Origin of the sequence: Pseudomonas sp. UBA7530 (genome assembly GCF_002479365.1) — a bacterium.
Taxonomy (GTDB): Bacteria; Pseudomonadota; Gammaproteobacteria; order Pseudomonadales; family Pseudomonadaceae; genus Aquipseudomonas.
Map to the genome: position 1 here is coordinate 567,134 of NZ_DLMS01000001.1, position 57,671 is coordinate 624,804.

Consider the following 57,671-nt stretch of genomic DNA (forward strand, 5'->3'; position numbering starts at 1 on the left):
AGGCCACTAGACGAAGGGGACGCAAAACCCCTGATCGCGAATCGGTCAAACCGATTCTGGCACTCCCGAAGGAGTCGAGATTGGTGGAGCTAAACGGGATCGAACCGTTGACCTCTTGCATGCCATGCAAGCGCTCTCCCAGCTGAGCTATAGCCCCATCTCGAGGACGGGGCGCATGTTAAGAGCGCCCCGATTGGCTGTCAACAACATTTTTCCTGTTAGCCAAAAGTTTTTGCCACTAGAACAATTACTTAGGCCTCTCCTCGCAAAGCATAAGCCCCGACCGTGGGAGTAATGCCGTTCACTTAAGGCTGCATGCGTTTGGCTCCCCTCTCCCATTTATGGGAGAGGGGCTGGGGAGAGGGCTGAAAACACAGCAAGCTGCTAGTTTTTCCCCTCTCCGAACGCGGCCCGCCCTAACCCTCTCCCCAGAGGGGCGAGGGGACTGATCGTATTTGACCGTTCTAAAGTGAACAGAATTCCGACCGTGGGAGGCGCTACAGCGGCGACAAAATCAAATCCTTGCGGCTAAAGCCCCTCCCACAACTGCCCGCCTCAACTTAGCCGATGGCCGCTAGCAGCTTCTCCCACTCCTTGGCTTCCTTCTTCGAGGTGCCGCCGAGCAGTTCAAGCGCCTGACGCAGACGGAAGCGGGTCAGGTCCGGACCAAGGATTTCCATGGCATCGAGCACGGAAACCGAGCTGGCCTGCCCGGTGATGGCAGCGAACATCAGCGGCATGGCGTCACGCAGCTTCAGTTCCAGATGCTCGACCACGGCCTGGATGCAGCCGGTGATGCGCTCTTTTTCCCACTGACGCAGCGACTCGAGCTTCCACAGGATCAGTTGCATCAGCTGGCGCACCTGATCCGCCGAGAGTTTCTTGTGCTCGAACAGCTTGGCATCCAGGTTCAGCGCGCCGGAGAAGAAAAAGCCGGCCAGCGGTGCGATCTGGCTGAAGGTCTCCACCCTGCCCTGCACGTGCGGCGCGATTTTCATCAGGTACTCGGGGTTGAGCGCCCACTTCTGCACTTCGGCGGCAAAGGTCTCCACCGGCAGCTCGCGCAGCCACTGGCCGTTCAGCCAGGACAGTTTTTCCAGGTCGAAGATCGGCCCGCCCAGCGATACGCGGTTGATGTCGAAGTGTTCGATCATCTCGGCCAGCGAGAACTTCTCGCGCTCGTCCGGCATCGACCAACCCATGCGCCCCAGGTAGTTGAGCATGGCCTGCGGCAGGTAGCCCATGCGCTCGTAGAAGGTGATGCTGGTGGGGTTCTTGCGCTTGGACAGCTTGCTCTTGTCCGGATTGCGCAGCAGCGGCATGTAGCACAGCGCCGGCTGCTCCCAGCCGAAGTACTCGTAGAGCTTGATCAGCTTGGGCGCCGACGGCAGCCACTCTTCGCCACGCAGCACATGGGTGATGCCCATCAGGTGGTCGTCGACCACGTTGGCCAGGAAGTAGGTGGGCAGGCCATCGGCCTTCATCAGCACCTGCATGTCCATACGATCCCAGGGGATCTCGACGTCGCCACGGAGCATGTCCGGCACCACGCAGACGCCTTCGCTCGGCACCTTCATGCGCACCACGTGCGACTCACCCGCGTCGATGCGGCGCTGCGCCTCGGCTGGATCGAGGTGCATGCAATGGCCGTCGTAACGCGGGGTTTCCTTGTTGGCCATCTGCTGCGCGCGCACTTCATCGAGGCGCTCGGCGGAGCAGAAGCACGGGAAGGCGTGGCCTTTGGCGACCAGCTCGTCCGAATACTTCTTGTAGATTTCGCCACGCTCGCTCTGCCGATACGGGCCGTGCGGGCCGCCGACGTCCGGGCCTTCGTCCCATTCGATACCCAGCCAGCGCAATGCATCGAAAATCTGCTGCTCGGACTCGCGGGTCGAACGCAGCTGATCGGTGTCTTCGATGCGCAGGATGAACTGGCCACCGTGCTGGCGAGCGAAGCACAGGTTGAACAGTGCAATGTAGGCGGTGCCGACATGGGGGTCGCCGGTCGGCGATGGCGCGATACGGGTACGAACGGTGGTCATGAATGTTCTCGGAAGGAAGACACGAGGTTTGAATCAAGCGGGCGATGTTAGCAGGCCGACGGCCCCCGGCTCCAGCAGCCCGCCGCGGGTGATCGGCAGGCTGGCGATTAGAAAGTCGAGGAAGGTCTTGACCTTCATCGCCTGGAAACGCCGCGACGGATAGATGGCATAGACCTCGCCCACCGGCAAGCGCGCTTCGGGCAACAGCTCGATCAGGCGTCCGCTGCGCACCGCGTCCTCACTGATCATCACCGGCAGCCCGGAAATCCCGGCGCCCGCCAGGGTCGCCTCACGGGCGAAGGTGATGTTGTTGCAGGTCATCACCCGCTGACAGGGCAGGTTTTCACCCAGCAGCGGCCAATAGCGTGGCGCATCGTGCTGCAACAGAATTGCCCGGTGCCCTTCCAGCTCGGCGACGCCACGCGGCGTGCCATGCGCGGCCAGATAGGCCGGGCTCGCGCACAGGCGCCGGCCGCTTTCGAACAGCTTGCGCGCGATGAGGGTGGAATCCTGCGGCTGACCGACCTGGATGGCGATGTCCACGCCCTCCTCCAATGGATCCACCGAGCGCGAGGTCAGCTCCACCTCGGCGTCGATCTGCGGGTACTGACGCATGAACTCGCCCAGCACTCGCCCGAGAAAAAGCTGGCCGAATTCGATGGGTGAGGTGATGCGCAACAGCCCGGAGGGCTCGCGCTGCAGCTGCATCACCGCCTGCTCTGCCTCGGCGAAGTCGAGCATGATCTGCCGGCAACGCTCGTAATAGGCCTGCCCCACCTCGGTCAGACGCAACTTGCGCGTGGTGCGATTGAGCAGACGCACGCCGAGACGTTCCTCGAGCAAGGCGATGCGCCGACTCACCGTCGACTTCTGCATGCCCAGGCTGGTCGCAGCCTGGGTGAAGCTGTGGCATTCCACCACTCGGGTAAAGATCAGTGCGTCATCCAGCCCCATGATTGTTCCTCGTACGCAACAAAGCATGCCAAGCCTAGAGTCTACTAGCACAAAGGGAACACTGTTAAATTTACTTACATTTCTTTGTCGCATCCCGAGCCTCAAGCATGCCCGCAAAACTGCAACGCCGCCTTCTCGTCTTCGCAATCCTTCTCGCCCTTATCGTCGGTGCCCTGCTCGCTCAATGGCTGCTGGTCGGCCGCTATCACGAGAGCACTGACAACGCCTACGTACAGGGCGAGATAACCCGTGTCTCCAGCCAGTTGAATGCGCGCATCGAAAAGGTGCTGGTGCGCGACAACCAGCACGTGGAAGCCGGTGAGGTGCTGGCCGTGCTGGAAGACGCCGATTTCCGCCTGGCTCGCCAGCGCGCCCTCGCCGCTCTGGAAACCCATGAGGCCGAGCGCGCCCAGGCGCAGAGCAAGCTCGACCAGCAGGCCAGCCTGATTGCCGCCAGCCAGGCTGATGTTGCCGCCAGCCAGGCGACCCTCGATCGCTCCAAGCTCGATCTTGGCCGTGCCCAGACCCTGCGCAAGCCGGGTTATGTCTCCGAAGAACGCGTTACCACCCTGGCCGCCGACAATCGCGTGGCCCGCTCGCAAGTGGCCAAGGCCCAGGCCGACCTGCAGGCGCAGCGTCAACAGGTCGCCAGCCTGGAAGCCGAGCTCAAACGCCTGGACGCGCTCATTCTCTCCGCCCAAGCCGACCTGGAGCAGGCCGATCTCAACCTCTCGCGCACACAGATCCACGCACCGATCAGCGGCATGGTCGGGCAACGCTCGGCGCGTGAAGGCCAGGTGGTGCAGAGCGGCGCCTACCTGCTGTCGCTGGTGCCGGATCAGGACATCTGGATTCAGGCCAACTTCAAGGAAACCCAGATCGGCCGCATGCGCCCCGGGCAGAAAGCCGAGCTGCTGTTCGACAGCTATCCCGACACGCCCATCGAGGGCCGCATCGATAGCCTGTTCGCCGCTTCCGGCGCTCAGTTCAGCCTGCTGCCGCCGGACAACGCCACCGGCAACTTCACCAAGGTGGTGCAGCGCATCCCGGTCAAGCTGACCTTCGCCGCCGACAACCCGCTGCGCGGACTGATCCGCCCCGGCATGTCGGTGGAGGTCACCGTGGATCTGCGCAGCGAAGAACACCATGGCGGGTGATGCGCTGATCCGCGCGACGGCGGAGCCCAGTCGTCGCGACTGGATCGCGGTGATGAGCACCATGCTCGGCGCCTTCATGGCGGTACTGGACATCCAGATCACCAACTCCTCGCTCAAGGACATCCAGGGCGCACTGTCCGCCACGCTGGAGGAAGGTTCGTGGATTTCCACGTCCTATCTGGTGGCCGAGATCATCATGATCCCGTTGACCGCTTGGCTGGTGCAGTTGCTCTCGGCGCGACGCCTGGCGGTGTGGGTGTCGGTAGGCTTTCTGATTGCCTCGCTGCTGTGCTCCATGGCCTGGAGCCTGGAGAGCATGATCGTGTTCCGCGCCTTGCAGGGTTTTACCGGCGGCGCGCTGATTCCGCTGGCGTTCACCATGACGCTGATCAAGCTGCCCGAGCATCACCGCGCCAAGGGCATGGCCCTGTTCGCCATCACCGCTACCTTCGCCCCCTCCATCGGGCCGACGCTGGGTGGTTGGCTGACCGAGAACTGGGGTTGGGAATACATCTTCTACATCAATGTGCCGCCGGGCCTGATCATGATCGCCGGCCTGCTCTACGGCTTGGAGAAGAAGGCGCCGCACTGGGAGCTGCTGAAGACCACCGACTACGCTGGCATCGTCACCCTCGGCCTGGGCCTGGGCTGCCTGCAGGTGTTTCTCGAGGAAGGCCACCGCAAGGATTGGCTGGAGTCGCAGCTGATCGTCGGCCTCGGCAGCGTGGCACTGGTCAGCCTGATCCTGTTCGTCATCCTGCAGATATCCCGCCCCAACCCATTGATCAACCTGGGCGTGCTGCGCGAGCGCAACTTCGGCCTGGCCAGCATTTCCAGCCTGGGGCTCGGTGTCGGGCTGTATGGCTCGATCTATGTTCTGCCGCTGTACCTGGCGCAGATCCAGGGTTACAACGCCATGCAGATCGGCGAAGTGATCATGTGGATGGGCGTGCCGCAGCTGTTCCTGATCCCGCTGGTGCCCAAGCTGATGAAGGTCATCTCGCCGAAGTGGCTGTGCGCCCTGGGCTTTGCCCTGTTCGGTGCGGCAAGCTTCTACTCCGGCGTGCTCAATCCGGACTTCGCCGGCGAGCAGTTTCATCACATCCAGATTATCCGCGCGCTTGGCCAACCGCTGGTGATGGTCACCATCTCGCTGATCGCCACAGCCTACATCCTGCCGCAGGATGCCGGCTCCGCGTCCAGTCTGTTCAACATTTTGCGCAACCTGGGCGGCGCCATCGGCATCGCCCTGCTCGCCACCCTGCTCGATGCCCGCGCCAAGGTCTACTTCGACTACCTGCGCGAATCCATCGTGCCGACAAATCCACAGGTGGCAGAGCGCCTGCACCTGCTGACGCAAACCTTAGGCAGCGAGCAGGCGGCGCTGGCCAAGCTAAGCCAGATCGTCCATGAGCAAGCGATCATCATGGCCTACAACGACGCGTTCCATTTCATTGGCATCGCCCTGGGCGTAAGCATGCTGGCGATTCTTTTGACGCGAAAGCTGCCGCAGAACATGGCGGGTGGCGGCGCGGCGCATTGAGGCACGACCCGATCAATCGAACCCGAATGCACTCTTCGGCTGCGGCCCCTGTCTCCGTGGGAGCGGACTTGTCCGCGAATAGGTCCGGGAAAAGCTTCGCGGACAAGTCCGCTCCCGCAAATTAGCAACAACGCCGACCGCCATTCGCAGGAGCGAGCTTTGCTCGCGAATCCGGCTACCCGTACAGCGAACGCCCCCGTCGGCGGCCGCGCCTGCCCACTGTGGGAGCGGACTTGTCCGCGAATAGGCGCGGGAAAGCTTCGCGGACAAATCCGCTTCTACACTCGTAGCCCGGATGCAATCCGGGAATGGCGGCGTCAGACCTGCAACAACCGATCCCTGAGCTTCTGAATCTCGTCACGCATCTGCGCAGCAGCTTCGAACTCCAAGTCGCGCGCCAGGGCGTACATCTTCTCTTCCAGCTGGCGAATACGCTTGGTGATCTCGCTCGGCGAGCGCAGTTCGTTCTCGTAACGGGCGCTCTCCTCTGCCGCCTTGGCCATACCCTTGCGCTTGTTGCTGCGTGCGCCCGGCACCACGGCGCCTTCGAGGATGTCCTTGATATCCTTCTGCACGCCCTTGGGTACGATGCCGTTGGCCTCGTTGAAGGCGATCTGCTTCTCGCGACGTCGCTCGGTCTCGCCAATGGCGCGCTGCATCGAGCCGGTCATGTTGTCGGCGTATAGAATCGCCCGGCCGTTGAGGTTACGCGCCGCGCGGCCGATGGTCTGGATCAGCGAACGCTCGCTGCGCAGGAAGCCCTCCTTGTCCGCATCGAGAATCGCCACCAGGGCGACCTCGGGCATATCCAGACCCTCGCGCAGCAGGTTGATGCCCACCAACACATCGAAGGCGCCGAGGCGCAGATCGCGGATGATCTCCACCCGCTCCACGGTGTCGATATCCGAGTGCAGGTAGCGCACCTTGACGTCGTGATCGCCGAGATAGTCGGTCAGATCCTCGGCCATGCGCTTGGTCAGCGTGGTGACCAGCACGCGCTCGCCCGCTGCCACGCGCAGTCGAATTTCCGAGAGCAGGTCATCGACCTGGGTGCGCGCTGGGCGCACCTCCACTTCGGGGTCGACAAGTCCTGTGGGCCGCACTACCTGCTCGATCACCCGCCCGGCATGCTCGGCTTCGTAAGGTCCCGGCGTGGCGGAGACGAAGATGGTCTGCGGGCTGGCCGCTTCCCACTCCTCGAAACGCATCGGCCGGTTGTCCAGCGCCGACGGCAGGCGAAAGCCGTATTCCACCAGCGTTTCCTTGCGCGAGCGGTCGCCCTTGTACATGGCCCCGACCTGCGGCACCGAAACGTGAGACTCGTCGATCACCAGCAGCGCTTCGGCCGGCAGGTAGTCATACAGCGTGGGCGGTGGCGCGCCGGCTGGGCGTCCCGAGAGATAGCGCGAGTAGTTCTCGATGCCGTTGCAATAGCCCAGCTCGAGGATCATCTCCAGGTCGAAGCGCGTGCGCTGCTCCAGGCGCTGCGCCTCGACCAACTTGTTCGCCCCGCGCAGGTATTCCAGGCGCTGCTGCAACTCGACCTTGATATGCTCCACCGCCTCCAGCAGCGTATCGCGCGGGGTGACGTAGTGGCTCTTGGGGTAGAAGGTGAAGCGCGGCAGCTTCTGGATCACCTCACCGGTCAGCGGGTCGAAGGCGCTGATACTCTCCACTTCGTCATCGAACAGCTCGACGCGAATGGCTTCGAGATCCGATTCCGCCGGGAAGATATCGATCACATCGCCACGCACGCGAAAGGTGGCGCGTGCGAAATCCATGTCGTTGCGCGTGTATTGCAGCTCGGCCAGACGGCGCAGCAGCGCGCGCTGGTCCATCTTGTCGCCGCGGTCGAGGTGCAGCACCATTTTCAGGTACTCCTCGGGGCTACCCAAGCCGTAGATCGACGACACGGTGCACACCACGATGACGTCCTTGCGCTCGATCAGCGCCTTGGTCGCCGACAGGCGCATCTGCTCGATATGGTCATTGATCGAGGCGTCCTTCTCGATGAAGGTGTCCGACGACGGCACGTAGGCTTCCGGCTGGTAGTAGTCGTAGTAGGAAACGAAATACTCCACCGCGTTATTTGGGAAGAACGCCTTGAACTCGCCGTAGAGCTGCGCCGCCAGGGTCTTGTTCGGCGCCAGCACCAGCGTGGGCCGCTGCACCTTGGCGATCACATTGGCCACGGAAAAGGTCTTGCCCGAGCCGGTCACACCCAGCAGGGTCTGGTGCGAAAGCCCGGCCTCCAGCCCCTCGACCATCTGCCGGATCGCCTCGGGCTGATCGCCGGCAGGTTTGAAGCGGGTCACTAACTGAAACTCGGACATGCAGTACCTCGACAAATGGCTGTGACGCATTGATTCGGACTGCGTCAAAAGCCATGAATTGCGGGGCGATTCGGCGATAGGTCCAAGTAGAGTCGAATTACCTGGCAAAAGGCCTTAATTCAGGGCTTTGCGCTGTCGCCCCCTGGATTCAGGGTCGTTATACTAACGCCCCGTTTACGCGCCCCCTAGCGCTTTTGTCGGGGACGCCTGGCCTCCCACCCCTCACTCGAGTTGCCGCACCCATCATGAGTCTCTTCTCTGCCGTCGAAATGGCTCCGCGCGATCCCATCCTGGGCCTCAACGAAGCATTCAACGCCGACACCCGCAGCACCAAGGTCAACCTTGGCGTGGGCGTCTATTACAACGAGGAGGGGCGAATTCCGCTGCTGCGCGCCGTCGCAGAAGCCGAAAAGGCACGTATCGAGGCCCACGCACCGCGCGGCTACCTGCCGATCGAAGGCATCGCCGCCTACGACAAGGCCGTGCAGGAACTGCTGTTCGGCAAGGGCGCAGCCCTGATCGAAAGCGGCCGCGTGATCACCACCCAGGCCCTGGGCGGTACCGGCGCACTGAAGATCGGCGCCGACTTTCTTAAGCGCCTGCTGCCGGACGCCACCGTGGCCATCAGCGACCCGAGCTGGGAAAACCACCGCGCGCTGTTCGAGTCCGCCGGCTTCCCGGTGCACAACTACCGCTACTACGATCCGTTCAGCAACGGCGTAAACCGCGGCGGCATGCTCGAAGACCTGCGCAACCTGCCGGCCCGCTCCATCGTCGTGCTGCACGCCTGCTGCCACAACCCGACCGGCGTCGACCTGCAGCTGGAAGACTGGAAATCCGTGCTTGAAGTGCTGCGCGAGCGCGAGCACGTGCCATTCCTCGACATCGCCTACCAGGGCTTCGGTGACGGCATCGAGCAGGACGCCGAAGCCGTGCGCCTGTTCGCCGAATCGGGCCTGGAGTTCTTCGTCTCCAGCTCCTTCTCCAAGTCGTTCTCGCTGTACGGCGAGCGCGTCGGCGCCCTGTCGCTGGTCACCAGCAGCCGTGAAGAATCGACTCGCGTACTGTCGCAGCTCAAGCGCGTAATCCGCACCAACTATTCCAACCCACCGACCCACGGCGCCACCGTGGTCGCCAGCGTGCTCAACAGCCCTGAACTGCGCGCCATGTGGGAAGCCGAACTGGGCGAGATGCGCGACCGCATCCGCAGCATGCGCCTGGCCATGGTCGAGCAACTGGCCGCACTGGGCGCCAAGCGGGACTTCAGCTTCGTTGCCGAGCAACGCGGCATGTTCTCCTACTCCGGCCTCACCGTGGAGCAAGTGGAACGCCTGAAGGAAGAGTATGGCATCTACGCCGTCGGCACCGGCCGCATCTGCGTCGCCGCGCTGAACAAAGGCAACCTGGACAGCGTCACCCGCGCGATTCACGCGGTGCTGTAATCGCTGTAGGAGCGAATTTATTCGCGAATAAATTCGCTCCTACAGGTTTTGCGCTGCCAGGCGGCCATCAGGTTTTTTGCACTGCTGACTCAAAGGCCTCAGCCTGTAGCCAGCGTCTTTGCATGCTGCACCCTGTAGGAGCGGCTTCAGCCGCGATCCACCACAGCCGTCGCGGCTAAAGCCCCTCCCACGCACCAACCCGCCGAATTCTCCCATCCGAAGTCGCCACAAAGTGTTGACTTCCCCTTTTTAATCAGTAACATACGCACCGTTGTTCCGCGATAGCTCAGTCGGTAGAGCAAATGACTGTTAATCATTGGGTCCCTGGTTCGAGTCCAGGTCGCGGAGCCAAATTCAAGAACCCAGCCTAACCGCTGGGTTTTTTATTGCCTGCAGGACTCTCACCAGGGACTGCGTCCCAGGTTATTCGCTTCGCTCACCCCTCCGGGGCCGCGCTAAAGCGCGTTCAGCTACGCTGTCGAGTCCAAGTCGCGGAGCCAAACTCAAGAACCCAGCCTAACCGCTGGGTTTTTTATTGCCTGCGGACTCTCACCAGGGACTACGTCCCAGGTTATTCGCTTCGCTCACCCCTTCGGGGCCGCGCTAAAGCGCGTTCAGCTACGCTGTGGAGTCCAGGCCGCGGAGCCAAATTCAAGAACCCAGCCTAACCGCTGGGTTTTTATTGCCTGCGGACCCTCAGCAGGACCGACTAGGTCACTCACTGTACATCCAGGAGCCGCCAGGTCACGCTGGAGTATTGCAACACCAGAAGCATCCAGGCTGACCGTAGCCACCCGCGCATTGGCCGACCCGGCATTTTCAGTTTTGGGTTTCAGCCGCGGTTACAGCCAGAGAGAAGGAAGCAAGGACAGCAGACAGCAGACAGCAGACAGCAGAGTAAAAGACGTGCGCTCAACATAAGGCACACCCCTTGTTTATAAAAAAGCGAAAAAACATAGCCTCGCTCTTCAACTAGACGCTATATCCCAGCTGTCGGCCTCCAGCTCAATACTCACGATTTCTAAGATGAATCCAGTCCACGATCTCACCCTCAGGCACATAACCATGCACCGTTTCGCGCAACAGCACGCGCACACGCGTATAGTCATCCTCATCGACTGCTGCCAATAATTCCTGCAAACGTGCCTTGAGATCCTCCCAAGGCAACATATCCTCTTCCGCCCGCATGATCATCGGATGCTCGGTCGGTTTCACATCGTCGCCGATCAACAACTCCTCATAGAGTTTTTCACCCGGACGCAGTCCAGTAAAATCAATCGGAATATCGCCATGAGGATTCCGCTCATCTCGCACGCTCAGACCTGACAGGCGAATCATTTTTTCTGCCAAATCAGCAATCTTCACTGGCTCCCCCATATCCAGCACGAACACATCGCCGCCCTGCCCTAATGAACCCGCCTGAATGACGAGCTGCGCCGCTTCAGGAATGGTCATGAAGTAGCGGGTAATGTTCGGGTGCGTCACCGTGACCGGCCCACCCTGCTTGATCTGCTCTCTAAACAGCGGAATAACCGACCCGGAAGAACCCAGCACATTACCGAAACGCACCATGGTAAAACGCGTCTTGTTGACTTGGTGAACACCATGCTCCTGACCAAAGAGCAATGGTGCAGACTCACGGCTCAACGCCTGAAGCACCATTTCAGCCAACCGCTTTGTGCTACCCATGACATTTGTAGGCCGCACAGCCTTGTCGGTGGAGATAAGTACGAAGTTCGCTACGCCAGCTTTAATAGAAGCCTGCGCGGCATTGACGGTTCCCACCAGGTTATTCAGCACCCCTTCAGCTACGTTATGCTCGACCATGGGCACATGCTTGTAAGCCGCAGCGTGATACACAGTATTTACACGCCAGGTCTGCAGAATGTCGAACAGACGCTCGAAGTTCCGGATAGACCCAAGAATAGGCACCAGCCTGATAGGCAGCGACTCTCGCTCGATTCGCTGCTGCAATTCGCCATGAATACTGTAGAGATTGAACTCGCTGTGCTCGAAAAGCAGCAACGCATGAGCACCGCTCGCGAGAATCTGCCGACACAGTTCGGAACCGATGGAGCCGCCAGCTCCAGTCACCAAAACCACTTGGTTCTTGATGCAGCGCTGGAAGAGATCCTGGCGAGGCGGAACAGCATCACGACCTAGAAGATCAGCAATATCTACTTCTTGGATGTCCTCGACTTTTACCCGCCCACTTGCCAGATCGGTGAATCCCGGCACGCTTCGCACATGCAAAGCATAAGGCTCCAGCTTGTCGAGAATATCTCGCCTGCGCGCACGCGAGATAGAAGGCATAGCGAGCAAAATCTCATCAGCGCCCGTCTCGTCGATCATTTGTGGAATATGCTTTGGGGTATAAACGCGCAGTCCGGCGATCACACGATTGGCAACCCCGGCATCATCATCCACAAACGCCACGGGACGCATCGTGACACTCAAGCGCAAGGCGGCGAGCAGCTGATTACCCGCAGTACCGGCACCGTATATGGCTACTCGTGCTATTCCTTTACCAGAATCGACCTGCTGGCTCAGCGGATCCAGCCAATTGCCAATGAAGAACTGGCGCATCGCCAAACGCAAGCCGCCCAACAACAGAAGGCTAAGCCACCAATAATTGAAAACCATAGAGCGAGGCACTACCGCCGTCGGGCCGGTGTACCAGTAGACAGCAAGGGCCAATACCAGAGCCGATAAGGTAACCGCTTTGGCAATAGTCAGCAGCGCGTCGCTACCGACATAACGCATAACCGCCCGATACATCCCCATGCGAATGAAGATCGGCAACGCGATGAGTGGAGCAGTGATAAACAACCAACCATGGCCATCAAAGGGGCTAGCTGCAAAAAAGTCGCCCAACCTAACCGCGAACGACAGCCAAAGCGCAACCCAGATCAACAGCGTGTCAGCTGCCAATTGCAAAAAGCGCTTCTGCCGCCTGGGCAAAGCAATCAAAAACTCACGCACTAGTATCATCCTAAGGGATAACTGAAAAATAGAGCCAAATCGGTCAATAACGATACTGAAAGATGCAGCTAATCAAGCTCCAATCCGATCAATCGATTACCTTGCCATTCTCCAGCTATGCAAACAGTCTGTGAAGGCGTTTTCCCTCATTAAATACTGAGCTCCACCCAAGGCTCCGGCGCAAGCCTTAACGCAATAAAAGGGCAATTAGAGCAGAACATGCTCATCAAGAAATGTGCTCACTCGCCTGGACAGACGCCGCTCATATATACCAGTTGCTGGTAACTCGCGGCGGGGCTCTTGAGACCAACGGTTATACAACGAACAAGGCTTTTAAGTAACGACGAGAAGCGGCAATGTCACACCTTAGCGGCAGGTAAAGCGCCAGATGAGTGTAAGTAACCGGCGTGACTGACGCTATTTACTCACCGCCCTGTCGATTCGCACTTACTCACCAATCTCGCACTGAAGCTTATCTGGCACACCGAAACCATAACTCCTCCGGGCCGGCTTACCATCTGAGATCACTCATCCTCATTAACCCGATCACGCAGCTCCTTGCCCGGCTTGAAATGCGGCACGAACTTACCGTCCAGACGGACCGACTGACCGGTTTTCGGGTTACGCCCTACGCGCGGAGCACGGTAGTGCAGTGAAAAGCTGCCAAACCCACGAATCTCGATGCGATCCCCTGTCGCCAGGGCCTGGGACATTTGCTCCAGCATGGTCTTGATGGCCAGCTCGACATCCTTGGAGGACAGCTGACCTTGGTGAGTGACAATTCTTTCGATCAACTCCGACTTGGTCATGGTTTTCCCTTCTTTTTCAAGCGGCTAGAAGACTCGACGGTTTGGTTTTAGCACGCTGGTCAGCTTTTGAACAGTCTAAAAAACAAGGCGTTAGCGAGTTTCGGGGCTAGTTGTGCGAAGGGGCGCCTTATGCCTCCAAGCGAAGCCTCTCCAGCCAACTCATCGGCATCATTGGGCAACCGCCATTCTCCAAGGCGCGCGCCCTTAGAGGATCGTGGCTTGAAGGGATACAGAAACGAAAAAGGGCGGCCCGAGGGCCGCCCTATTCTTCGATGAATTACCCGAACTTAGTTCTGGTTTTCCATCTGAGCACGGATCAGATCACCAATGGTGGTCGGGCCGGTGCTTTCAACGTCCTGCTTGTTACGCAGTTCCTTCATCGCGTCCTTCTCGTCCTCGACGTCTTTCGACTTGATGGACAGGCTGATAACGCGGGACTTGCGGTCGACGCTGATGATCTTGGCTTCTACTTCGTCGCCTTCCTTCAGGACGTTGCGCGCGTCTTCAACGCGGTCACGGCTGATTTCGGAGGCTTTCAGAGTAGCTTCGATTTCGTTGCCCAGGTCAATGATGGCACCTTTGGCGTCTACTTCTTTCACAACGCCACGGACAATGGTGCCCTTGTCGTTGATGGAGACGTAGTTGCTGAACGGATCGTCTTCCAGCTGCTTGATGCCCAGGGAGATGCGCTCGCGCTCCGGGTCGACCGACAGGATGACGGTTTCCAGCTCGTCGCCCTTCTTGAAGCGACGCACGGCTTCTTCGCCGGCTTCGTTCCAGGAGATGTCGGACAGGTGAACCAGGCCGTCGATGCCGCCGTCCAGACCAATGAAGATACCGAAATCGGTGATCGACTTGATGGTACCGGAGATCTTGTCACCCTTGTTGAACTGACCGGAGAAGTCTTCCCACGGGTTGGTCTTGCACTGCTTGATACCCAGAGAGATACGACGACGCTCTTCGTCGATGTCCAGAACCATGACTTCCACTTCGTCGCCGACGTTGACGACCTTCGACGGGTGGATGTTCTTGTTGGTCCAGTCCATTTCGGAAACGTGTACCAGACCTTCAACGCCTTCTTCCAGCTCAGCGAAGCAGCCGTAGTCGGTCAGGTTGGTGACGCGCGCCATGACGCGGGTGTTTTCCGGGTAACGAGCCTTGATGGCAACCCACGGATCTTCGCCCAGCTGCTTCAGACCCAGGGATACGCGGTTGCGCTCGCGGTCGTACTTCAGAACCTTGACGTCGATCTCGTCGCCAACGTTGACGATCTCGGACGGGTGCTTGATGCGCTTCCAGGCCATGTCGGTGATGTGCAGCAGGCCGTCTACGCCGCCCAGGTCAACGAACGCACCGTAGTCGGTGAGGTTCTTGACGATACCTTTGACTTGCTGGCCTTCCTGCAGGGATTCCAGCAGAGCTTCGCGCTCGGCGCTGTTCTCGGCTTCCAGGACGCTGCGACGGGAAACGACAACGTTGTTGCGCTTCTGGTCCAGTTTGATGACCTTGAATTCCAGCTCTTTGCCTTCCAGGTGAGTAGTATCACGCACCGGACGGACGTCGACCAGGGAACCCGGCAGGAACGCGCGGATGCCGTTGACGTCAACGGTGAAGCCGCCTTTGACCTTACCGTTGATAACGCCCTTGACCACTTCTTCAGCGTTGAACGCAGCTTCCAGAACTAGCCAGGATTCAGCGCGCTTGGCTTTCTCGCGGGACAGCTTGGTTTCACCGAAGCCATCTTCAACCGCGTCCAGCGCAACGTGGACTTCGTCACCGACCTTGATGGTCAGCTCGCCTTGTTCGTTGAAGAACTGGTCGAGCGGGATGACGCCCTCGGACTTCAGACCGGCGTGGACGGTAACCCAGTCACCGTCGATGTCGACCACGATGCCGGTGATGATGGCGCCCGGCTGCATGTCGAGGGATTTCAGGCTTTCTTCAAATAGTTCTGCAAAGCTTTCGCTCATGTTGATTCCTGTTGATCAAGGGCGGGGATTCGCCCAAACCACATTCCAGACCATGTGGGTTCGTTCAAGTAAAAAGAGGCCTGCGGGACAGGGACTGGTCTCCCGCATGCCTCCTTGCGGACTCTTCGATTTAAAGCAACCGAAAGTCCTTACCCGGCGAGATCGCGATCGGCGACCTCACGCAGAATTCGTTCAAGCACTTGCTCGATGGAAAGTTCGGTGGAATCCAGCACGATCGCCTCGGCTGCCGGCTTCAGCGGAGCCACCGCACGCTGGGTGTCGCGCTCGTCGCGTGCCCGTATCTCATCGAGAAGACTCGCGAGGTTAACATTATCGCCCTTGGCCTTCAACTGCAGGTAGCGGCGGCGTGCACGCTCCTCGGCACTGGCAGTGAGGAAAACCTTGAGCGGCGCATCGGTGAACACCACGGTGCCCATGTCCCGCCCATCAGCCACCAAGCCTGGCATTTCCTGAAACGCCCGCTGACGCTGCAGCAGCGCTTCGCGCACCGCCGGCAACGATGCAACCATGGAGGCACCCGCACCCACCTGCTCATTGCGAATGGCATCGGTGACCTCTTCGCCCTCGAGAATGATGCGCTTGTCGATGAACTGCACATCCAGATGAGCGGCCAGCTGCTTGAGCGCTTCCTCGTTGGTCAGGTCGATGCCATGGTTGCCGGCCGCAAAGGCCAGCAGACGATAGAGCGCACCGGAGTCGAGCAGATTCCAGCCCAGCTGCTTGGCCAGCAGCGCGCAAAGCGTGCCCTTGCCTGACCCGCTCGGGCCGTCGACGGTGATTACCGGGGCGCTCATACCGTGCCCTCTTCGGCGACATTGATGCCCACCTCAGCCGCCAGGGCGAGGAAGTTGGGGAATGACGTCGCGACGTTGGCGCAATCGTGGATGCGGATCGGCGCACTGGCGCGCAGCGAAGCGACGCTGAAGGACATGGCGATGCGGTGGTCGCCATGCGCCCAGACTTCGCCGCCACCCATGGCGCCGCCTTCGATGATGATGCCGTCCGGGGTCGGCTCGGCCTTGACGCCCAGCGCAATCAGGCCGTCGGCCATGACCTGGATGCGGTCAGACTCCTTGACCCGCAGCTCTTCGGCGCCGCGCAGCACGGTGCGACCCTCGGCGCAGGCTGCTGCCACGAACAGCACCGGGAATTCGTCGATGGCCAGCGGCACCAGGTCTTCTGGAATATCGATACCCTTGAGCTTGGCCGCACGCACGCGAATGTCGGCCACCGGCTCACCGCCCACTTCGCGCTGGTTTTCCAGCGTGATGTCGCCGCCCATCAGTTTGAGGATATCGATCACGCCGGTACGGGTCGGGTTAATGCCGACGTGCTCCAGCACCAGCTCGGAACCTTCGGCGATGCTCGCCGCGACCAGGAAGAAGGCCGCCGAGGAGATATCAGCCGGCACCTCGATGCGCGTGGCGCTGAGCTTGTGCCCGGATTCAACGCTCGCGGTGCTGCCTTCCACGCTCACCGGGTAGCCGAAACCGCGCAGCATGCGCTCGGTGTGATCGCGGGTCGGCGCCGGCTCGGTGACCGAGGTACGGCCCGCAGCGTACAGGCCGGCCAGCAGCAGGCAGGATTTGACCTGGGCACTGGCCATCGGCATTTCGTAATCCATGCCGGTTAGGCGTTGACCGCCCTTGATGGTCAGCGGCGGGCGACCTTCCGGGCCGGTCTCGATCACCGCTCCCATTTCCCGCAACGGCCTGGCCACGCGGTTCATCGGACGCTTGGACAGCGAGGCATCGCCGGTCAGCGTGGTGTCGAACGGCTGCGCCGCCAGCAAACCGGAAAGCAGACGCATGGAGGTACCGGAGTTGCCCATGTACAGCGGGCCGGCCGGCGCCTTGAGACCATTGAGGCCAACGCCATGAATGGTCACCCGACCGTGATGCGGGCCCTCGATCACCACACCCATGTCGCGGAATGCCTGCAGCGTGGCCAGGGCATCTTCGCCTTCGAGAAAACCTTCCACCTCGGTGGTGCCTTCAGCCAGCGAACCCAGCATGATCGAACGGTGAGAGATGGATTTGTCACCAGGTACGCGGATACGTCCGGACAGGCTGCTACCAGGTTTTGCCAGGAAAATCAGATCGGTCGAGTGCATAGCGTCCACATAGGCCCTGCGGGCCAGAATTTTGCTGAAATGTTCGCGGGCAACGCGGGCACGAGTGAACACGCCCAGCAGTTGATGCCCATCCCCGGCGACGACCGCGTCGCGCAAGGCGTCGAGGTCGTCGCGAAACGTGTCCAGTGTGCGCAGCACCGCCTCGCGATTGGCGAGGAAGATATCGTGCCACATCACCGGATCACTGCCGGCGATCCGCGTGAAGTCGCGGAAACCACCAGCGGCATAGCGGAAAATTTCCAGGTTCTCGCTGCGCTTGGCCAGCGAGTCGACCAGAGTAAAGGCCAGCAAGTGCGGCAGATGGCTGGTGGCGGCGAGCACCTGGTCGTGATGTTCCACGTCCATCGACTCGACGTCCGCGCCCAACTCACGCCACAAGCCTTCGACCAGTGCCAGCGCCGCTTCGTCGCTTTGCTCGCAGGGCGTCAGGATCACCTTGTGACGGCGGAACAGCTCGGCATTGGCGGCTTCCACACCGCTCTGCTCGGACCCAGCAATAGGATGCCCAGGCACCAGACGCACGGCCTTGCCGGAAAACGCCAGGCGCGCAGCGCGCACGACATTGCCCTTGGCGCTGCCCACGTCGGTCAGCACGGCATTGCCCAGATCGAGCCTGGCCAGTTCAGCGAGCACCTTTTCCATGGCCAGGATAGGCACAGCCAACTGAATGACCTCTGCCCCCTGACAGGCGACGGCCAGGTCGCTTTCGCAGCGATCGACGACCCCCAACTGCACGGCCAGGCGACGCGACTCGGCGTCCAGATCGACACCCACCACCTCCCGACACAGGCCACGCTCACGCAGCCCCTTGGCGAAGGAACCACCGATCAGGCCAAGGCCGACCACCACCAGGCGGCCGATCTTAGGGGCGTTCGATTGCACTGCAGTGACAGTCACGCCGCCAGCACCTTGGCCAAGGCCTCCAGAAAGCGCGCGTTCTCTTTCGGCAGGCCGATGGAGACGCGCAGAAAGTTGGGCATGCGGTAACCGGCCATCGGCCGTACGATCACACCTTCACGCAACAACGCCTGGTTGATCGCAGCGGTATCGCGGCCGAAGTCGACGGCGATGAAGTTACCCTTCGATGCAATCCAGCTCAGCCCCAGCGCGCGCAAGCCTTCTTCCAGCTGCTGCATGCCGGCATCGTTGAGGCGACGGCTCTCGGCAAGGTAGTCGGCATCGGCCAACGCCGCGCAGGCTGCGGCCAGAGCGAGACTGTTGACGTTGAACGGCTGACGAACGCGGTTGAGCACATCGGCGATCGCGGGCGTGCTGATGGCGTAACCCACACGCAACGAAGCCAGGCCATAGGCCTTGGAGAAAGTGCGCGAAACCAGCAGGTTGGGATAGCGCGCCAGATAATCCAGGCCGTCCGGCAGCTCGTCGCCTTCGGCGTATTCGATATAGGCTTCGTCCAGCACCACCAGCACGGACTCCGGCACCTTGGCCAGGAAAGTTTCCAGCGCCTGCGGGCCGAACCAGGTACCGGTCGGATTATTGGGGTTGGCGATGAAAACCACGCGCGTGTTGTCATCGATGGCCGCGAGCATCGCCTGCAGGTCGTGACCGTAGTCCTTGGCCGGCACGTTCTTGCCCTGAGCACCGACTGCCTGGGTGGCAATGGGGTACACCGCGAAGGCGTAATCGCTGAACACGGCATTGAGGCCGGGCGCCAGATAGGCACGGGCGACCAGCTCAAGGATATCGTTGGAGCCGTTACCCAGGGTGACCTGCGCGGCATCGACACCATAGCGCGCCGCCAGCGCGGTCTTGAGGGTGAAACCGTTGCCGTCCGGATAGCGGGTCAGCTCGTCCAGCTCGGCACGGATCGCCGCCAGCGCCTTGTCGCTGGGGCCAAGCGGGTTCTCGTTGCTGGCCAGCTTGACGATGCCTGCCGGATCGAGCCCCAGCTCGCGGGCCAGTTCATCGACTGGCTTGCCGGGTACGTAGGGGGACAGCTTTTGCACGCCTGGCTGGGCCAGGGTCAGGAAATCGCAACTCATTACAAAACCTCATTGTCTCGACCGAGCGCCACAGGCTTCATAGGAGCGAATTCAGTCACGAATATCGCGGCTAAAGCCGCTCCTACAGGGACGCGGAGTTACAGCACCGCCTTCGGATAGGAGCCCAGCACCTTGAGCGCCACGGCTTCCTGGGCGAGCTTCTCCAGCACGTCCTTGATCAACGGATCACGGTGATGGCCGATGAAGTCGATGAAGAACACGTATGTCCACTTGCCGCTGCGCGACGGGCGGGTTTCGATGCGGGTCAGGTCGATGCCGTTGTTATGAAACGGCACCAACAGCTCATGCAGCGCGCCCGGCTTGTTGCGCATGGAGACGATGATCGAGGTCTTGTCATCGCCGGTCGGCGGCACTTCCTGGCTGCCGATGATGAGAAAGCGCGTGGAGTTGTCCGGACGGTCCTCGATCTTCTCGGCCAGCTTGGTCAGGCCATACAGGTTGGCGGCCATGTCGCCGGCGATGGCCGCACTGTTCCACTCGCTCTTCACCCGCTTGGCGGCGTCGGCGTTGCTGGAAACCGCCACGCGCTCGACGTTCGGGTAGTGCGCGTCCAGCCACTTGCGGCACTGGGCCAGAGACTGGGCGTGGGAGTAGATGCGGGTGATGTTGTCGGTCTTGGTACTCTCACCCACCAGCAGATGGTGGTGGATGCGCAGCTCGACCTCACCGCAGATGACCATGTCATGCTCGAGGAAGCTGTCGAGAGTATGGTTGACCGCACCCTCGGTGGAATTTTCCACGGGCACGACACCGAAGTTCACCGCGCCAGCGGCGACTTCGCGAAACACCTCGTCGATCGCAGCCATCGGCGTGCTGATCACGGCGTGCCCAAAGTGTTTGAGCGCCGCTGCCTGGGAGAATGTACCTTCCGGCCCCAGATACGCGACCTTGAGCGGATTTTCCAATGCCAGGCAGGAGGACATGATTTCGCGGAACAGCCGCGCCATTTCCTCGTTACCCAGCGGGCCCCGGTTGCGTTCCATCACACGCTTGAGCACCTGAGCTTCGCGTTCGGGACGGTAGAAGACCGGCGATTCGCCTTCCTTCAATTCCTTCATCTTCACCCGCGCCACTTCTTCGGCGCAGCGCGCACGGTCGCTGATCAGCTCGAGAATGCGCTCATCGAGATTATCGATGCGCACACGCAGCGCCTGCAGTTCCTGCTCCGACATATTAGCCGTGCTCCTTCTCGAACTCGGCCATGTAGGCCACCAGCGCCTCGACCGCATCCAGACCGACCGCGTTGTAGATGGAGGCACGCATGCCGCCTACCGAGCGATGGCCCTTGAGGTTGAGCAGACCGCGCTCATCGGCGCCGGCGAGGAAGGCCTTGTCCAGCTTCTCGTCAGCCAGGCGGAACGGCACGTTCATCCAGGAACGCGCGTTATGGGCGATGGGGTTGCTGTAGAAATCGCTGCCGTCGATGGTCTTGTACAACAGATCCTTCTTGGCGCGGTTGATGCGCTCCATGGCCTCGACGCCGCCCTGCTCCTTCAGCCACTGGAAGACCAGGCCGGACAGGTACCAGGAATAGGTCGCCGGGGTGTTGTACATCGAGCCGTTGTCGGCGGAGATCTTGTAGTCGAGCATGGTCGGGCAGCTGGAACGGGCGCGACCGAGCAGGTCTTCACGCACGATGACCACAACCAGGCCGCTCGGGCCGATGTTCTTCTGCGCGCCAGCGTAGATCAGACCGAACTGCGACACATCGAGCGAGCGCGAGAGAATGTCCGAGGACATGTCTACTACCAGCGGGGTATCGCCGACCTGCGGCACCCAGTCGAACTGCAGACCGCCGATGGTTTCGTTGCTGCAGTAATGCACGTAGGCGGCATCTTTCGACAGCTGCCAGTCGTTCTGCCCGGGAATGGCGAAATAGTCGTGCGCCTTGGCGCTGGCTGCGACGTTGATCGCGCCGTAGCGACGGGCTTCTTCGATGGCCTTCTTCGACCAGATGCCGGTCTCGACGTAATCCGCCACGCCGTCTTCCGGCAGCAGGTTCAGCGGGATTTCGGCGAACTGCTGGCTGGCACCGCCCTGCAGGAACAGCACCTTGTAGTCGTTGGGCACAGCGAGCAAATCGCGCAGATCCTGCTCGGCCTGGCTGGCAATGGCCACGTACTCGTCGCTGCGATGGCTCATCTCCATCACCGACAGGCCCTTGCCTTGCCAGTCGAGCATCTCGGCCTGGGCGCGTTGCAGTACAGCGGTCGGCAGCGCGGCCGGGCCGGCGCAGAAGTTAAAAGCTCGCTTGCTCACGTCTGTCTCTCTCAGATTCACAGAACGCCACCACCAGGCGATGGCATGTCACACCGCTTGCCGATGGGTATCGCTGCGCTCAACCCATCCCAGTTTCCGTGGGAGGCGCTTTAGCGGCGACAGTCGCGGCTAAAGCCCTTCCCACGGAGCCCAACTTTATTCCTCGCTGCCTTCCTCGGCATCGGCGACCGGTGCGTCGGCGCTTTCGGCGACTTCAGCACCCTCTTCACCTTCGACCAGTTCGTCCTCGTCCACCGGTGTCGGCTCCTGCACGCGCTCCAGACCGACCAGAGTCTCGTCCTTGGCCAGCTTGATCAGGGTCACGCCCTGGGTGTTACGGCCGGAACTGGAGACCTCGTCGACGCGGGTACGCACCAGGGTACCCTGGTCGGAAATCAGCATGATTTCCTCGCCGTTCTGCACCTGGATGGCGCCGACCAGCTTGCCGTTACGCTCGCTGGTGACCATGGCGATAACGCCCTGGCCGCCACGGCCGCGCCGCGGGAACTTGCCCAGGCCGGTGCGCTTGCCGAAGCCGCGCTCGGAAGCCGTGAGAATCTGTGCGCCAGACTCAGGGATCAGCATCGAGATCAGCTCCTGATCCTTGCCCAGGCGCATGCCGCGCACACCGCGGGCAGTACGACCCATGGTGCGCACCTTGCTCTCGGCGAAGCGCAGCACCTTGCCGGCATCGGAGAACAGCATGACTTCCTTGGCGCCATCGGTAATGGCGGCGGCGATCAGGGTGTCGCCCTCTTCCAGCTTCAGCGCGATCAGGCCGGCGCTGCGCGGACGGCTGAACTGCACCAGCGGAGTCTTCTTCACGGTACCGAACGCGGTGGCCATGAAGATGAAGGCGCCGGTCGGCTCGGCGACCAGTTCAGGGGTTTCGCCCTCGACTTCTTCGACTTCCTCGGCCTCGACCACCTCGGTGGCTTCGCCTTCGATCACCACGCCTTCGTCGTCCAGGTCCTCGTCGGCGCCAGCGCTCTGCTGCAGGGCCTCAAGGTCGATCTGCAGCATCGCGGTGATGCGCTCACCCTCGTCCAGCGGCAGCAGGTTGACCAGCGGACGACCGCGCGCAGTACGCGAGGCTTCAGGAATCTCGAAGGTACGCAGCCAGTACACCTTGCCCTTGCTGGAGAACAGCAGCAGGGTCGCGTGACTGTTGGCGACCAGCAGGTGCTCGACGTAGTCCTCGTCCTTCACACCGGTGGCGGACTTGCCCTTGCCGCCGCGACGCTGCGCCTCGTAGGCAGCCAGCGGCTGGCTCTTGGCATAGCCACCGTGGGAGATGGTGACGACACGCTCCTCCTCGGTGATCAGGTCGGCAATGGTCAGATCCAGACGCGAAGCGATAATCTCGGTGCGACGCTTGTCGCCGAACTCGGCCTTGACCTTCTCCAGCTCTTCGCGGATGACTTCCATCAGGCGCTCTGAGCTGGTCAGGATACGGATCAGCTCGCCGATCAGGGCGAGGATTTCCTGGTACTCGGACAGCAGCTTCTCGTGCTCAAGGCCGGTCAGGCGGTGCAGGCGCAGCTCGAGGATGGCCTGAGCCTGCTCAGGCGACAGGTAATACTTGCCATCACGCAGACCGTATTGCTCATCCAGCCCTTCCGGACGGCAGGAATCGGCGCCGGCGCGCTCGACCATGGCCTCTACGGCGCTGGATTCCCACGCCGCAGCGAGCAGGCGCTGCTTGGCCTCGGCCGGGGTCGGCGAGCTCTTGATCATTTCGATGACCGGGTCGATGTTCGACAGCGCAACGGCCTGACCTTCGAGGATGTGGCCGCGCTCGCGCGCCTTGCGCAGCTCGTAGACGGTACGCCGGGTCACCACCTCGCGGCGGTGACGGATGAACACCTCGAGCATGTCCTTGAGGTTCATGGTCTTCGGCTGACCGTCGACCAGCGCCACGACGTTGATGCCGAACACGCTCTGCATCTGGGTCTGGGCGTACAGGTTGTTCAGCACCACGTCCGGCACTTCGCCGCGACGCAGTTCGATCACCACGCGCATGCCGTCCTTGTCGGACTCGTCGCGCAGCTCGGTGATGCCTTCGATCTTCTTCTCTTTGACCAGCTCGGCGATTTTCTCGATCAGACGCGCCTTGTTCAGCTGGTACGGCAGCTCGGTGACCACCAACTGCTGGCGACCACCGACCTTGTCGATGTCCTCGACCTCGACGCGGGCGCGGATGTAGATGCGCCCGCGGCCGGTGCGATAGGCCTCGATGATGCCGGCGCGGCCATTGATGATCCCCGCAGTGGGGAAATCGGGGCCGGGGATGTATTGCATCAGCTCATCGACGGTCAGCTCGGCGTTATCCATCAGCGCCAGGCAGCCATCGATCACCTCGGTGAGGTTGTGCGGCGGGATGTTGGTGGCCATGCCCACGGCGATACCACTGGAACCGTTGACCAGCAGGTTCGGCACCTTGGTCGGCATGACGGCCGGAATCTGCTCGGTGCCGTCGTAGTTGGGCACCCAGTCGACGGTTTCCTTCTCCAGGTCGGCCAGCAGCTCGTGGGCCAGCTTGGTCATGCGCACTTCGGTGTATCGCATGGCCGCGGCGTTGTCGCCGTCCACCGAACCGAAGTTGCCCTGACCGTCGACCAGCAGGTAGCGCAGGGAGAAGTCCTGCGCCATGCGCACGATGGTGTCGTACACCGCGGTGTCGCCGTGCGGGTGGTATTTACCGATCACGTCACCGACCACACGGGCGGATTTCTTGTAGGGCTTGTTCCAGTCGTTGCCCAGTTCGCTCATGGCGTAGAGCACACGACGGTGGACCGGCTTCAAGCCATCGCGCGCATCCGGCAGCGCACGCCCGACGATCACGCTCATTGCGTAGTCGAGGTAGGACTGTTTCAGCTCGTCTTCGATATTGACCGGGAGGATTTCTTTGGCCAGTTCGCCCATGAGAAGCCTGGTTCCTTTTTCTGGTGAAACTCCGCGTCATTCTTCCGGAACGCCATGGAGCACGTCGCGATAGCGTCAGGCCATCAGCGACTCACGACAAATCAACGAGTTATGTCACGATTCGATGCAGTGAAGGTGGCTGCGGTCAGCCCCCTTGAAAACTGCCGGAGATTACCACAAAGCGTGCCACACACCTACCCCGCGAAGGCGTACGCGCGGCGGCGTCAATGCAGGCGCTTGCGGCACATCAACTGCGCCATCTTGGTATTGTCGGGGCGCTCGACCACACCCTTCTCGGTCACGAGATAGTCCACCAGGTCAGCCGGCGTCACGTCGAACACCGGGTTCGCCGCATGCACCTCGGCCGCCACACGCTGGCCTGCCACCTCCAGCAGTTCGCAACCGTCACGCTCTTCGAGCAGAATGTCTTCGCCGCTTTCCTGACTCATGTCGATGGTCGAACTCGGCGCTACCACCATCAGGCGCACGCCGTGGTGCATGGCATTGACCGCCAGTTGGTAGGTGCCGATCTTGCTGACGACATCACCGTTGGCAGTGATTCGCTCGGCCCCGACGACGACCCAGGTGATGCCCTTGGTCTTCATCAAGTGAGCGGCGGCCGCATCGACATTGAGACTGACCGGCACGCCATCGCCAGCAAGCTCCCAGGCGGTCAGCCGTGAGCCCAGCAGCCAGGGGCGGGTCTCATCGACATGGACATGCTCGATCAACCCTTCCAGATGCGCTGCACGAATCACCCCCAGCGCAGTACCAAAGCCACCCGTGGCCAGCGCACCGGCATTGCCGTGGGTCAGCAACACCTGCGAGTTACCCTGGTGCCGGCGGATCAGCTCCACACCCAACTGCGCCATGGTCAGATTCGCCTCACGATCGCTGACATGAATACCGACCGCCTCGGCCTCCAGCAGCGCGAAGGCATCGTCGCCCTCCTTGAGTCGCGCCAGACGCTCACGCATGCGTTGCAACGCCCAGGACAGATTCGCCGCCGCCGGACGCGAGCGCTTCAGACAGGCAAAATCTTCCTCCAGTGCCTCACGCCAGTCTCCACCAGCCTGCAGCCGAACGCGGGCGCCCAGCACCAGGCCATAGGCTCCGGCGATACCGATGGCCGGCGCACCGCGCACCACCATGTCGCCAATCGCGTCGACCACCTGAGCAGCTGTGTCGCAGCGCAGCCAGACCTGCCGATGCGGCAACAGGCGCTGATCGAGCAGATACAGCGCGCCATCGCGCCACTCGATCGCCTGAACCTTTTCCACCGCCAGCAATTGCTCGCGCATCGCGCACTCCACCTGATAACCGTCAAAAAAGCCGCGGATTATACTCAGACAGGCAGATACCAGCCGAACAATCCGGCACATCCCCACGACTTCAAGCTACGCGCGTTCATCTATACACTGGCGACCTTCCCAGACCCATCAAGTCACACGGACCCAGCCTATGCCCCAAGCCCCACTCGACCTGTTGCTGCTGCCCACCTGGCTGGTGCCCGTGGAGCCGGCCGGGGTCGTGCTGCGCGATCATGGCCTGGGCATCCGCGATGGGCAGATCGCGCTGATTGCGCCACGCGACGAGGCACTGCGCCATCCGGCAACGGAGGTGCGGGAACTGCCGCAATGCCTGCTTGCGCCGGGGCTGATCAACGCCCACGGCCATGCGGCGATGACACTGTTGCGCGGCATTGCCGACGACCTGCCGCTGATGACCTGGCTGCACGAACACATCTGGCCCGCTGAAGGTCGGTGGGTCGACGAGGACTTCGTCCGCGACGGCACCGAGCTGGCCATCGCCGAGCAGATCAAGGGCGGCATCAGCTGCTTCTCCGACATGTACTTCTACCCGCAGGTGGCCGCCGAGTGCGTGCACAACGCCGGCGTGCGGGCACAGATCACCGTTCCCGTGCTGGATTTCCCGGTGCCCGGCGCCCTCAACGCTGCCGAGGCGCTGCGCAAGGGCCTGCAACTGTTCGATGATCTCAAGCAGCACCCACGCATCCGCATCGCCTTCGGCCCGCACGCGCCGTATACGGTGAGTGACGACAAGCTCGAGCAAATTCGCGTGCTGGCTGACGAGCTGGATGCCGGCATTCATATGCACGTGCACGAAACCGCCCAGGAAGTGACCGAAGCCGTCGCCAAGCACGGCGAACGCCCATTGGCGCGCCTCGCTCGCCTCGGCCTGCTCGGCCCGCGCTTCCAGGCGGTGCACATGACGCAGATCGATGACGAGGATCTGGCGTTGCTGGTGGAGCACAACTGCAGCATCGTGCATTGTCCCGAGTCCAACCTGAAACTGGCCAGCGGCTTTTGCCCGGTCGAGCGCCTGTGGCAGGCCGGCGTCAACGTCGCTATCGGCACTGATGGCGCGGCCAGCAACAACGACCTCGACCTGCTCGGCGAAACCCGCACCGCGGCGCTTCTGGCCAAGGCCGTCGCTGGCTCTGCCACCGCCCTCAATGCTCACAGCGCCTTGCGCATGGCCACCCTCAATGGTGCTCGCGCATTGGGCCTGGACACCCAGACCGGCTCGCTGGAGCAGGGCAAACTGGCCGACATCGCCGCCTTCGACCTTTCCGGCCTGGCCCAGCAACCGATCTACGACCCGGTCTCGCAGCTCATCTACGCCAGCGGCCGCGACTGCGTGAAGCATCTTTGGGTCGGCGGCAAACAACTGCTGGAGGATGGCCGCCTGACGCGAATGGACGAAGGCGAACTGATCGCCAAGGCCAGGGAATGGGGAGCCAGGATTGCCAAAAGGTAGCCTGGATGAAATCCGGGAAGAATGCAGCCGCCCCGGATTGCATACGGGCTACGCTCACGGAACGCCTGCGACAAACTGACATACATTGAACGAATCCACGCCGCCCAATGCCCGTTCCCAAACTGGCAACATAGCGGCAATACGCTTTCCAGCTTTGAAAGAGATGCTTATGAGCAACGTCGACCGCGCCGAAATCGCCAAATTCGAGGCCCTGGCACACCGCTGGTGGGACCGCGAAAGCGAGTTCAAACCTCTGCACGACATCAACCCGCTGCGGGTCAACTGGATCGACGAGCGCATCAGCCTGGCCGGCAAGCGTGTGCTGGACGTCGGCTGCGGCGGCGGCATCCTCAGCGAGGCCATGGCCCAGCGCGGCGCCACCGTCAGCGGTATCGACATGGGTGAGGCACCGCTTTCGGTCGCCAAGCTGCACCAACTGGAGTCGGGCGTCGAAGTCGACTACCGGCAGATCACCGCCGAAGCCCTGGCTGAGGAAATGCCGGGCCAGTTCGACGTGGTCACCTGCCTGGAGATGCTCGAGCACGTGCCTGATCCGTCTTCGGTCATCCGCGCCTGCCACAAGCTGGTCAAGCCAGGCGGCCAGGTGTTCTTCTCCACCATCAACCGCAACCCCAAGGCCTACCTGTTCGCGGTGATCGGTGCCGAGTACATCCTGCGCCTGCTGCCGCGCGGCACCCATGACTTCAAGAAATTCATTCGCCCGTCCGAACTGGGCGCCTGGAGCCGCGCAGCCGGCCTCGAGGTCAAGGACATCATCGGTCTGACCTACAACCCGCTGACCAAGCACTACAAACTGGAAGCCGACGTCGACGTCAACTACATGATCCAGACGCTGCGCAAGGAGTGAACCGCATGCGTTTGAAAGCAGTTCTTTTCGACATGGACGGCACCCTGCTCGACTCGGCGCCGGACTTCATCGCCATCACCCAGGCCATGCGCGCCGCTCGCGGCCTGCCACCGCTGGCCGAAAAAGCCATTCGTGACCAGGTATCCGGCGGCGCGCGCGCCATGGTCGCCCGCGCCTTCGATGAGGCCCCGGACTCGGCCACCTTCGAAGCCCTGCGCCAGGAGTTTCTCGAGCGCTATCAGGAACATTGCGCGGTGCTCACCCGCCCGTTCGACGGCATCGAGGCCCTGCTCGGCGATATCGAACAGGCGAGCCTGCCGTGGGGCGTGGCCACCAACAAGCCGGTACGCTACGCCGAGCCGATCATGCAGCGCCTGAATCTGGCCGAGCGCTCGGCGGTGCTGGTCTGCCCGGATCATGTCGAGCAAAGCAAACCCGCACCGGACATGCTGTTGCTCGCCTGCCAGCAGTTGGGCGTCAAACCCGAGGAAGTGCTGTTCATCGGCGACGACGAACGCGACATCGAATCGGGACGCGCCGCCGGCTGCCGCACCGTAGCGGTCACCTATGGCTATATTCACCCTGAAGACAACCCGCGCAATTGGGGCGCCGACGTCGTCGTCGATCACCCATCGGAGCTGCGTGCGGTGCTCGACCGCGCGCTCTGCGGCTGCTGATCACGTAGGGCGGGTGAAACCCGCCATTCTCCCATTTGGCGGGTTGCACCCGCCCTACTCTCAATAGCTCTGCGAAGGATCCCCACATGTTCGACTACACCGCCCGCCCCGACCTGCTCAAGGATCGCGTCATCCTGATCACCGGTGCCGGCCGCGGTATCGGCGCAGCCGCCGCCAAGAGTTTTGCCGCTCATGGCGCCACCGTGTTGCTGCTGGGCAAGACCGAAGCCAACCTGAGCCAGGTATACGACGAGATCGAGGCCGCCGGTCACCCGCAGCCGGTGGTGATTCCCTTCAACCTGGAAACCGCACTGCCGCACCAGTACGACGAACTGGCAGTGATGATCGAGAACGAGTTCGGTCGTCTCGACGGCCTGCTGCATAATGCCTCGATCCTCGGCCCGCGCACGCCACTGGAGCAGCTCTCCGGTGACAACTTCATGCGCGTGATGCACGTCAACGTCAATGCCATGTTCATGCTCAGCAGCACCCTGTTGCCGCTGCTCAAGCTGTCGGAGGATGCCTCCGTCGCCTTCACCTCCAGCAGCGTCGGTCGCAAGGGCCGCGCCTACTGGGGCGCCTACGCGGTCTCCAAGTTCGCCACCGAGGGCCTGATGCAGGTAATGGCCGACGAGCTGGACGGCATCGCTACCGTGCGCGCCAACAGCATCAACCCAGGCGCGACCCGCACCGCCATGCGCGCGCAGGCATATCCTGGGGAGAACCCGGCAACCCGTCCGCAGCCCGAAGAGATCATGCCGCTTTACCTCTATCTGATGGGCCCGGACAGCAAGGGCGTTAATGGCCAGGCGTTCGACGCTCAATAACCACCGTGCCGTGGCCCGCGTCAGAACGGCAGGCCACGGCACGACAGAAATCCGCCGCAACCGATGCAAGGCGGCAGCACATTGCCAGCACTGCCGCCAGACAACCGGCAAGAGATTGCCGATCACCGCACCGAAAAACACACAAATCATTGAATTAAAAGGAATTAAATCAATGAAGAAACAGTTGGCATGGAATTCGCTCTAACCCTCTTGTCGCACCATCGCGCCAGAGGTTCAGCTCCATGGTTCCCCCCAGCCACTCCAACACCATCGATTTCGACGCGGCCAAGCTGCAGCGTCTCGGCTTCACTGCCAGCCGCAACCTGCCGCTCAAGCCCTCCAGCCTGGTGGAGCTGCGCCATCATCTGAGCCTGCAGCTGCAGACCAGCCTGGATGTGGAGCGCATCCTCAACCTGTTCTCTCGCGAAGTGCAGCGCCTGGTGCCGCTCGACGCACTGGCTTTCCAGCATCCCTCCCACGACCTGCGCCTGGAGCTGGGTGAGCGTGCGCCGCATTCGGCGGGCTATCGTCTGAGCCATGAGGGGCAATACCTGGGCGAACTGATCTTTCGCCGCAAGCAGCGCTTCGCCGAGGACGAGCTGATTCAACTGGAGTCGCTGTTGGCCAGCCTGCTGTTCCCGCTGCGCAACGCCCTGCTCTACCGTACCGCGCTGCAAAGCGCATTGCGCGACCCGCTGACCGACACCGGCAACCGCATCGCCATGGACCAGGTGCTGCAGCGCGAGGTGGACCTGGCCCGGCGCAATCTGCAGCCGCTGTCTCTGCTGATGCTCGACATCGACCACTTCAAGAGCATCAACGACAGCCACGGCCATGCGCTCGGTGACGAAGTGCTGAAGGCGGTCGCCCAGACCCTGAAGAACCAGCTGCGCAATATCGATATGGTTTTTCGCTTCGGCGGTGAAGAGTTTCTGGTGATCCTCTCCGGCACCAGCCGTGAGGGAGCGGCGCTGGTGGGCGAGCGCCTGCGCTTTGCAGTGCTGGAACTGCAATGCCTGGATGCCGGCCGCCCGATCGACGTCTCCATCAGCCTCGGTTGCGCCAGCCTGTTGCCGGGCGAGTCCGCCGAAAGCCTGCTGCGCCGAGCTGATAACGCCCTTTATGTGGCCAAGCGCGAAGGTCGCAATCGCCTGTCCATGGCCGGCTGAAAGCTGCAAGGCCAGGGATGAACTCCGCGCCAGAATGAAAAAAGGGACTCTGCGGAGTCCCTTCTTCGTTTATCAGCGTTTGCGACCAAAGCCTGGGCGCTGGCCATCACCCGATGGCGGGCGCTTGCCCGGCGCGGCAGGACGCGGCTTGCGCGCCGGACGCTCGGACAGCTCAACGGCCGGACGTGGCTGACGTTTCTTCACATCACTCGGACGCTCGGCAACCGGCGTACCGCGACCGTTGTCACGGCGCTCAGCGCCTTCCTTGCGGCCGCGCGGCGCACGCTGCTCGGCATCTTCACGGCGAGGCGCACGGCTCGGGCGGGCGCCCTCGCCCGCTTCGTCCTTCGCCGGACGCAGCACGCGCTTGCCGCGCACATCGACCGGCTTGGCCGACTTGCGCTGCAAACGGTCGAGCTTGTCGCGGGTCTTTTCCTTCATCGCCGGCAACGCCTGCGGTGTCAGGCCGACCTCGGCGCTGAGGATGTCCACTTCGCGCTGGTCCATCTCGCGCCAGCGGCCCATGGTCAGTTCGGAGGTGAGGAATACCGGGCCGAAACGCACGCGCTTCAGGCGGCTGACCACCAGCCCCTGGGACTCCCACAGACGACGCACCTCACGGTTACGTCCTTCCATCACCACGCAGTGATACCAGTGGTTGAAGCCTTCGCCACCGGGCGCTTCCTTGATATCGGTGAACTTCGCCGGACCGTCTTCGAGCATGACGCCAGTCTTGAGGTTTTCCAGCATTTCCTCGGTGACCTCGCCACGCACACGCACCGCGTATTCGCGGTCCATCTGATAGGACGGGTGCATCAGGCGGTTGGCCAGTTCACCATCGGTGGTGAACAGCAGCAGGCCGGTGGTATTGATATCGAGACGCCCGATGTTGATCCAGCGGCCTTCTTTCGGACGCGGCAGTCGGTCGAACACAGTGGGACGGCCTTCCGGGTCGTCACGGGTGCAGATCTCGCCGTCCGGCTTGTTGTAGATCAGCACGCGGCGAACCGAACCGGTGATCTCTTCGCGCTTGAGCAGACGGCCATCAAGGGCGATGGCGTCGTTGGCGTCGACGCGCTGGCCCAGGGTCGCAGCGGCGCCATTGACCTTGACCCGCCCTTCGGCGATCCAGGTCTCGATTTCGCGACGCGAGGCCAGCCCGAGGCGGGCCAGGACTTTCTGCAGTTTCTCGCCTGCAGGACGCGGTTGTTCGTGCTCACTCATCTTGGGCACCTCCCGGTGTAGTAGTTGATGATCGAAGGGGCGCGCATCATACGCGCTGCAAAGCTCTTAGGGTAGGTGATGTTGCCCTGCTGTCCACCCTGAACGCCATTGCCAGACGGTCGGCGACGCGATCGCTACGCCAGTTTGAAAGTCATCTTCACGCTGACAAGTCGCCAAGGCCGAGCTAGGGTGCCAGCCATGAACATCATCACGCTGCTTCTACCCTATCAACCACCGTGGGACTGGCAACAGTTCCATGGCCACTTCGCCCTGCGCGCGATCCCGGGCCTTGAGTCGCTGAGCACAGGCAGCTACAGCCGCGGTTTCAGCATAGACGGCACCTCAGGCTGGCTTCAGGTAGCGCCGCTGCCGGGGCAGAACGCGCTGGAGCTGCGCTGCCGCATCGCATCGCCCGCGCATCTCGACCAGCTGGAGCAGCGCGTGCGGCGCATGTTCGATCTCGATAGCGAGCCGGAAGCGATTGCCCGCCACCTGAGCACTGACGAGCTGCTCGCACCGCTGCTGCTGCGCAACCCTGGCCTGCGATTGCCAGTGGCGTTCGATCCTTTCGAGCAGGCGGTGCGCGCCATCGTCGGCCAGCAGGTTACGGTCAAGGCGGCAGTCACCATAGTCGGGCGCCTTGTGCAGCGTGTTGGCACGCCAATCGAGACGCCACAGGCGCTGGGCATCAGCCGCCTGTTTCCGACGCCGCAAGCGCTGGCCGAAGCGGATCTGACCGGCATCGGCATGCCCGGCAAGCGCGTGCAGTGTCTGCAGCATTTCGCTGCACGCATTGCCGACGGCAGTCTGCAACTGAGCCTGCGCGACGGCAGCGCGGCTTTGATCGAGCAACTATGCGCCCTGCCCGGTATCGGCCCGTGGACGGCGGAGTACATCGCCCTGCGCGCCTTCGGTGAGGCCGATGCCTTTCCCGCCAGCGATCTTGGCCTGCTCAAGGCGCCAGTGTGGGGAACCGGGGGCATCGACGCCCGTCGCCTGAAAATTCGTGCGGAAGCCTGGCGCCCGTGGCGGGCCTATGCGGCTGCGCATCTCTGGCATTGCTATTCGGGAGGCTGAGCCATGCATTACCGTCATCACGACAGCCCCATCGGGCCATTGTTTATCGCAGGCGACGAAAATGGCCTGCAGTTGCTATTGATGGAACTGGACAGCCGACCCTGGCGCATCGAGGAAAGTTGGCAACCCGCCGGCCGCGAACTGGACGCCGTGTGCCGCCAGCTCGATGAATACTTCGCCGGCAAGCGCCGCCAGTTCGACCTGCGTCTGGCGCCCAGGGGCACCGCGTTTCAACAGGCTGTGTGGCAGGCGTTGCAGGCCATTCCCTATGGCCGCACCTGCAGCTACTCCGAGCTGGCCGGCGTGATCGGCCGACCACAAGCCGTGCGTGCGGTGGGAACGGCCAACGGCGCCAATCCGATCTCCATCATCGTGCCCTGCCACCGTGTGATCGGCCGCAATGGCAGCCTCACCGGTTATGCCGGCGGTCTACCGCGCAAGCAGCAGTTGCTGGAGCTAGAGGGCGTGTTGCAGCCCGTGCAGGCGCAACTGGCGTTGTAGCCGTCTCTACGGCGCGGGGATACGCGCCAGCGGTTCAGCGCGCAAGCCCAGAGGCAAAGCAAGGATCAGCCCTTCACCCGAAGCAGGGAAGATGCCGGTCAAGGCGGTGATGTTGACCTGGTGGGAAATCAGCACCAAGGGGGCACCAGCTGGCAATTCGTTGATCAGGCGAATCAGCTCGGCAGTCTGCTCGGCGCCATCCTCGGGTTGCCCGAAGAACGAATCCAGCGCAGCGAAGGGTTGCACCGGGCCGCGCTGCATGCCGCTGGCGGTATCCAGCGCACGGCACCAGCGGCTGCTGAGCAAACGTGGTCGCTCGATGCCCTGACGCGCGAGCAGCTCGCCCCAGCGCCGTGCCTCGGCGCGCCCTTGCGCATTGAGGTTGCGCTGGGTTTCGCATTGCCCGAGACGAAAATTGGCCAGATCGCCGGTACCCGGCGCCGTGGCATGGCGCATGAGTATCAGCGCGCGGCCCTCACGCAGAGCCTGCCAGGCATCGGTAGTTTCTGCCGCTGCGCCCCAGAGCGGCAGCAGCACCAGAGCCAGCAGCCAGAGGCGACTCACAATCTGACGTTACCGCGCGGTCCCATCAGCGCCCAGATGATAAGGCCGAGCACCGGCAACAGCACGATCAGCAGAATCCACAGAATCTTGATGCCCGTTTCGGCATTGCTCTTGATCACGTTGATGATGGCCCAGATATCCAGGGCAAGGATGACCAGGCCAATCAGCCCATTGAACATAGAACCCATGACGACACTCCTGCCTGAAAGGTGGCCTTCATAGGATAGTCGGCGCCCAGCCAGGGTTCCCGCAGGGTTTGCCCCATATCAGGCGCGGCATGGGGCTAAGCGTCAGTCTCCCAGGCGTGGAAAGCGCCTGGCGATATCGTCCCCGGTGCGCTCCGGCGTCTCGTCATTCTCGCCCAGGCGCACCACCAGCGCATGCGGCTCCTCGCCGATGTCGAACCAGTGGCGAGTGCCGGCCGGCAGGGTCAGCAGGTCGCCACGCTCGCCCTGCAGCACGTAGACGTAGCCGTCCAGGTGTACGCTGAGCTGGGCGAAACCGCCGAGAAACAACCAGGCGCAGGCCGAGGCCTGTACCTGCTCATCCAGATGGCGCGCACGCAGCTCCAGCTTCTGCGGATGGTTACGCTGCAGGTTGAACAGCTCCTGCTGCACATGACCTTCCTCGCCCATCAACGCCTGCAGCCAGAGGCCGTAAGCCGTATCGAACTCCGCCTGCTCGCAGCCGGGGCGCAACGCGGCCGGCAGCTCCACCTGGCGATAGTCGATGCCTGCCGCCGCCAGGGTGCTGGCGATGTCATCGGCGTGGTTCAGAACCTTGTTCGGCAGTTCCGGTGAGGTATGCAGGTGGACGGCGAGGCTGCTCATGAAGGGTTCACTCGATTCAGGGCCGCTCGGGCGGCAGACGGGTGGCAATGACGTAGGCTGCGAGCAAGGCTACCAGACTGGCGATGGCGAAAGTCCAGGCTGGGCCCAGGCTCTTCCAGCTGTAACCGGCATACAGCGCGCCAAGCGCACCGCCGATGCCGGCCAGGCTGACGTAGAGCGCCTGGGCCTGCCCCTGCTGGCGGTCGGCGAAACTGCGTTGTACAAAGTGGATGCACCCGGCATGGAAGGCGCCGAAGGTGGCAGCGTGCATGCACTGCGCCAGCAGCAACACCGGCAGGTACTGGGGCAGACTGCCCAGCAGCAGCCAGCGTACGGCGGTGATCAGGAAGCTGGCCAGCAACACCGCGCGCAGCGAGTACCGCTGCAGCAGCCGCGCCATGAACAGGAACAGCAGGATCTCGGCCATCACCCCCAGCGCCCAGAACAGGCCGATGGCGCCGCGGCTGTAGCCAACGCCCTCCAGGTGCAGGGTCAGAAAGGTGTAGTACGGACCGTTGCTCAACTGCATCAGCCCAACGCAGATGTAGAACGCGAGAATGCCGGGGCGCCGCAACTGGCGCAGAAAACCCTCAGGCTCCAGTGTGCTCGGGCGCAGCACAGGCTCTGCGTTGGGCACCCAGACACTGCTGATGACGATACCGGCCATGATTACCAGCAGCGCCGCCGGATAGGCATCCAGGCTCAGCCACTCGAACAGCAGGCCGAGGCCGACCACGGCGACGATAAAACCGATGCTGCCCCACAGGCGAATCTGGCTGTAGCGCGCCGCCTGCTCGCGCAGATGGGCCAGGGTGATGACCTCGAACTGCGGCAACACCGCATGCCAGAAAAAGGCATGGGTGGCCATGATCAGCGCCAGCCAGGCATAGCTCTGCCCGAGAAAGATGCCAGCGAAGCAGACCAAGGTGCACAACGCGCCGAGGCGCACGATCAGCAGGCGCTGGCCGGTGTGGTCACCCAACCAGCCCCACAGGTTCGGTGCCAGACAGCGCATCAGCATAGGAATGGCGATCAGTTCGCCGATCCGCGCCGGGGAAAAGCCCAGGTGATCGAAGTACAGCGCCAGAAACGGCGCCGTACCCCCAAGCAGGGCGAAATAGAAGAAATAGAAACCGGAAAGCCGCCAGTACGGCAGGGCCGCGCTCATGCCACAGTCCGGATCACAGCTGCGGCAGCACCGGCGTGGTGACGTTCACGTCGGCGTTCTGCGCGCGGTGACGCAGCAGGTGATCCATCAGTACGATGGCCATCATCGCCTCGGCAATGGGCGTGGCGCGGATGCCGACGCAGGGGTCGTGACGGCCCTTGGTGATCACGTCCACCGGATTGCCGTTGACGTCGATGGAACGCCCCGGCGTGGTGATGCTGGAGGTCGGCTTGAGCGCCAGGTGGGCGATGATCGGCTGGCCGCTGGAGATGCCACCGAGAATGCCGCCGGCGTTATTGGAGAGGAAACCTTCCGGGGTCAGTTCGTCACGGTGCTCGGTGCCACGCTGGGCGACGCAGGCGAAGCCGGCGCCGATCTCCACGCCCTTGACTGCGTTGATACTCATCAGCGCATGGGCCAGTTCGGCATCGAGGCGGTCGAAAATCGGCTCGCCAAGGCCCGGCATCACCCCTTCGGCTACCACGGTGATCTTCGCGCCGACCGAATCCTGGTCACGGCGCAGCTGATCCATGTAGGCCTCCAGCTCCGGCACCTTGTCCGGGTCGGGGCTGAAGAAGGCATTCTGCTCGACGCTGTCCCAGCTCTTGAACGGAATCTCGATGGGGCCAAGCTGGCTCATGTAGCCACGGATGACGATGCCCTGGCTGGCCAGGTACTTCTTGGCGATGGCGCCGGCCGCCACACGCATGGCGGTTTCGCGCGCCGAACTGCGACCGCCGCCACGGTAGTCACGGATACCGTACTTGTGGTGGTAGGTGTAGTCGGCGTGGGCCGGGCGGAACAGATCCTTGATCGCCGAATAGTCCTTGGACTTCTGGTCGGTGTTGCGGATCAGCAGACCGATGGAGCAACCAGTGGTCTTGCCCTCGAACACGCCGGAGAGGATTTCCACCTCGTCGGCTTCCTGGCGCTGCGTGGTGTGGCGGCTGGTGCCAGGCTTGCGGCGGTCGAGGTCGCGCTGCAGGTCTTCCAGGGAGATCTCGACACCGGGCGGGCAACCGTCGACGATGGCGACCAGCGCCGGGCCATGGCTTTCGCCAGCGGTGGTGACGGTGAACAGCTTGCCGTAGGTATTGCCGGACATGGGAAGACGCTCCGCGAGATTCAGCACAGGCCTGCCACTGCGCAGGCCCGATTCACAAGGTGGGCGAGTATACCTGCCACCTACTTGCAGTTCACCCCGAACCTTGCTCGTTCGGATGCGTCCAATGCCAGTCTGCCACTACCCTACCCTCATCATGCTGCGAGCCCTGCTCTTGTCCCTCACCCTGATCACCGGCCTGGCCCAGGCCAGCACCACCCGCCAACTGCCCATCAGCCTCGATACCGACCAAGGCACCCTGTACGGCAGCCTGCTGGTGCCGCAAAGCGATAAGCCGGTACCGGTGGCGCTGCTGATCGCCGGCTCCGGCCCCACGGATCGCAATGGCAACAACCCCGAGGGCGGTCATAACGATGCGCTGAAAAAGCTGGCTCAGGTTCTGGCGCGCAATGGCATCGCCAGCCTGCGCTACGACAAGCGCGGCGTGGCCGCCAGCCGTGCCGCGACGCCGGATGAAAAGGACCTCAGCGTCGAACGCTACGTGGCCGATGCCGAAGGCTGGGCCAGGCTGCTCAGGGACGATCCACGTTTCGAGCGGCTGATTCTCATCGGTCACAGCGAGGGCGCGCTGGTCGCCAGCCTTGCCGCGTCCGGTGGCCAGGCCGACGCGCTGGTGTCGATTGCCGGCCCCGCCTACCCGATCGGTCAGGTGCTGGACATGCAACTGGCCATGCGCCTGCCACAGCCGTTGCTGGATGAGAGCCGGCACATTCTCGCCAACCTGATCCGCGGCAAGCTGCAGCCCAAGGTTCCGGAGGAGTTGCAGGTGGTGTATCGCCCCAGCGTGCAGCCCTACCTGATCAGCCTGCTGCGCCAGGACCCGGCGGAGAACTTCGCCGCACTGCAGATTCCCGCGCTGATCGTGCAGGGCAGCCACGATGCCCAGGTCAGCCCGGACAACGCCGAGGTGCTCAAGCAGGCCAAGCCCGACGCCGAGCTGGCGCTGATTCCCGGCATGAACCATGTCATGCGCATCACACCGGCGGCCTGGAACGAACAGGTAGCGTCCTATGACGATCCACAGCTACCCTTGGCCCGTGCGCTGGGCGAGCGGATCGTCGCCTTTATTCGCTCCAGTGCTGAGGAAAACGGCCGATAACGCATCGAAGGCCGCCGAACAGTACACAGGACGCCCATGAGCGAAAATCCAGCCCCACAGACGCAAGCCGCCGACGCCGAAGCAGTTGCAGGCGAAACGCCTGCTGCGCCGCATCCCTGGTCTGATCTGCCAGCCGAGCAGTTCAGCCTGCTGCGTCTGGCGCCGCTGCCCGTCGACCGCGAAACCGGGCCCAGGCCGCTACGCTTCGTCCAGCTCGGCCGGGTAGAACGGCACGCCAAGGACACCAGCCTGTTGCGCCTGACCATCCAGGTGCCCGGCCAGCGCCTGCATCGTCAGACCAACCTGCTGGAAGTCTGGGCCGACCATCAGAACAAGGAGGTGCGCTTCGGCCCGGACAAGGGCTTGAGCGTGGAGCCGGCCAATCGCGGCCTGGGGCGTTTCCTGATGGCCCAGGGCATCGCCTGGGCACGCAAGCATTACGCACACTACCAGGTGGAAGGTGGTGCTCTGCCGACCAAGGACAACTTCAACGAGGCCGCTCGCGCTCGCCGAGACCACGCGCTGAAGGCGCAGGGTTTCACCATCGAGTACAGCGACCCGTTGCAGCTCAAGCCTTTCTACAGCGCACCGCGGGTAAGCTCGCTACACGGTGACTGGCAGGCCGAAAAGGTGCAGATCGTCGAACTGCTCGACGCCGCCGCGATGCTGCAGCAGGCCGACCAGACACTGCAGGAGCAGGACGTAAAACTGCGCAAGCTGGAAGACCGGGTCGATCGCCTGAAGCGCGAAGACAGCGGCCTGCGCTTCACCATCACCTGCCTGGTGGCGTTCAGCCTGTTTCAGGCGGGGTTGCTGATCTGGATCGCCACGCGCTGAGCAAGCGAATCACACCAGCGCGCCCGTAGGGTGGATCGCGCTCTATCGATCCACCGTTGTGGTGGATGTGAAAAGCGACATCCACCCTACGCAACTACGCGCCCCCCTGTAGGAGCGAATTCATTCGCGATCATCACGTTCTTTATGCCGGCCGCCTTTCGCGGATAAATCCGCTCCTACAGGCCGTGCAGCCACATCCATCCGCTGCCGTGGAGCGGCTTCTGCCGCGAAAAAATATCGGTCAGCCCTTCACTCGCGAACGAAACAGTTCCTGATGCTCGCGGCACTGCTTGGCCGCCAGCAGGAACACGCCGTGCCCGCCGCGCTGGAAGTCCAACCAGGTGAAGTCCACCTCCGGATACAGCGCCTCGACATGCACCTGGCTGTTGCCCACTTCGACGATCAGTACGCCGCGTTCGGTCAGGTGATCCGCCGCTTCGGCCAACATGCGTCGCACCAGATCCAGCCCATCATCGCCACAGGCCAGGCCCATCTCAGGCTCGTGCTGGTATTCGGCCGGCATATCGGCGAAATCCTCGGCGTCGACATAAGGTGGGTTGGACACGATCAGATCGAAACGCTGCCCAGGCAATTCGGCGAAACCATCGCCCTGCACGCAATAGACGCGCTCCTCCAGGCCATGGCGCTCTATGTTGAGGTTGGCCACCTCCAGCGCATCGAACGACAGGTCGCCCAACACCACTTCCGCCTCGGGAAATTCGTAAGCGCAGGCGATGCCGATGCAGCCGGAACCGGTGCACAGATCGAGAATGCGCGCCGGCTCGGTCGGCAGCCAGGGTGAGAAATGACGATCGATCAGCTCGGCGATTGGCGAGCGCGGTACCAGCACGCGCTCATCGACCACGAAGGGCAAGCCGCAGAACCAGGCTTCGCCCAGCAGGTAGGCGGTAGGAACGCGCTCTTCAATGCGGCGCTTGAGCAGTGCCTGCAGGTGGGCATGCTCGTCGTCTTCCAGGCGGCAATCGAGGTAGGCGTCGGAGATTTCCCAGGGCAGGTGCAGCGCACCGAGCACCAGTTGGCGCGCCTCGTCCCAGGCGTTGTCGGTGCCGTGGCCGAAGAACAGTTGCTCGGCCTGAAAACGGCTGACAGCCCAGCGGATGTAATCACGCAGGGTGCGTAAACGGGTAGTGAGAGCGGTCACGGGCGGCCTCCGAATGAAAAGTGCGGAAGTTTAGCCCAGGGCGGTAGCCAGCGCATGAACGATGGGTTAACGAGTGCTCACGAACCTTTTTGCTTCTTGCGCGCCACGTCCTCGTCGGGGCGGCGCAACTCGCGCAGCACGGCGACCGAAACGGCGATGGAGAACAAAAGCCAGAAATGCGGGGACAACTGCGACAAAAGCGACATGGCGACTCCTTTTGCGTACGACCCCAACTCCTTCAGGGCAGTTCCGATTCTGCTCCGGCGCGATGCACTGAGCAAGCATTGGCGCAGATAGAGGTTCACAGACCGCTCTGGCAAGCGGACAATGGCACATCATCACCATCAGCCAGGAGCCCGAGATGTCCCATCCGCAAACCATGTTCCAGCTCACCGGTCGTGGCCACGCACCGGCCAGCCTGAGCAATGCGACCTTGCTGATCATCGATGCCCAGGAAGAGTACCGCAGCGGCGTACTGGCACTTCCCGGCCTGGACCCTGCACTGGCAGAGATCTCCAGCCTGCTGGCCGCCGCCCGCGCAGCCGGCACCCACATCGTCCACGTCAAGCACCTCGGCATTCCCGGAGGTCTGCTCGACCCCAGCGGCTCACGCGGTCGTCATCTGCCGGAGGCGGCGCCACTGGCTGGCGAAATCATCGTGGAAAAACGCCTGCCCAACGCCTTCGCCGGTACCGAACTGCATGATCGCCTGCAGGCCCTAGGCCATCTCGACCTGATCGTCTGCGGCTTCATGACCCACTCCAGCGTCAGCACCACGGTACGCGCCGCCAAGGATTACGGTTATCGCTGCACCCTAGTCGATGCGGCCTGCGCCACCCGCGATCTACCCGCACCGGATGGCAGCGTGATCGCAGCCGCCGAGGTCCACCGCATCGAGATGATCGCCCTCGGTGACAACTTCGCCACACTCGTGCCGCAAGCCAAGTCGCTGATCTGACTTTCCGGTCGAAGACCGACAGACTGCGGAACCCCAGCGAAACCGGCCGGTCATACCGCCGATAAGCCAAAGGAAATCGGAATGAAGCTGTCCGACGACTTCGATGCGCGCCGCCTGCGTCCGCGCCAGCCGAAACACTGGCGCCTGCGCATCGGTGCCGGCCTGGGTGCCCTGCTCGCCGCCTTCGGCATCCTCCTGTCGATGGCTGGCGTCGCATCGCTGGCAGGCCGTGCTCCGGTACTGGGTACGCTCAACGACTCCACGGGCGAAGCCATCGTCCTGCTGCTGCTCGGCCTGCTCCTGCTGTGGGCCGGCATCGCCTTCTGGCGCCGCCGACGTCTACGGCGACCCAGCGACCTGAGCCTGTCACCCTCGCTGAAGAAAAAACGCGACTGACCGACCGCAGGCAACAGAGAAATTGGCCCCAATCGGCGTTTAACGTCGCGCAACGATGGCCCGCCGGGATGACAGGCCATAAAATACGCGTCTGTTTCGCGGAGCCACCGATGCAAGACGACGACTTTTCCCTGTTCCAGGCCGAGCTGCGCGGCGTCAAGCCGCTCAAGCATGACCGCGCCGACACCGGCAAACCCAAACCCGATCGCAAGCAGTTCAATACCTTGCGCCAGGCGGCGACTGTCAGCCAGGGCGAAATCAAGGTGGATGGCCTGTCCGACCAGTTCGTCATCGACGTCGGCGCCGAGGACGCCCTGTACTGGGCTGCCAACGGCATGCAGGAAGGCCAGATGCGCAAGCTCAAGCTTGGCCAGATTCCGTTCGACGGTAGCCTCGATCTGCACGGCATGAGCGTCGAGAAAGCGCGCGACACGCTCTGGGAGTTTCTCGCCGAAGCCACCAAGCTGGAGATTCGCTGCGTGCGCGTCACCCACGGCAAGGCGGTACGCATGGACGGGCGCAAGCCGATGATCAAGAGCCACGTCAACACCTGGCTACGCCAGCATCCGCAGGTGCTGGGTTTCAGCTCCTGCCTGGCCAAGCACGGTGGCACCGGCGCGGTGTACATCATCCTCAAGCGCACCATGATGGATGGTCGCGACGAGTGACGAAACGCGCATAGACGCCTGACACTCTTGTCAGGCTCATAATGGCGCCCTACCCTGCGCCCATTCGACACCCAACAGGATTTTCCATGTCCCTGGAACAACACTACACCGCCATCCTCGGCCAGCTCGGCGAAGACGCCTCCCGCGAAGGTCTGCTGGACACGCCCAAGCGTGCCGCCAAGGCCATGCAGTACCTTTGCCGCGGCTACCAGCAGACATTGGAAGAAGTCACCAATGGCGCGCTGTTCAGCTCCGACAACAGCGAAATGGTGCTGGTCAAGAACATCGAGCTGTACTCGCTGTGCGAGCATCACCTGCTGCCATTCATCGGCAAGGCTCACGTGGCCTACCTTCCCAACGGCAAGGTACTTGGCCTGTCCAAGGTCGCGCGCATCGTCGACATGTATGCCCGCCGCCTGCAGATCCAGGAAAACCTCAGCCGGCAGATCGCCGAAGCGGTCGAACAGGTCACAGGTGCGCTCGGCGTAGCTGTGGTCATCGAAGCACAGCATATGTGCATGATGATGCGCGGTGTGGAAAAGCAGAATTCCTCCATGGTCACCTCGGTGATGCTCGGCGAATTTCGCAGCAACCCGGCGACCCGCGGCGAATTCCTCAATCTGGTTCGCTGATTCCCGCTCAAGACGACGGCCGCTCACTTCAGTGAATGGCCGTCATCATTTTGCCGTGAGAGTCGCCCTGCGACGCCTTCCTGACACCCTTTTCTCTCGGCGCTAAGCGTCGGACAGTCAGGACACAAGATCTTCAACATTTGGCGTACCGCTCGCGGCGTGCCGTTCAGGAGTTAGAAAGATGTTGCTCAAAGCCCTTCGTATCGGCCTGGGTCAGCTGGTCGTGTTCGGCGACTGGATCAGCCGCCCGCGCAAGCTCAAGCGCAGCCCCGAGGCGCAAGCTGAAGTCGAGCGCGCCACGGCCGGCCTGGCGCTGTACCAATTCCAGGCCTGCCCGTTCTGCGTCAAGGTGCGCCGTACCCTGCACCGCCTCAACCTGCCGGTGCAACTGCGCGACGCCAAGAACGATGCCGAGCATCGCCAGGCCCTCGAGCAACACGGCGGGCGCATCAAAGTGCCGTGCCTGCGCATCGAAGAAAACGGCCAGAGCACCTGGCTGTACGAGTCCAAGGCGATCATCGCCTATCTGGATCAGCGCTTCGCTGGCTAAGCGAATGCACGCCCGCCTGTAGGCGCGAATTCAATCGTGATGGATCAGTACAGAATCGCGAATAAATTCGCTCCTACAGTAAGCAGAACTTAATCCGGCGGTGATTGAGCGGCTCGCTCGGCGCACATCCGGGCATATGCTGACAGCTTCGCGGCTGAAGCCGCTCCTACATAAACGGCGCGCCTTCACCGTTTTTTGTAGGAGCGAATTTATTCGCGATGGATCAATCCAGAATCGCGAATAAATTCGCTCCTACATTAAGCCGAACTCAATCCGGCGGTGATCGAGCGGCCTGCCCGGAATCCATCCGGCCACATGCTGACAGCTTCGCGGCTGAAGCCGCTCCTACATGAGCGGTGCGCCTGCAGCGTTCTCTGTAGGCGCGAATTTATTCGCGATGGATGGCGCGTCTTCGCACCCTCTCCAGGAGCGAGCTCTGCTCGCAAACAGCAGCGCCCTAGACCTCGATGCCCAACGCCTTGAGCTGGTCGAGGAACTGCGCTTCGTCCAGCACCTTAACCCCCAGCTCGCTGGCCTTGGCCAGCTTCGAGCCGGCACCAGGGCCAGCCACCACACAATGGGTCTTGGCCGAGACCGAGCCGGCCACCTTGGCGCCCAGGCTTTCCAGTTTCTCCTTGGCCACGTCACGGCTCATCACTTCCAGCGTGCCGGTCAGCACCCAGGTCTGACCGGCCAGCGGCAGACCCTCGGCAACCTTCTTCTCGCTTTCCCAGTGCATGCCGAACTCACGCAGTTGCTGTTCAACAGCGCGTGCGAGTTGGGCATGGCCTGCATTGTCGAAGAACTCGCGTACGGCCTTGGCCTGCCTCTCCGGTAGCGCCTGACGCATGTCCAGCCAGTCGCCGCCAAGCACGCCTTCCAGACTGCCGAAACGCTCCGCCAGCTTCTGCGCGGCACCGGGTCCGACAGTTGGGATGTTCAGCTTGTCGAGCATGCCGCCAAGCGTGGCGATGGCCGAGAATTCGGCGCTCAATTCGCCCTCTTCCTGCAACTCGAGACCGCATTCGCCCAGGAGTGCGCTGATCACTTGCTGGTTGTGTTCATCCTCGAAGAAGCTGTGGATCTCATGCGCGACTTCCAGACCGATGTCCGGCAGATAGGTCAGCACCTGCGGCAGCGCCTGTCGCACGCGCTGCAGCGAGGCCAGTGAACGCGCCAGCACCTTGGCGGTTTCCTCGCCCACATCGGGAATGCCCAGGGCATAGATGAACCGTGCCAGGCTCGGGCGCTTGCTGGCCTCGATGGCCGCCAGCAGCTTGTTGCTGGAGACCTCGGCGAAGCCTTCCAGACCGATGATCTGATCGAAGGTCAGCTTGTACAGGTCGGCCGGCGAGCCGATCAGCTTCTCGTCCACCAATTGCTCGATGGTCTTGTCGCCGAGGCCGTCGATATCCATGGCGCGGCGCGAGACGAAGTGGATGATGGCCTGCTTGAGCTGTGCCTGGCAGCTCAGGCGACCGACGCAGCGGTACACCGAACCTTCGCTGAGCGACTCCTTGCCCTTGCTGCGCTTGATCAGTTGCGTGCGTTCCACTGCTGAACCGCACACCGGGCATTGCTCGGGAATGTGCACCAGACGCGCGTTTTCCGGTCGACGCTCGGGTACCACGGCCATCACCTGTGGAATCACGTCGCCAGCGCGTCGAATGATCACCGTATCGCCGATCATCACGCCCAGGCGCGCCACCTCGTCCATATTGTGCAGGGTGGCGTTGGCCACCATCACGCCCGCCACCTTGACCGGATTCAGACGCGCCACCGGCGTCACCGCACCGGTACGGCCAACCTGAAATTCCACATCGAGCAACTCGGTGAGTTCTTCCTGCGCGGGAAACTTATGGGCAATGGCCCAGTGCGGCGTACGCGCGCGGTAGCCCAACTGTTGCTGGTCCTCGACATTGTTGACCTTGAACACCACGCCATCGATGTCATACGCCAGACTCATGCGCCGCTCACCAATATCGCGGTAGTAGTCCAGGCAGGCCTCGACGCCCTTAGCCAGCTTCAGTTCGCGACTGATAGGCACGCCCCAGGCCTTGAGTTGCTGCAGCATGGCCACCTGGGTGCCCGGCAGCTCGCCGCTGACCTGACCGACGCCGTAGCAGCAGAACTCCAGCGGACGGCTGGCCGTAATCTTCGGATCGAGCTGACGCAGGCTGCCGGCGGCCGCGTTGCGCGGGTTGGCGAAGGTCTTGCCGCCAATCTCGGCCTGCCGCGCATTGAGTACCTCGAAGCCGGACTTGGGCATGAACACCTCACCACGCACTTCCAGCACCTGCGGCCAGCCCTCGCCCTGCAACTTGAGCGGCACGTTGCGGATGGTGCGCACGTTGCTGGTGATGTCCTCGCCAGTGCTGCCATCACCGCGCGTGGCGCCGCGCACCAGTTGGCCGTTCTCGTAGCGCAGGCTGACGGCCAAGCCGTCGAGCTTGGGTTCGCAGCTGTACTCGATCTCGGCGCCGCCGCCGAACAAATCGCCGCCCTGCACGCCAAGGCCGGTCTGCACACTGCGGTCGAAGGCACGCAGGTCGTCCTCCTCGAAGGCGTTGCCCAGGCTGAGCATCGGCACTTCGTGACGCACCTCGCCGAAGGCGCTGAGGGCTTCTCCGCCGACGCGCTGGGTCGGCGACTCGGGCGTGACCAGCTCCGGATGCTCAGCCTCCAGCGACTGCAGTTCGCGGAACAGGCGGTCGTACTCGGCATCGGGCACACTCGGCTCGTCCAGCACGTAGTAACGGTAATTGTGCGCGTCCAGCTCGTTGCGCAGTTCGGAAATACGTTGGGCGGCGTCGGTCATCACATAAGCCTCAAGCGACAAGCTTCAAGCGGCAAGAACAAAAAAGCCCCAAGCCAAGCGCGTGGCTTGCAGCTTGAGGCTTGCAGCTTGCCGCTGCTGTTTAGCGTTTCTGTGTCAGTTGCCGGCGCTCGAACTCGACGATGCGCTGGCGGTAGTGTTCGATGGTCTGCGCGGTCATCACGCTGCGCTGGTCATCCTTCAGTTCGCCGCCCAGTTCGTGGGCCAGCTTGCGTGCAGCAGCGACCATGACGTCGAAGGCCTGCTTGGGATGACGCGGGCCAGGCAGACTGAGGAAGAAGCTCACCGCGCGGGTGCTGAAGCCTTCGATATCGTCCAGATCGAAGGTGCCAGGCTTGAGCGCGTTGGCCATGGAGAACAGCACCTCGCCGTTGCCGGCCATGCTCTCGTGGCGGTGGAAGATGTCCATCTCGCCGAAACGCAGGCCGCTTTCCAGAATGTTCTGCAGCAGCGCCGGACCCTTGAAGCCGAAGTCATCACGGGCGACCACGTTGATCACCAGCACTTCTTCCACCGGCGCAGCATCGACGGCTGGCTTGGCATGTTTCTTCGGCTCTCTCGGCTCGACCTCATCGACAGGGTTGAGCAAGGTCGGTACCGGCTCGTCGACTGCCAAGTTGAGGTCACCCTGCTGCGGCTCGTTGCGCGAGCGGCGCGGCAGGTCCTTGGCACTCATCGACGGCAGGTCTTCTTCATCGAGCTGCGGTTCGTGGTCGCGATTGACCACACGCGGCGGGCTGAGCAGGTCCGGATCACTGTCATCGTCCGGCATGTTGGCGAAGCTGCGATCGAGCTTGAATCTGAGCTTGCCCTTGCCTCCGCGCATACGGCGCCAGCCGTCGAAAAGAATGCCAGCAATAACGATGATGCCAATAACGATCAGCCACTCGCGCAGACCGAATTCCATGAAATACCTGACCCTTAACAATTCTGGTGAAAAAAAGATCCAATCAATCGGATCACAACTCGACTATAAAACGCGGCGCCAACTTCATGTTCTATCTGACGTTTGCCGCGTGTAACAAAAGTGGGCAATAAGCTAGCACGACGAAAGGCAACTTTACACAGGGAGCAACATAAGGTTGTGCCTATATTCAGTTAATCCCACGGCGCTCTGCCATCACGCCTCCACCATCGCCAGCGCCTCCTCGACATCCACTGCCACCAGACGCGAGCAGCCCGGCTCGTGCATGGTGACCCCCATCAATTGATCGGCCATTTCCATGGCGATCTTGTTGTGGGTGATATAGATGAACTGCACCGTTGCCGACATTTCCTTGACCAGTCGCGCATAGCGTCCGACGTTGGCATCGTCCAGCGGTGCATCCACTTCGTCCAACATGCAGAACGGCGCCGGATTGAGCTGAAAGATGGAAAACACCAGCGCCAAGGCGGTCAACGCCTTCTCTCCACCGGAGAGCAAATGAATGGTGCTGTTCTTCTTGCCCGGCGGCCGCGCCATGATGGTTACACCGGTATCGAGTAAATCTTCGCCGGTGAGTTCCAAATAAGCGCTGCCGCCACCGAAAACTTTTGGAAAGAGTGCCTGCAAACCGCCATTGATCTGATCGAAGGTGTCCTTGAAACGGTTGCGCGTTTCCTTGTCGATCTTGCGGATGACGTTCTCCAGGGTTTCCAGCGCTTCGACCAGGTCGGCGTCCTGCGCATCCAGGTAGCGCTTGCGCTCGGACTGCTGCTGGTACTCATCGATGGCCGCCAGGTTGATCGGCCCGAGACGGGCGATACGCGCGGCCATGCGCTCCAGCTCCTCTTCCCAGGCGCTCTCGCTGGCTTCGGCCGGCAAGGTGGCGATCACCCCGTGCAGGTCGTAGTTGTCCTCGGCGAGCTGGTCGGCCAGGGCCTTGCGCCGCACGTTGAGCGACTGCCAGTCCATGCGCTGCTGCTCCAGCTGGCTGCGCAGCAATTGCGCCTGCTGCTCGGCCTGAGTGCGGCGTTTCTCGGCGTCACGCAATTCGCGGTCGGCATCTTCCAGCGCCAGGCGCGCCTGACGCAGCTCGTCGTCCACCGCCATGCGCCGCTCTAGCAACTCTTCGAGCTTGATGCGCAGCTCTTCAAGCGGCGCCTCGCCCTCTTCCAGATTCAGCGACAGTTGCTCGCGTCGTTCGTGCAGACGCTCGGCCTGCATCTCCAGGCGCACCAGCGCCTGACGGGTGGAATCGTGCTGCGCCTTGAGCGAGCCGACCCGCACCGCCAGCTGATGAGCGTGATCCTTGTGCTGGCGCGCTTCCTGGCGCACGCGATCGAGGCGCTCGCGCAGGCTGTCACGGCTGGCCAGCAGGCTTTCGCGCTGCTCGTTATCCAGGGCCATGGCGTCCAGCGCATCCTGCAATTGCAGGCGCGATTCACCCAGTTGTTCCTGCTCGATCTCGCGCTGCTCAGCCGCTTCCTGCAGTTCGTCCTGCAGACGACGACGGCGCAGGCCCAACTGCTCGGCCTTGGCCTGGCTGGCGGAAAGCTGCGCCTTCAGCTCGGCCAGCTGCCGCGCGAGCACCTGTCCCTGACGGCGCTGCTGCTCGCGCTGTTCTTCCTGAAGACGCTGTTGGTCGCGCAGCGCCAGCAGGCGTTCATCCAGTTGCGCCAAGGCCGCTTCGCGCTCCTCACGCTCAAGCTGCAGGCGCTCCAGCTCCTGCCCGCGGGCGAGCACGCCGCTGTCGGCTTCGGCAGCACGACGCACGCGCAGAAAATGCCGGCCCACCCAATAGCCATCGCGGCTGATGAGGCTTTCGCCTTCGGCCAGTTGCGCGCGGGCCGCCAGTGCCTGCTCCAGCGACTCCACCGGGCGCACGCCGGCCAGCCAGGGCGACAGGTCGTGGCTCGACTCGATCTTGTCCAGCAGGCTGCCGGCGCGACGGGCACCACCCGAAGCAGGACTGGCCAGGCGCAGCTCGCCCTGCTCCAGCGCAGAGAAGTCCAGGCCGGCGAAATCATCCAGCAACACGGCCTGCAGGTCGGCACCGAGCACGGTTTCGACCGCCAGCTCCCAGCCGGACTCGACGCGCAGGCCTTCGGCCAGGCGTGGACGCTGCAGCAGGTTCTGCTCGCGCAGCCAGTCGCCTGCGCCCTGCCCCGGATCGAGGGCGGCCTGTTGTAGCGCCTCCAGCGAGGCCAGGCGGCCGTTCAGCCGTTGCAATTCGCCCTGCGCCTGCTGCTGGGCCTGGCCGGCTTGCTGCAGGTCCTCGCGCAGTTGCTGCAGGCGCTCGGCCTGCTGTTCTTCGGCCAGCTGCAGCGCTTCGTGTTCCAGCTCGCCAGCGGCAAGCTGTTCGTTCAGATCGAGGATGGCGGCGTCTTCCGGGTCGGCCGCCAGTTGCTGCAGTTCTTCGTTCAGACGGCGCTGGCGTTCGGCCAGGCGCTCCAGGCTCTGCTCCAGCTGGGCGATGCGCGACTGCTGCACTTCGGCCTGACGACGCGGTTCGGCGCTGCGCTGGTTGAAGCCGTCCCACTGCTCCTGCCAGCCGTGCATGCCGGTTTCGGCCTCTTCCAGGCTGGCGGCGGATTCCTCGGCTGCCGCTGCGGTCATTTCCTGCTCGGGCAGGAGCATTTCCAGCTCTTCGCCCAGAGTGGCCAGCAGCGTGCGGTCGTGGCCGAGGTGCGATTCGGTTTCCAGACGCGCCTTTTCCGCCTCGCGCAAATCGTCCTGCAACTGGCGCAGGCGCTGCTGGCCATGCTGGATGCTCTGCTCGACGCGGGCGATATCGCCACCGACCGAATAGAAGCGCCCCTGCACCAGGTTGAAACGCTCTGAGAGTTCGTGATGACCGTCGCGCAGACGCTCGATGGCAGCATCGGCGCTGCGCTGCTCGGCCACCAGGGCCTCGAAAGCGACTTCCTGGTCGCCGATCACCTGCTCGCGGCTGCCGACCTGCTGGTTCAACGTCTGCCAGCGCAGGGCGAGCAGCTGGGCCTTGAGCTGACGCTCCTCGGCCTTGTATTCCTGATATTTCTCCGCCGCCTGGGCCTGCCGGTGCAGACGTTCGAGCTGGCGCTCCAGCTCCTCGCGCAGGTCGGTCAGGCGCGCCAGGTTTTCCTGGGTGCGGCGGATGCGGTTCTCGGTCTCGCGGCGGCGCTCCTTGTACTTGGAGATGCCGGCGGCTTCTTCGATGAAGTTGCGCAGTTCCTCGGGCTTGGCCTCGATAAGCTTGCTGATCATGCCCTGCTCGATGATCGAGTAGCTGCGCGGCCCCAAGCCGGTGCCGAGGAAGATGTCGGTGATATCGCGGCGCCGACACTTGGTGCCATTGAGGAAATAGGTGTTCTGAGCGTCGCGGGTCACCCGGCGGCGGATGGAAATCTCGGCGAAGGCGGCGTACTCGCCCACCAGCGAGTTGTCGCTGTTGTCGAAGATCAGCTCGATGGAGGCCTGGGTCACCGGCTTACGCGTGTTGGAGCCGTTGAAGATGACGTCGGTCATCGACTCGCCACGCAGGTTCTTCGCCGAGCTTTCGCCCATTACCCAGCGCACGGCGTCGATGATGTTGGACTTGCCGCAACCGTTGGGGCCGACCACCGCCGCCATGTTGCTGGGAAAGCTCACCGTCGTCGGATCGACGAAGGACTTGAAGCCCGCCAGCTTGATGCTCTTCAGGCGCATCTGGGCTTAACGCTCGGCCAGGGTCGCCAGCACTAGCTGGCAATTGTGCTCGCCATAGGCCTGCAGCACCTCGCGGGCACGCACGGGGTCGCGCGCGATAATTGCCTGCAGCAGGCTGGCGAAGGTGTTCATGAACTGGCCCATCTCGCCTTTGCGCCGTTCCAGCGCCAGGTGGTAGGTGCGGCTGATGGCCGGCAGCAGGTTCTCCAGGGTTTCCTGCAGGTAAGGATTGTCGGCGAAGGGAAAGGCCGCGCGCATCACGTCGAAGCTGTTATCGACGAAGGCACCGATATCGCCGCGCTGGAGGCTGTCCTGCAGGCGGCGCTGGATGTCGATGAAGGGCGTCAGGTCGGTTTCCGTCTGCCAGCGCTCGATCACCGCGCGGGCCAGCATGATGTACAACTCGATGCTCAGTGCATAAAGGCTGGTGACGTGGTGCGCAGTCAGTTCGCTGACTTGGGCGCCACGGCGCGGCAGGATGACGATCAGGTGGCGGCGCTCGAGAATCAGCAACGCCTCGCGCACCGAACCACGGCTGACGTTCAGCGCATGGGTGACCTTCTGCTCCTGGATGCGTTCGCGCTCCTTGAGCTCACCGCGAATGATGCGTTCGGCCAGGTAGCGGGCGATTTGCTCGGCGAGGCTGTCCGGGGCCTTGAACGTCATGACATTCCTTATTTGCGTCGATCCAGGGGCAGGCAGTCGAGTCTGGGAGCCCCGCCACGGCTGGGCGGAAGCTGAAAAAACAAGCGCGGAGTGTAACACAGGGCGCTACCGGGCCAAGCGTCCTCCGGCACGCGCTGCGATGTGCATGGCAGGCAAAGGGAGCACGTGCCGTCAATGCGCAATCCCTCGCCAGTCAACTGGCGCAAAGGCGCAAATGCGGGGGCATACTCAAGGCTGTTCGGCTGATTACCAAGCAGCATTAAAACAGCTGACTTTCAAGTCAAATATTTGTTGACCCAAAAGTCAGAAAACCCTAGATTGCCTCCATGGCCAAACACGTCCGGGCCTTGCAACGCGTGCTCAGTACCCGGCGAGCCACCGATTCATAACAATAAAGTGCCTGGAGGTCGTCCTTGATCCAGTTTTTACTCAACCGGGAGCTGCGCACAGAGCATGCCCTGGACCCCAACGTCACCGTGCTCAACTACCTGCGTGAGTACGTCGGCAAGACCGGAACCAAGGAAGGCTGCGCCTCCGGCGACTGCGGTGCCTGCACCGTGGTGGTGGGCGAGCTCGATGGCGAGCGGGTGCGCTATCGCACCCTCAATTCCTGCCTGACCTTCGTCTCCAGCCTGCATGGCAAGCAACTGATCACCGTCGAAGACCTCAAGCACCAGGGCAAGCTGCACAGCGTGCAGCAGGCGATGGTCGACTGCCACGGCTCGCAGTGCGGCTTCTGCACTCCGGGCTTCATCATGTCGCTGTTCGCCCTGCAGAAGAACTCCACGGGCTATGACAAAGGCCAAACCATGGAGGCCCTGGCCGGCAACCTGTGCCGCTGCACCGGCTACCGCCCGATCATCGACGCCGCCAAGCAGGCCTGCTGCCAGAAACAGCCGGATCAGTTCGATGCCTTCGAAAGCGATACCGTGGCCCGCCTCAAGACCATCGCTCCGCGCGAGACGGCCGAGCTCAATAGCGGCGACAAGCGCTGCCTGGTGCCGCTGACCGTGGCCGACCTGGCCGATCTCTACACCGCCAATCCGGAAGCGCGTCTGCTGGCTGGCGGCACCGACCTGGCCCTGGAGGTCACCCAGTTCCATCGCGAGCTGCCGGTAATGATCTACGTCGGCCATATCGAGGACATGAAGCGCATCGAAGTGACCGACAGCGCCATCGAAATCGGCGCTGCCGCCGCCCTGTCCGACTGCTACGAAGCGCTGTCGCGCGAGTACCCGGACTTCGGCGAGCTGCTGCACCGCTTCGCCTCGCTGCAGATCCGCAACCAGGGCACCCTGGGCGGCAACATCGGCAACGCTTCGCCCATCGGCGACGCCCCGCCGCTGCTGATCGCCCTCGGCGCGCAAATTGCCCTGCGCCAGGGCAACACCCGGCGCATCCTGCCGTTGCAAGACTACTTCCTCGACTACAAGGTGACCGCACGCCAGGAAGCCGAATTCATCGAGAAGATCATCGTGCCGCGCAAGCAGGCCAACCAGGCGTTCCGCGCCTACAAGGTGTCCAAGCGCCTGGACGACGACATCTCCGCCGTCTGCGCGGCCTTCAACCTGACCATCGTCGACGGCTTGGTGACAGACGCGCGCATCGCCTTCGGCGGTATGGCCGCCATCCCCAAACGCGCCAGCGCCTGCGAAGCGGCGCTGGTCGGCTCGGCCTGGTACCCGGGCGTGATCGAACGCGCCTGCGACGCGCTGGGCGAGGACTTCACCCCGCTGTCGGATTTCCGTGCCAGCAAGGAATACCGCCTGCTCACTGCCCAGAACCTGCTGCGCAAGTTCTTTCTGGAGCAGCAGTCGCCCGAGGTGGAAACCCGGGTTACCGCTTACGCGTAAGCGTGCAGTGAATTGATCCGCTGTCGGCCCGCCCGGCGGCATGCGAAGTTTTGGAGGCGAAGATGTCCAGTCATATCGAACACAAATCCCAGGAAGAGCTGGCCGCCCTGTTCCGCGCCGGCATGGCCAGCGGCGTCGGCCGCAGCGTCAAGCACGAGAGCGCGGACAAGCACGTATCCGGCGAAGCGGTCTATGTCGACGACCGCCTGGAATTCCCCAACCAGTTGCACGTCTACGCGCGCCAGTCCGATCGCGCCCATGCGCGCATCGTGCGCATCGACACCAGCCCCTGCTACGAGATTCCGGGCGTGGCCATCGCCATCACCAAGGATGACGTGCCGGGCCAGCTGGACATCGGCCCGGTGGTCGCTGGTGACCCGCTGCTGGCCGACGGCAAGGTCGAGTACGTTGGCCAGGTGGTGCTGGCAGTAGCCGCAGACAGCCTGGAAACCGCACGCAAGGCGGCCATGGCAGCCATCGTCGAATACGAAGACCTGGAGCCGGTGCTCGACGTGGTCGACGCCTACCGCAAGAAGCATTTCGTGCTCGCCAGCCACACCCACCGCATCGGCGATTCGGCCAGCAAGCTAGCCAGCGCCCCGCGTCGCCTGCAAGGCACCCTGCATATCGGCGGCCAGGAGCACTTCTACCTGGAAACCCAGATTTCCTCGGTGATGCCCACCGAAGATGGCGGCATGTTGGTCTACACCTCGACGCAAAACCCCACCGAGGTGCAGAAACTGGTCGCCGAAGTGCTCGGCGTGCCGATGAACAAGATCGTCATCGACATGCGCCGCATGGGCGGTGGCTTCGGCGGCAAGGAAACCCAGGCCGCCGGCCCGGCATGCCTGTGCGCGGTGATCGCCCACCTCACCGGCCGACCGACCAAGATGCGCCTGCCGCGCATGGAAGACATGAGCATGACCGGCAAGCGTCACCCCTTCTACGTCGAGTACGACGTCGGCTTCGATGACGACGGCCTGCTGCACGGCATCGAGATGGACCTGGCCGGCAACTGCGGCTACTCGCCGGATTTGTCCGGCTCCATCGTCGACCGCGCCATGTTCCACTCGGACAACGCCTACTTCCTCGGCAACGCCACCATCAACGGTCATCGCTGCAAGACCAACACCGCCTCGAACACCGCCTACCGCGGCTTCGGCGGGCCGCAGGGCATGGTCGCCATCGAGGAAGTGATGGATGCCGTCGCGCGCAGCCTGGGCAAGGACCCGCTGGAAGTGCGCAAGCTCAACTACTACGGCAAGACCGAGCGCAACGTCACCCACTACCACCAGACCGTCGAGCATAACGTCATCCATGAGATGACCGCCGAGCTGGAGCAAAGCTGCGAGTACGCCAAGCGCCGTGAAGAAATCCGCGCTTTCAACGCCAAGAGCCCTGTGCTGAAGAAAGGCTTGGCCATGACCCCGGTGAAATTCGGCATCAGCTTCACCGCCACCTTCCTCAACCAGGCTGGCGCGCTGATCCACATCTACACCGACGGTTCGATCCACCTGAACCACGGCGGCACCGAGATGGGCCAAGGCCTCAACACCAAGGTCGCGCAGGTGGTGGCCGAGGTATTCCAGGTCGATATCGAGCGCATCCAGATCACTGCCACCAATACCGACAAGGTGCCCAATACCTCGCCGACCGCGGCCTCCAGCGGCGCAGACCTCAACGGCATGGCGGCGAAGAACGCGGCCGAAACCATCAAGCGGCGCCTGGTGGACTTCCTGGTGCGCGAGTACAAGGTCACCCCGGAGGATGTCGAATTCCGCAACGGCCAGGTGCGCGTACGCGACCACTTCCTTTCCTTCGAGGAGGTGATCCAGAAGGCCTACTTCGGTCAGGTCTCGCTGTCGTCGACCGGTTTCTATCGCACCCCGAAGATCTACTACGATCGCGACAAGGCTGCAGGCCGCCCCTTCTACTACTACGCCTACGGCGTGGCTTGCGTGGAAGTGCTGGTGGACACCCTGACTGGCGAATACCGCATGCTGCGCGGCGATATCCTGCATGACGTCGGCGATTCGCTGAACCCGGCCATCGACATCGGCCAGGTCGAAGGCGCCTTCGTCCAGGGCATGGGCTGGCTGACCACCGAGGAGCTGGTGTGGAACGCCAAGGGCAAGCTGATGACCAACGGCCCGGCCAGCTACAAGATCCCGGCCATTGCCGACATGCCCATCGACCTGCGCGTGAAGCTGGTGGAGAACCGCAAGAACCCGGAAGACACCGTGTTCCACTCCAAGGCCGTGGGCGAGCCGCCATTCATGCTCGGCATCGCTGCCTGGTGCGCTCTCAAGGACGCCGTGGCCAGCCTGGCGGACTACAAGGTGCAGCCGCAGATCGACGCCCCGGCCACGCCTGAGCGCGTGCTTTGGGGCGTGGAGCAGATGCGCAAGTTGAAAGCACAGAGCAAGGCAGCCAAAGCTGCCGAGGTCGAACCGGCCTGATTCGTAGCCCGGATGAAATCCGGGGGGACCCTGCCCCGGATTGCATCCGGGCTACGACCCGAAGCAAAGAGGTGTACAACAATGACAAAACACACCGAACCGAATAACCGCCCCGCTCGCCCGGCGCCGGAGCCGATTCTCGATCCGTCGCCGAGCAACTGGCGCCTGCCGCGCCCGGGACAGACCACGCCTTCCTGGAGGCTGAGCAAATGAGCTGGATCAGCGCCCTCGCCGAGCAGCAGCAAAAAGGTGAAGCCTGCGTTCTGGTGACCATCATCGAAGAACGCGGCTCGACGCCGCGTAATGCCGGCTCGAAGATGGTGGTCACCGCCGAGCGCATCTTCGAGACCATCGGCGGCGGCCATCTGGAATACAAGGCCATGGAGATGGCGCGCGAGATGCTCGCCAGCCACAGCCAGGACACGCGCCTGGAGCGTTTCTCCCTCGGCGCCAGCCTCGGCCAGTGCTGTGGCGGCGCCACCGTGCTGCTCTTTGAGCCCATGGGCCAGCCGCAGGCACAGATCGCCGTGTTCGGTGCCGGCCATGTCGGCCGCGCGCTGGTGCCACTGCTCGCCAGCCTGCCGTGCAAGGTGCGCTGGATCGACTCGCGGGAGAACGAATTTCCCGAGCACATCGCCGCCGGCGTGGAGAAGATTGTGGGTGACGAAGTGGTCGACGAGGTGGAGAACATGCCGCCCGGCAGCTACTACATCGTCATGACCCACAATCACCAACTCGATCTGGAGCTGACCGCGGCGATCCTGAAGCGCGGCGACTTCGCCTACTACGGTCTGATCGGCTCGAAGACCAAGCGCATCAAGTTCGAGCACCGCCTGCGCGAGCGCGGCTTCGCGGACACCCTGATGGCGCGTATGCGCTGCCCCATGGGCCTACCCGAGGTGAAAGGCAAGCTGCCAGTGGAAATCGCCGTGTCCATCGCCGGCGAGGTAATTGCCACCTATAACGCCCTGTTTGGTGAAAAAAGAGCCGGTCAGGACGTGAAGAAAGGCGAATCCAGCGTGGCCAAGCTGCTACCGGCCTCTCGCCGATCCTGATTCTTGGTGCGCTATGCGCACCACACCCATTTTTATGATGCGCCCAGCGCATCCCACGCACGAGATTCGAACAATGAGCAACACCCGCAAAGCCTACCGCGCCGCCATCCTGCACAGCCTCGCCGACCCGACCGTGGTCGGTGTCGAGCAGTCCTATGAATATTTCGAGGACGGCATCCTGCTGATCGAAAACGGCAAAGTCGCCCAGGTCGGCGCGGCTGCCGAGCTGCTGCCGAAGCTGGCCGGCATCGAGATCCAGCACTACTGCGACGCACTGATCACCCCCGGCTTTATCGACACCCACATCCACTACCCGCAGACCGGCATGATCGCCTCCTACGGCGAGCAACTGCTGGACTGGCTCAACACCTACACCTTCCCTACCGAGCGGCAGTTCGAAGACAAGGCGCATGCCAGCGACGTGGCGGCGATCTTCCTCAAGGAACTGCTGCGCAACGGCACCACCACCGCCCTGGTGTTCGGCAGC

At 62.7% G+C, this 57,671-nt stretch carries 47 protein-coding genes and 2 tRNA genes (1 of these 49 cut by a window edge); 23 read left to right on the plus strand and 26 right to left on the minus strand.

All coding sequences use genetic code 11. The annotated features are described in order from the left end of the window. Positions 1 to 81 precede the first annotated feature (81 nt). From B2U07_RS02745 to B2U07_RS02755, 3 genes are all read right to left on the minus strand, one after another. Positions 82 to 157, minus strand: a tRNA-Ala gene (locus B2U07_RS02745). Positions 158 to 560: 403 nt separating this feature from the next. Beyond that, positions 561 to 2,042 (minus strand): glutamate--tRNA ligase, encoded by a 1,482-nt coding sequence (gene gltX / locus B2U07_RS02750; protein WP_275544777.1) that lies wholly within the window; start codon positions 2,040 to 2,042, stop codon positions 561 to 563. Between the two features lie 33 nt (positions 2,043 to 2,075). Continuing rightward, positions 2,076 to 2,996: a LysR family transcriptional regulator gene (locus B2U07_RS02755; protein WP_275544776.1), complete on the minus strand. Its 921-nt coding sequence runs from the start codon at positions 2,994 to 2,996 to the stop codon at positions 2,076 to 2,078. 107 nt (positions 2,997 to 3,103) lie between these two features. Between B2U07_RS02755 and B2U07_RS02760 the strand changes: the two genes are divergently transcribed. Further along, positions 3,104 to 4,153 (plus strand): HlyD family secretion protein, encoded by a 1,050-nt coding sequence (locus B2U07_RS02760; protein WP_275544775.1) that lies wholly within the window; start codon positions 3,104 to 3,106, stop codon positions 4,151 to 4,153. Positions 4,154 to 4,202: 49 nt separating this feature from the next. Then, the gene (locus B2U07_RS02765; protein ID WP_296276271.1) at positions 4,203 to 5,696 is read left to right on the plus strand and encodes an MDR family MFS transporter; all 1,494 of its coding nucleotides are present in this window, start codon (positions 4,203 to 4,205) and stop codon (positions 5,694 to 5,696) included. A 317-nt stretch (positions 5,697 to 6,013) separates the two neighbouring features. Here the strand turns inward: B2U07_RS02765 and uvrB are convergent, their stop codons facing one another. Next, positions 6,014 to 8,029 carry an excinuclease ABC subunit UvrB gene (gene uvrB / locus B2U07_RS02770; RefSeq protein ID WP_296275680.1) on the minus strand — a complete coding sequence of 672 codons (2,016 nt, stop codon included), beginning with the start codon at positions 8,027 to 8,029 and terminating at the stop codon, positions 6,014 to 6,016. A gap of 245 nt (positions 8,030 to 8,274) precedes the next feature. Here uvrB and B2U07_RS02775 point away from each other — a divergent pair, with 245 nt between their 5' ends. Both B2U07_RS02775 and B2U07_RS02780 read left to right on the plus strand, forming a co-directional pair. Next, complete coding sequence (locus B2U07_RS02775) at positions 8,275 to 9,471, plus strand: amino acid aminotransferase (RefSeq protein WP_275544773.1); 1,197 nt, start codon at positions 8,275 to 8,277, stop codon at positions 9,469 to 9,471. 275 nt (positions 9,472 to 9,746) lie between these two features. Next, a tRNA-Asn gene (locus B2U07_RS02780) sits at positions 9,747 to 9,822 on the plus strand. A 654-nt stretch (positions 9,823 to 10,476) separates the two neighbouring features. On the opposite strand, the gene B2U07_RS02785 is transcribed toward B2U07_RS02780, so the two are convergent. The 10 genes from B2U07_RS02785 to mtnA form a co-directional block, all read right to left on the minus strand. Then, entirely contained in the window at positions 10,477 to 12,462 is a 1,986-nt protein-coding gene (locus B2U07_RS02785; protein WP_275544772.1) for a nucleoside-diphosphate sugar epimerase/dehydratase, read from the minus strand. Between the two features lie 515 nt (positions 12,463 to 12,977). Beyond that, positions 12,978 to 13,262 (minus strand): integration host factor subunit beta, encoded by a 285-nt coding sequence (gene ihfB / locus B2U07_RS02790; protein WP_003243558.1) that lies wholly within the window; start codon positions 13,260 to 13,262, stop codon positions 12,978 to 12,980. A 287-nt stretch (positions 13,263 to 13,549) separates the two neighbouring features. Next, on the minus strand, positions 13,550 to 15,232 hold the full coding sequence (gene rpsA, locus B2U07_RS02795) for a 30S ribosomal protein S1 (RefSeq protein ID WP_021445094.1): 1,683 nt from the start codon (positions 15,230 to 15,232) through the stop codon (positions 13,550 to 13,552). A gap of 149 nt (positions 15,233 to 15,381) precedes the next feature. Continuing rightward, positions 15,382 to 16,047 carry a (d)CMP kinase gene (gene cmk / locus B2U07_RS02800; protein WP_275544771.1) on the minus strand — a complete coding sequence of 222 codons (666 nt, stop codon included), beginning with the start codon at positions 16,045 to 16,047 and terminating at the stop codon, positions 15,382 to 15,384. Continuing rightward, positions 16,044 to 18,284, minus strand: a complete 2,241-nt coding sequence (locus B2U07_RS02805; protein ID WP_275544770.1) for a bifunctional prephenate dehydrogenase/3-phosphoshikimate 1-carboxyvinyltransferase — start codon at positions 18,282 to 18,284, stop codon at positions 16,044 to 16,046. The genes cmk and B2U07_RS02805 overlap by 4 nt, the downstream gene beginning before the upstream one ends. After that, positions 18,281 to 19,390 (minus strand): histidinol-phosphate transaminase, encoded by a 1,110-nt coding sequence (gene hisC, locus B2U07_RS02810; RefSeq protein ID WP_275544769.1) that lies wholly within the window; start codon positions 19,388 to 19,390, stop codon positions 18,281 to 18,283. Before hisC ends, B2U07_RS02805 begins: the two co-directional genes overlap by 4 nt. 98 nt (positions 19,391 to 19,488) lie before the next feature. Then, positions 19,489 to 20,583 carry a prephenate dehydratase gene (gene pheA / locus B2U07_RS02815; protein WP_197859338.1) on the minus strand — a complete coding sequence of 365 codons (1,095 nt, stop codon included), beginning with the start codon at positions 20,581 to 20,583 and terminating at the stop codon, positions 19,489 to 19,491. Between the two features lies 1 nt (position 20,584). Next, entirely contained in the window at positions 20,585 to 21,670 is a 1,086-nt protein-coding gene (gene serC / locus B2U07_RS02820; RefSeq protein WP_197859337.1) for a 3-phosphoserine/phosphohydroxythreonine transaminase, read from the minus strand. Between the two features lie 156 nt (positions 21,671 to 21,826). After that, positions 21,827 to 24,595 carry a DNA gyrase subunit A gene (gene gyrA, locus B2U07_RS02825; protein ID WP_275544768.1) on the minus strand — a complete coding sequence of 923 codons (2,769 nt, stop codon included), beginning with the start codon at positions 24,593 to 24,595 and terminating at the stop codon, positions 21,827 to 21,829. A 224-nt stretch (positions 24,596 to 24,819) separates the two neighbouring features. Then, positions 24,820 to 25,896 (minus strand): S-methyl-5-thioribose-1-phosphate isomerase, encoded by a 1,077-nt coding sequence (gene mtnA / locus B2U07_RS02830; protein ID WP_275544767.1) that lies wholly within the window; start codon positions 25,894 to 25,896, stop codon positions 24,820 to 24,822. Positions 25,897 to 26,056: 160 nt separating this feature from the next. Between mtnA and B2U07_RS02835 the strand changes: the two genes are divergently transcribed. The 6 genes from B2U07_RS02835 to B2U07_RS02860 all read left to right on the plus strand — a co-directional run bounded on the left by B2U07_RS02835 (position 26,057) and on the right by B2U07_RS02860 (position 30,917). Continuing rightward, positions 26,057 to 27,376 carry a TRZ/ATZ family hydrolase gene (locus B2U07_RS02835; protein ID WP_275544766.1) on the plus strand — a complete coding sequence of 440 codons (1,320 nt, stop codon included), beginning with the start codon at positions 26,057 to 26,059 and terminating at the stop codon, positions 27,374 to 27,376. Positions 27,377 to 27,545: 169 nt separating this feature from the next. Then, positions 27,546 to 28,244, plus strand: a complete 699-nt coding sequence (gene ubiG / locus B2U07_RS02840; protein WP_275544765.1) for a bifunctional 2-polyprenyl-6-hydroxyphenol methylase/3-demethylubiquinol 3-O-methyltransferase UbiG — start codon at positions 27,546 to 27,548, stop codon at positions 28,242 to 28,244. Beyond that, positions 28,241 to 28,921 carry an N-acetylmuramic acid 6-phosphate phosphatase MupP gene (gene mupP / locus B2U07_RS02845; RefSeq protein ID WP_275544764.1) on the plus strand — a complete coding sequence of 227 codons (681 nt, stop codon included), beginning with the start codon at positions 28,241 to 28,243 and terminating at the stop codon, positions 28,919 to 28,921. The genes ubiG and mupP overlap by 4 nt, the downstream gene beginning before the upstream one ends. 86 nt (positions 28,922 to 29,007) lie before the next feature. Further along, entirely contained in the window at positions 29,008 to 29,748 is a 741-nt protein-coding gene (locus B2U07_RS02850) for a YciK family oxidoreductase (protein ID WP_275544763.1), read from the plus strand. After that, positions 29,723 to 29,953: a hypothetical protein gene (locus B2U07_RS02855; protein ID WP_275544762.1), complete on the plus strand. Its 231-nt coding sequence runs from the start codon at positions 29,723 to 29,725 to the stop codon at positions 29,951 to 29,953. The genes B2U07_RS02850 and B2U07_RS02855 overlap by 26 nt, the downstream gene beginning before the upstream one ends. Positions 29,954 to 29,990: 37 nt before the next feature. Further along, positions 29,991 to 30,917: a GGDEF domain-containing protein gene (locus tag B2U07_RS02860; RefSeq protein WP_197859330.1), complete on the plus strand. Its 927-nt coding sequence runs from the start codon at positions 29,991 to 29,993 to the stop codon at positions 30,915 to 30,917. 72 nt (positions 30,918 to 30,989) lie between these two features. Here the strand turns inward: B2U07_RS02860 and rluB are convergent, their stop codons facing one another. Next, positions 30,990 to 32,141 carry a 23S rRNA pseudouridine(2605) synthase RluB gene (gene rluB / locus B2U07_RS02865; protein WP_275544761.1) on the minus strand — a complete coding sequence of 384 codons (1,152 nt, stop codon included), beginning with the start codon at positions 32,139 to 32,141 and terminating at the stop codon, positions 30,990 to 30,992. 198 nt (positions 32,142 to 32,339) lie between these two features. Between rluB and B2U07_RS02870 the strand changes: the two genes are divergently transcribed. Further along, positions 32,340 to 33,218: a DNA-3-methyladenine glycosylase family protein gene (locus B2U07_RS02870; RefSeq protein ID WP_275544760.1), complete on the plus strand. Its 879-nt coding sequence runs from the start codon at positions 32,340 to 32,342 to the stop codon at positions 33,216 to 33,218. 3 nt (positions 33,219 to 33,221) lie between these two features. Beyond that, positions 33,222 to 33,719, plus strand: a complete 498-nt coding sequence (locus B2U07_RS02875) for a methylated-DNA--[protein]-cysteine S-methyltransferase (RefSeq protein WP_275544759.1) — start codon at positions 33,222 to 33,224, stop codon at positions 33,717 to 33,719. A gap of 6 nt (positions 33,720 to 33,725) precedes the next feature. Here the strand turns inward: B2U07_RS02875 and B2U07_RS02880 are convergent, their stop codons facing one another. The 5 genes from B2U07_RS02880 to aroC form a co-directional block, all read right to left on the minus strand. Further along, entirely contained in the window at positions 33,726 to 34,283 is a 558-nt protein-coding gene (locus B2U07_RS02880) for a histidine phosphatase family protein (protein ID WP_275544758.1), read from the minus strand. Next, the gene (locus B2U07_RS02885) at positions 34,280 to 34,471 is read right to left on the minus strand and encodes a PLDc N-terminal domain-containing protein (protein ID WP_197859325.1); all 192 of its coding nucleotides are present in this window, start codon (positions 34,469 to 34,471) and stop codon (positions 34,280 to 34,282) included. Before B2U07_RS02885 ends, B2U07_RS02880 begins: the two co-directional genes overlap by 4 nt. A 102-nt stretch (positions 34,472 to 34,573) precedes the next feature. Continuing rightward, positions 34,574 to 35,113: an acireductone dioxygenase gene (locus B2U07_RS02890; RefSeq protein ID WP_275544757.1), complete on the minus strand. Its 540-nt coding sequence runs from the start codon at positions 35,111 to 35,113 to the stop codon at positions 34,574 to 34,576. 16 nt (positions 35,114 to 35,129) lie between these two features. After that, a complete protein-coding gene (locus B2U07_RS02895; protein WP_275544756.1) occupies positions 35,130 to 36,281 on the minus strand; it encodes an MFS transporter in 1,152 nt (383 codons plus the stop codon). 13 nt (positions 36,282 to 36,294) lie between these two features. Further along, positions 36,295 to 37,386: a chorismate synthase gene (gene aroC, locus B2U07_RS02900; protein ID WP_275544755.1), complete on the minus strand. Its 1,092-nt coding sequence runs from the start codon at positions 37,384 to 37,386 to the stop codon at positions 36,295 to 36,297. Positions 37,387 to 37,510: 124 nt separating this feature from the next. Here aroC and B2U07_RS02905 point away from each other — a divergent pair, with 124 nt between their 5' ends. Both B2U07_RS02905 and B2U07_RS02910 read left to right on the plus strand, forming a co-directional pair. Then, complete coding sequence (locus B2U07_RS02905; protein WP_275544754.1) at positions 37,511 to 38,503, plus strand: alpha/beta hydrolase; 993 nt, start codon at positions 37,511 to 37,513, stop codon at positions 38,501 to 38,503. Between the two features lie 36 nt (positions 38,504 to 38,539). Further along, positions 38,540 to 39,340: a hypothetical protein gene (locus tag B2U07_RS02910; protein ID WP_275544753.1), complete on the plus strand. Its 801-nt coding sequence runs from the start codon at positions 38,540 to 38,542 to the stop codon at positions 39,338 to 39,340. Between the two features lie 241 nt (positions 39,341 to 39,581). Here B2U07_RS02910 and prmB read toward each other — a convergent pair whose 3' ends face one another. Together prmB and B2U07_RS02920 are read right to left on the minus strand one after the other, a co-directional pair. Continuing rightward, entirely contained in the window at positions 39,582 to 40,502 is a 921-nt protein-coding gene (gene prmB / locus B2U07_RS02915; protein WP_275544752.1) for a 50S ribosomal protein L3 N(5)-glutamine methyltransferase, read from the minus strand. Positions 40,503 to 40,579: 77 nt separating this feature from the next. Then, positions 40,580 to 40,807 (minus strand): hypothetical protein, encoded by a 228-nt coding sequence (locus B2U07_RS02920; RefSeq protein WP_296275695.1) that lies wholly within the window; start codon positions 40,805 to 40,807, stop codon positions 40,580 to 40,582. Positions 40,808 to 40,863: 56 nt separating this feature from the next. On the opposite strand from B2U07_RS02920, the gene B2U07_RS02925 reads away from it, so the two are divergent. From B2U07_RS02925 to B2U07_RS02945, 5 genes are all read left to right on the plus strand, one after another. Continuing rightward, positions 40,864 to 41,460 (plus strand): cysteine hydrolase family protein, encoded by a 597-nt coding sequence (locus tag B2U07_RS02925; protein ID WP_275544750.1) that lies wholly within the window; start codon positions 40,864 to 40,866, stop codon positions 41,458 to 41,460. A gap of 81 nt (positions 41,461 to 41,541) precedes the next feature. Then, entirely contained in the window at positions 41,542 to 41,856 is a 315-nt protein-coding gene (locus B2U07_RS02930; RefSeq protein ID WP_296275697.1) for a hypothetical protein, read from the plus strand. Positions 41,857 to 41,966: 110 nt separating this feature from the next. Next, positions 41,967 to 42,524 (plus strand): Smr/MutS family protein, encoded by a 558-nt coding sequence (locus B2U07_RS02935; protein WP_024307779.1) that lies wholly within the window; start codon positions 41,967 to 41,969, stop codon positions 42,522 to 42,524. 86 nt (positions 42,525 to 42,610) lie between these two features. Continuing rightward, positions 42,611 to 43,156 carry a GTP cyclohydrolase I FolE gene (gene folE, locus B2U07_RS02940; protein ID WP_197858260.1) on the plus strand — a complete coding sequence of 182 codons (546 nt, stop codon included), beginning with the start codon at positions 42,611 to 42,613 and terminating at the stop codon, positions 43,154 to 43,156. A gap of 181 nt (positions 43,157 to 43,337) precedes the next feature. After that, positions 43,338 to 43,706, plus strand: a complete 369-nt coding sequence (locus B2U07_RS02945; RefSeq protein ID WP_275544748.1) for a glutaredoxin — start codon at positions 43,338 to 43,340, stop codon at positions 43,704 to 43,706. A 457-nt stretch (positions 43,707 to 44,163) separates the two neighbouring features. Here the strand turns inward: B2U07_RS02945 and ligA are convergent, their stop codons facing one another. The 4 genes from ligA to B2U07_RS02965 all read right to left on the minus strand — a co-directional run bounded on the left by ligA (position 44,164) and on the right by B2U07_RS02965 (position 51,817). Next, entirely contained in the window at positions 44,164 to 46,524 is a 2,361-nt protein-coding gene (gene ligA / locus B2U07_RS02950; protein WP_296275699.1) for an NAD-dependent DNA ligase LigA, read from the minus strand. Between the two features lie 100 nt (positions 46,525 to 46,624). Further along, positions 46,625 to 47,449: a cell division protein ZipA gene (gene zipA, locus B2U07_RS02955; protein ID WP_296275701.1), complete on the minus strand. Its 825-nt coding sequence runs from the start codon at positions 47,447 to 47,449 to the stop codon at positions 46,625 to 46,627. Positions 47,450 to 47,662: 213 nt separating this feature from the next. Then, complete coding sequence (gene smc, locus B2U07_RS02960) at positions 47,663 to 51,151, minus strand: chromosome segregation protein SMC (RefSeq protein WP_296275704.1); 3,489 nt, start codon at positions 51,149 to 51,151, stop codon at positions 47,663 to 47,665. 6 nt (positions 51,152 to 51,157) lie between these two features. Next, on the minus strand, positions 51,158 to 51,817 hold the full coding sequence (locus B2U07_RS02965; protein ID WP_275544744.1) for a GntR family transcriptional regulator: 660 nt from the start codon (positions 51,815 to 51,817) through the stop codon (positions 51,158 to 51,160). Between the two features lie 413 nt (positions 51,818 to 52,230). Between B2U07_RS02965 and xdhA the strand changes: the two genes are divergently transcribed. The 4 genes from xdhA to guaD all read left to right on the plus strand — a co-directional run. Then, the gene (gene xdhA, locus B2U07_RS02970) at positions 52,231 to 53,670 is read left to right on the plus strand and encodes a xanthine dehydrogenase small subunit (protein WP_275544743.1); all 1,440 of its coding nucleotides are present in this window, start codon (positions 52,231 to 52,233) and stop codon (positions 53,668 to 53,670) included. Positions 53,671 to 53,732: 62 nt separating this feature from the next. Then, the gene (xdhB, locus tag B2U07_RS02975; protein ID WP_275544742.1) at positions 53,733 to 56,129 is read left to right on the plus strand and encodes a xanthine dehydrogenase molybdopterin binding subunit; all 2,397 of its coding nucleotides are present in this window, start codon (positions 53,733 to 53,735) and stop codon (positions 56,127 to 56,129) included. Positions 56,130 to 56,338: 209 nt separating this feature from the next. Next, positions 56,339 to 57,184, plus strand: coding sequence for a xanthine dehydrogenase accessory protein XdhC (gene xdhC / locus B2U07_RS02980; RefSeq protein WP_275544741.1), 846 nt, complete (start codon positions 56,339 to 56,341; stop codon positions 57,182 to 57,184). Positions 57,185 to 57,257: 73 nt separating this feature from the next. Further along, on the plus strand, positions 57,258 to 57,671 hold the beginning of the coding sequence (gene guaD, locus B2U07_RS02985) for a guanine deaminase (protein WP_275544740.1). Its footprint extends 891 nt past the window's final position; the window shows 414 of its 1,305 coding nt (coding positions 1-414); it begins with the start codon at positions 57,258 to 57,260; its stop codon lies beyond the right edge, outside the window.

Coding starts and splice junctions, on each gene's coding strand:
- gltX (WP_275544777.1), bottom strand. CDS start 2,042: ATGACCACCGTTCGTACCCGTATCGCGCCATCGCCGACCGGCGACCCC.
- B2U07_RS02755 (WP_275544776.1), bottom strand. CDS start 2,996: ATGGGGCTGGATGACGCACTGATCTTTACCCGAGTGGTGGAATGCCAC.
- B2U07_RS02760 (WP_275544775.1), top strand. CDS start 3,104: ATGCCCGCAAAACTGCAACGCCGCCTTCTCGTCTTCGCAATCCTTCTC.
- uvrB (WP_296275680.1), bottom strand. CDS start 8,029: ATGTCCGAGTTTCAGTTAGTGACCCGCTTCAAACCTGCCGGCGATCAG.
- B2U07_RS02775 (WP_275544773.1), top strand. CDS start 8,275: ATGAGTCTCTTCTCTGCCGTCGAAATGGCTCCGCGCGATCCCATCCTG.
- B2U07_RS02785 (WP_275544772.1), bottom strand. CDS start 12,462: ATGATACTAGTGCGTGAGTTTTTGATTGCTTTGCCCAGGCGGCAGAAG.
- ihfB (WP_003243558.1), bottom strand. CDS start 13,262: ATGACCAAGTCGGAGTTGATCGAAAGAATTGTCACTCACCAAGGTCAG.
- rpsA (WP_021445094.1), bottom strand. CDS start 15,232: ATGAGCGAAAGCTTTGCAGAACTATTTGAAGAAAGCCTGAAATCCCTC.
- cmk (WP_275544771.1), bottom strand. CDS start 16,047: ATGAGCGCCCCGGTAATCACCGTCGACGGCCCGAGCGGGTCAGGCAAG.
- hisC (WP_275544769.1), bottom strand. CDS start 19,390: ATGAGTTGCGATTTCCTGACCCTGGCCCAGCCAGGCGTGCAAAAGCTG.
- pheA (WP_197859338.1), bottom strand. CDS start 20,583: ATGTCGGAGCAGGAACTGCAGGCGCTGCGTGTGCGCATCGATAATCTC.
- gyrA (WP_275544768.1), bottom strand. CDS start 24,595: ATGGGCGAACTGGCCAAAGAAATCCTCCCGGTCAATATCGAAGACGAG.
- mtnA (WP_275544767.1), bottom strand. CDS start 25,896: ATGCGCGAGCAATTGCTGGCGGTGGAAAAGGTTCAGGCGATCGAGTGG.
- B2U07_RS02835 (WP_275544766.1), top strand. CDS start 26,057: ATGCCCCAAGCCCCACTCGACCTGTTGCTGCTGCCCACCTGGCTGGTG.
- ubiG (WP_275544765.1), top strand. CDS start 27,546: ATGAGCAACGTCGACCGCGCCGAAATCGCCAAATTCGAGGCCCTGGCA.
- B2U07_RS02850 (WP_275544763.1), top strand. CDS start 29,008: ATGTTCGACTACACCGCCCGCCCCGACCTGCTCAAGGATCGCGTCATC.
- B2U07_RS02855 (WP_275544762.1), top strand. CDS start 29,723: ATGGCCAGGCGTTCGACGCTCAATAACCACCGTGCCGTGGCCCGCGTC.
- B2U07_RS02860 (WP_197859330.1), top strand. CDS start 29,991: ATGGTTCCCCCCAGCCACTCCAACACCATCGATTTCGACGCGGCCAAG.
- rluB (WP_275544761.1), bottom strand. CDS start 32,141: ATGAGTGAGCACGAACAACCGCGTCCTGCAGGCGAGAAACTGCAGAAA.
- B2U07_RS02870 (WP_275544760.1), top strand. CDS start 32,340: ATGAACATCATCACGCTGCTTCTACCCTATCAACCACCGTGGGACTGG.
- B2U07_RS02875 (WP_275544759.1), top strand. CDS start 33,222: ATGCATTACCGTCATCACGACAGCCCCATCGGGCCATTGTTTATCGCA.
- B2U07_RS02885 (WP_197859325.1), bottom strand. CDS start 34,471: ATGGGTTCTATGTTCAATGGGCTGATTGGCCTGGTCATCCTTGCCCTG.
- B2U07_RS02890 (WP_275544757.1), bottom strand. CDS start 35,113: ATGAGCAGCCTCGCCGTCCACCTGCATACCTCACCGGAACTGCCGAAC.
- B2U07_RS02895 (WP_275544756.1), bottom strand. CDS start 36,281: ATGAGCGCGGCCCTGCCGTACTGGCGGCTTTCCGGTTTCTATTTCTTC.
- aroC (WP_275544755.1), bottom strand. CDS start 37,386: ATGTCCGGCAATACCTACGGCAAGCTGTTCACCGTCACCACCGCTGGC.
- B2U07_RS02905 (WP_275544754.1), top strand. CDS start 37,511: ATGCCAGTCTGCCACTACCCTACCCTCATCATGCTGCGAGCCCTGCTC.
- B2U07_RS02910 (WP_275544753.1), top strand. CDS start 38,540: ATGAGCGAAAATCCAGCCCCACAGACGCAAGCCGCCGACGCCGAAGCA.
- B2U07_RS02925 (WP_275544750.1), top strand. CDS start 40,864: ATGTCCCATCCGCAAACCATGTTCCAGCTCACCGGTCGTGGCCACGCA.
- B2U07_RS02930 (WP_296275697.1), top strand. CDS start 41,542: ATGAAGCTGTCCGACGACTTCGATGCGCGCCGCCTGCGTCCGCGCCAG.
- B2U07_RS02935 (WP_024307779.1), top strand. CDS start 41,967: ATGCAAGACGACGACTTTTCCCTGTTCCAGGCCGAGCTGCGCGGCGTC.
- folE (WP_197858260.1), top strand. CDS start 42,611: ATGTCCCTGGAACAACACTACACCGCCATCCTCGGCCAGCTCGGCGAA.
- B2U07_RS02945 (WP_275544748.1), top strand. CDS start 43,338: ATGTTGCTCAAAGCCCTTCGTATCGGCCTGGGTCAGCTGGTCGTGTTC.
- ligA (WP_296275699.1), bottom strand. CDS start 46,524: ATGACCGACGCCGCCCAACGTATTTCCGAACTGCGCAACGAGCTGGAC.
- zipA (WP_296275701.1), bottom strand. CDS start 47,449: ATGGAATTCGGTCTGCGCGAGTGGCTGATCGTTATTGGCATCATCGTT.
- smc (WP_296275704.1), bottom strand. CDS start 51,151: ATGCGCCTGAAGAGCATCAAGCTGGCGGGCTTCAAGTCCTTCGTCGAT.
- B2U07_RS02965 (WP_275544744.1), bottom strand. CDS start 51,817: ATGACGTTCAAGGCCCCGGACAGCCTCGCCGAGCAAATCGCCCGCTAC.
- xdhB (WP_275544742.1), top strand. CDS start 53,733: ATGTCCAGTCATATCGAACACAAATCCCAGGAAGAGCTGGCCGCCCTG.
- xdhC (WP_275544741.1), top strand. CDS start 56,339: ATGAGCTGGATCAGCGCCCTCGCCGAGCAGCAGCAAAAAGGTGAAGCC.